This is a genomic window from Dehalococcoidia bacterium (assembly GCA_035574915.1).
GTDB lineage: Bacteria > Chloroflexota > Dehalococcoidia > DSTF01 > WHTK01 > DATLYJ01.
The window spans coordinates 1-55,647 of the sequence record DATLYJ010000020.1 but is presented as its reverse complement, the minus strand read 5'-3'; the positions used below and the strand labels follow the sequence as shown (position 1 = coordinate 55,647).

Here is a 55,647-nt window from a genome sequence, read left to right as displayed (position 1 = left end):
GAGGAAGCACGGCGGGACGGGAGGTATTCGGCTGGTAAAGTGCTGGGCCCTCGCGAGACCCGTCGCACCTCTAGCGTATACCGCGGGACGGGGCGTGCGGCAAGGGACTGATGTTACCCGCCGGGCACCGGCAGGGACGCGGTCCTGGCCGCGAACCGCCGCAGCACGTCACACACTCGGTCGACTTCGGCGTCCGTCAGCTCCGGGAACATCGGCAGGGTCAACACCTCATTGCACACCCGCTCGGTGACCGGCAGGCTGCCCTTCTCGTAGCCAAGGTGGGCGAAAGCCGGCTGCAGATGGGGCGGCTCCGGCCAGTGGACGTCAGAGTCGATGCCGGCCGCGTCGAGGTCGCGACGCAGGGCGTCGCGCTCAGGCGTTGCGATGACGTAGAGGTAGTAGCTTGGCGTGGCCCAGGGCGCGTGCGGCGCCGGGCGCACGCTGGAGCCGGCTACGGCGGCGTCATAGCGGGCCGCGATCTCGTTGCGGCGGCGGTTCCAGGCGTCAAGGTGGGGCAGTTTCGTGCGCAAGACGGCGCCGTGGATTTCGTCCATCCGGCTGTTCAGGCTCGACTCGGCGCTGTGGAAGCGGCGATCCCAGCCGTGTACTCGCAGCCGGCGCACGCGCTCGGCCAACCCGGCGTCGTTGGTCACGATCGCGCCGGCGTCGCCCATCGCGTTCAGGCCCTTCGTGGGGTAGAAGCTGAAGCAGCTCACATGCGCCAGCGAATTGACCTGTTTGCCCCGGTACAGCGTCCCGTGCGCCTCGCAGGAGTCAGCGACCACGGGCAGGCCGGCTGCCGAGGCCACCTCGAGGATGGCGTCCATGTCCGCCGGGTGGCCGTAGATGTGCACCGGCAGGACCGCCTTCGTGCGAGGCGACAGGGCGGACGGGACAAGCGCTGGGTCCATCGTGTAGGTCGACGGGTCGATGTCGACGAGGACCGGCCGGGCGCCGAGGGCGATGATCGCGTCCAGCGTCGCGCTGAGCGTGAAGGCAACGGTGACAACTTCGTCCCCGGGCCCGACGCCAAGGGCTCGCAGGGCCAGGTGCAGCGAGTCGGTGCCGTTGGCCAGCGCCACGCAGTGCTCCGTCCCGCAGTAACGGGCCCACTCCTGCTCGAAGGCCCTGACCTCTGGCCCCATCACGTAGTAGCCCGACTCGACCACCCGCCTTACCGCCTCGTCTATTTCGGCCTTGAGCGCGGCGTACTGGCGCTTGAGGTCGATTACCGGGATGCGGCTGGCGCTCACCAGTAGTGCTCCTGGAAGGCCTCGTAGTAGCGTATGCTGCGCTCGAGGCCGTCCCGGAGGGAGACCAGGGGCCGCCAATCCAGCACCTGGTTGATCTTTTGCGTATCGGCGACGTAGTCGCCGATCTCTATGCGCTTGGCGTCTTCCGGGAAGGGGACGTACTCGATGCTGCCCCGGCCCGTGATCGAGATCAGGGTCTCAGCGGTCTCCCGCAGGGACACCGGCTTGCCGCTGCCAACGTTGAAGACCTGGCCGGCCGTGCCGGGCACGATAGGCGCCAGCAGAAGGGCCCGCACGGTGTCGTCCACGTAGACGAAGTCGCGGACCTGGGTGCCGTCGCCATAAAGGCGGAAGGTAGCGCCTTCTATCGCCAGGCGGACGAACCAGTTGATGAAGCCCTGGCGGTAGTGCTGCACCAGCATCCGCGGGCCATAGGTGTTCGTCAGCCTCATGCTCACCGTGTGCAGGCCGTGGGCGATGTGATAAGCGACGTGATACAGGGTGGCGACAGCCTTGTTGGCGCTGTTGGACTCGGTTGGCAGGAGGGGGTGGGCTTCGCTGACCGGCGTCGACTGGATGAGCCCGTACTCGCTGCGTGTACCCGCGTAGACCACGCGCGCGCCTGGCGCGTGCTTTCGGATGACCTCCAGCACCTGCAGGTTGCCGCGGGCGTTGACCTCGAAGTCCGGGAAGGGGTCATCGAGGCTATCGAGGTGGCTCACGGCCGCCGCCATGTTGAAGACGAAGTCGCAGCCCTTCACCGCGTCCGTCATGGCGGCGTCGTCCCGGATGTCCGCGATCCGCACGTCTACCCGGTCCTCGATGCCGCTGAGGTTGAAGCGGTTACCGCCCTGTCCCGGCGCCAGGGAGTCGACGACGACGACGCTGCAGCCAAGGGTCGTAAGCGCGTGCACGACGTTGCTCGGAATGAAGCCAAGGCCGCCCGTCACGAGGGCCCGCGTCCCCCGGTAGGCTTCGAGCCGGCGGTCAGCGAACAGCGGCTCCGGGTCTGGCGTCCGCAGGAGGTCGGTGGTCATGGCTTGGTCGCGACGGCGATTACGGACAGGCCAAAGGGCAGGCGCGTCCGCGAGAGGATGGCGGACTCGAGGGTGAGGACGGCAGTGAAGGCCGCGTTCACCGGGCCCGGCACCGGCCGCACGTCCGAGTCCGTCGGCCGCATGCGCAGGGCCTTCGAGGCCAGGCGGCGCGCGAGGGCCACCGGGAAGAGGAAGGTGTTGGCATAGGTGGTCTTGACGTCCCGGAAGCCTGCGCCAGCGAGCTTGGCCGCCATCTCTCCCGCAGAGTAACGATGCCTCGTGTGGAGGACAACATCGTGGGGGCCGTGGAGGAACTGAAAGGCGGGGACGCGCACCATCAAGCCGCCTCCCGGTCGCAGCACGCGCCACAGCTCGCGGAATGCCGCCTGCTCCGACGTCTCCTCGAGCTGGCAGACGACGTCGAAGGAGGTAACGAGGTCGAAGGAATTGTCCCGGAAGGGGATGGAGTCGATGCTGGCGACGCAGATCCGTCCCTTTTCGCGGCGGGCGTACATTTCCGCCGCCTGAGGGGCGAAGTCGAAGGCAGTGACCTCACCGTAGTCCTTGAGGAGTTGAAGAGAGCCTCCGGTGCCGGCTCCGGCGTCGAGGATCCTCAGGCCGCGGCGGCCGTCCCGGAGTTGTCTCTGGAGGAGGGTCCGGGCGATGCGGCGCATGCCCACGTACCACCAGTACGCGTCCTCCAGATGGAACATGTAGTCGTATTCGGCGGGCTCCAAGTTATGTCCTGTTGAGATGGCGGGCCAGGGCGGCCTGGTGATCTTACCCCAACGCCTCGGCGTCCTCCGCTATGCGCGCCCGGCGGGCGCTGTCGCGCACGCGGCGCTTCTGCTCCCGCAGGAGCACGAGGCGGATGTACCAGCGAGCCATGCCGGCGAGCGCGCGGGCGATGCGCTTCGGCTTGAAGAACTCGGAGGTGCCGTAGGCGCGGGCGTAGTGGTGCACGGGCACCTCCACCATCCTGCAGCCTGAGTCCTTCAACTTGCGCACCAGTTCGATACAGATCGAGCCGTTGCTGGACTCGAGGCTTACTCGTTCGAACACGGAGCGCCTCAAGAGGCGGAAGTCGCAGTCGACGTCACGGATGGGGAGCGCGAAAAGGACGCGCGTCGTGTGCTGGTAGAGGCTGCCGATCAGCTGGCGATACCAGGGGTCCTGGCGCGAGAGCTTGTAGCCGTTCACGACGTCAACGCCGGGGCGCATCTCGCGCGCCAGGGCTGCGATCTCTGAAGGGTCGTACTGGCCGTCGCCGTCGGTGTAGAAGACGTAGTCCTTTTCTGCGTGCTCGAAGCCGCTCTTGAGCGCGCCGCCGTAGCCGCGGTTCTTCTCGTGCTCGATGAGCCGCAGGCCAGGCACTTCCGCCATCAACGCCCGCACCACCTCGCGGCTGCCGTCGCTGCTGCCGTCGTCGACCACGATGATCTCGTAGTCATCCGTCAGGCGCTTCAGGGCCGCCTCGACCGTGCGCACGAGGCCGGGGATTGTGTTGGCGTCGTTGTAGCAGGGGAAGAAAGCGCTGACGCTGGAGAGCCGCGGTTCCTCCTGGGACACGATGACCTCCCTCCGGGTTAGCCGCATTCTGACAGCGAGAGTCTGGGGGGTCAATGAATTGTTAAGGGAGCATATATCGATAACATTCTCGCCAGCCGCGCGGCTGCTGGCCGGGGCTTGTCGCTGGCACGTAAGGCGGAGCCTATACTTGGCCCGTGGCTGACGAAGAGACCAAGCAGGCCTACCGTGAGGCCTTCGAGGGCTGGCAGCGCCAGCTCGCCGCCCTGCATGAGGTCTTCCTCGACGGTAAGAGGCTCGACCCCATCCGGCTAAAGGGCCTGCTCAACCGCGAGAGCCGGGCAAAGAGGCGATACGACCGCGCGCGGCTGCGACTGCTGGGCATCGAGGAAGAGAGCATCGTCGACGACGAGGACGGCGAGGAGGAACAGTAAGCCGTCCGGCACGTTGCCCCAGTGATAGCCGTTGCTAGAATGAATTGCCGTGGAGAACGAATACGGCGTCGACGTGCAGGAAGTGCTGGACCTCATTCGCACAGCTGAGGTCTTCGTGATCATGTTCCAGCACTTCGAGCGCCGGCTTCTCGTCGATGCCCGCACGGCGGGAAGCGAAGGGCCGCTGATCCGGGTGGTCGACCGTGTGCGCAACGCCGACGAGCGCTTCCGCGACCTGCGGCGGCTCCGGCCTCGGTTCCCGGCGCCGGAGCGGATCGTGGCGCTGCAGTGGCCGCGCTCGGTGAAAACGCTGGTCGCTTCCGGCGTCTGGCAGGCTATCGAGGATCGGCTGAAGTCACTGGGTGGCTCGGAGTGGACCTGCCATGCCGTGCTGGCCGAACTCGAGCGCGAAGAGCTGGACGAGGAGTACAAGGCGATCCGCGGTGAAGAGCCCTGGCGGACCCTCTGGGCGAGCTCGGCCTGACCCACGAAACCTGGACCGGACATACCCGCCAGAACGCGGGGGAGCCATGAAGGTAATTGACCTCCGCAGCGACACCGTCACGCACCCAACGCCCGCCATGCGCGAAGCGATGTTCCGCGCCGAGGTCGGGGACGACGTGCTGGGTGACGACCCGACCGTCAAACGGCTCGAGAAGATGGCGGCGGAGCGCATGGGCAAGGAGGCCGCCGTCTACGTGGCAAGCGGCACCATGGCGAACCTGGTGTCGCTGCTCGCGCACTGTCAGCGCGGCGACGAAGCCATCGTGGGCAGCGAGTCGCACATCCTCCACCACGAGGTCGCGAGTGCCGCTGGCGTCGGCGGCATTCAGCTGCGGGAGGTCCGGAACGACGAGGCCGGCCGGGTTGACGCCGACGAGGTGAGGCGGCTGATCCGCTCGCCGGACATCCACAGCCCGCGCACAGGCCTGGTGTGCCTGGAGAACACTCACAACCGTTGTGGCGGCGCGGCCGTGCCCCAGAGCGTCACCGCCGCCGTCGCCCGCGTCGCGCGCGAAGCGGGCATACCCCTGCACATCGACGGGGCGCGGGTCTTCAACGCCGCCATTGCCCTCGAGACGACCCCGGCCGACTTGGCGCGGGAGGCGGACTCGATCAGCTTCTGCCTCTCGAAGGGACTCTCGGCTCCCATCGGCTCCCTGGTCTGCGGCAGCGGAGAGTTCATCACACGCGCTCGCAAGGCCCGGAAGATGCTCGGCGGCGGGATGAGACAGGTCGGGGTAATCGCGGCCGCGGGAATCGTGGCGCTCGAAGAGATGGTGGACCGCCTGGCCGAAGACCACGCGAACGCCCGCGTCCTGGCGGAAGGGCTCGCCTCGATCCCCGGCATCAAGCTTGACCCGGCGTCCGTGCAGACAAACATCGTGATCTTCGACCTCGAAGGCATCGAACGCTCGGCGCTTCAGCAGGCGCTGAGGGAGCGGGGTGTGCTGTGCACGGGGGTGCCGCCCAAGGTCCGCATGGTCACGCACTACGGCATCGAGCGCGCCGACATCGAGGAGGCGCTCGAACGTACGAGAGAGGCCGTCGCATCGCTTTCTTGAAGTCCTCGCTACTCAGGGCCCTGGGCCTACCACTAATCCTGACGCTCGCCGCCGCCTGTGGCGGCGGCGAGGATGCGCCCACGATGGACATCGTCGGCTCAATACCCTGGGGGCAGACGGAGAGCCTGGATTATGTCCTCAAAGAGCGCGGTCGAGAGGTGGCCACGGGCACCCTCAGCCTGACCGTGGAGGGCAGCCAGACGCGGCTGCTCCAACGGTACACGAGCGGAGCCAACAGTGATGAGATCACGGTCGTCGTCGACAGCAAGACCCTGAAGCCGCTCTCCTCCACGCGGGTCATCCAGGGCCCGGAAGACAGGGAGACCCTGACCGTCTCGTACACGGAGCAGGGCGCGCTGATCAGGCAGGGCGAGCGCCAGAGCGGCCTGAGCGTGCCCGAGCACGCCTACGACAACGACAGCTCACTGTTTCTCTGGCGCACGATCGACTTCCGGGAAGGCTACGAGGCGCGCTATGTGACGATCATCACCAACCGGCGCAGCCGCCAGACGGTGGAACTGCGCGTCAGGGGCAAGGAGCAGGTAACCGTCCCGGCCGGGACGTTCACTGCCTGGCGCCTGGAGATCAAAGGCGCGAACGCCGAGCAAGTGGCCTGGTACGCGGACACGCCCACCCGGCCCCTGGTCAAGTACGACAACGACCGCGGGACGGTCTTCGAGCTTCAGACGCGGCCTTAGTCAGCCCGATGCCGGCCGTGGCACTGCCGCGGAGTGCCCGGGAGTGACAGTCGCCGCGGCCGCGGCTTCAGTCCGCCTTCCAGAGGCAGCCTCGGCCCGCGGCCCTGGCTTCCTGCTCGAGACCCACGATCTGGTCCCGGTAGCGGCCGTCCTCGCGCCAGGCCAGGCCCATGCCCTCGGCAACCAGCGTCGCGTCTACCGATGTGCCGTCTTCCTTGAACACGTAGCGCAGGAGGCGGCCGAAGCGGTCGCGCTCGCGCGCGTCCGGCAGCAGGTAGACCGTCCGGCCAGTGAGGCGCCTGTTGCGCTCGACGGCGTCGCGGTAGCAGTCGGCGCCGACTTCAGGCGTATCGACGCCGAAGTAGCGCACCCGCTCGAGGCGGCGATCGATGAGGACATCGATGGTGTCGCCGTCGATCACGTCATAGACCGTGGCCTTCTCGAGCTGGCCGATGCTGACCCCTGGAGGCAGGGGAAGGCTGGTGCGGACCTGCTCCCAGTCCGGGGCGCGCGCGTCCTTGCTGGCGATAGCGTAGGGGATGCCCGTGACCAGGGTCACGGACCCGATAAGGAGGAGGACGAAGGCCCAGGCTGGCAGCCGGCGCGCGCGCAACCTCATCGCAGCCGGCGCCAGGTACCGGAGATGGACTCGGTACCGAACCCCTCCAGGCCAGGAAAAGGCAGCGGGATGGGTGAGGAGGAGAACATGATGCCAAGTCCACGGTAACGCTGCCTCTCACCAATCGCCAGTCCGCGCAGCGCCTGGGCCGCCGCCGAGGACCACGCGGCGAGCGCATCGCGCACCTGCCAGTCGTAAGTGTGGGGCGTGGCGATCAGGCAGGCGCAAGCGGCGTAGGCCCCGTCGCCCGCAAAGCTGGAGTCCAGCTGGACGTCCGCCCCGGCGAAGGAGCGCATTGCCCGCGCAAGGCCTCCTTGAAGAAACCGGATGTAGCGCTCGTCCGTGCCGAAGGCCTCGAGATCGGCCTGCGAGTCCAGGATGAAGAAGAACGCCAGGTCGAAGTCGGAGGGAGCGGCGGCCTCGATGGCCCCGATCGCCGCGACGCCGGGCAGTGACGCCAGCGCCGAGGCCTCCAGCATCAGGGCGTCGCGAGCCCGGTCCGAGGCGTCCTCGCGCAGGAGCACCAGGTCCGCGTGCAGGACCTGGCGCCGGACGGCGGGGTCGGATGACGTCACAGGGGTTCGCGCGGCGGTGGTGGGGGTTGATAGATGGGCCGCTTGCTCCGCTCCGGAGGCGCCCAGCGCGCGTGGTCGTCCTCCGGCTGTGGCTCCGGCGGCCGCTCGAAGACAGGCCTGGTCACCGGCGGCGCCGAAGGAGGAGTGAAGGCGACGCTGACAGCTTGCTTGCGCGCGGGCGCGAACGCTCTCGGCTCCGGGAGAAGCATGCCGTCGGACAACTCGATTACGCGCCCCGCCCGCTCCATGACCATGCGGTCGTGGGTGGTCGTCACGATGGTCACGTTCTCGCTTGCGGCGATCTCGACCAGGAGCCTGAAGATGGACGCCGCCGTGTTCGAGTCGAGCTCGCCCGTGGGTTCGTCGGCAAGGATGATGGCGGGGCGGTTCGCCAGGGCGCGGGCGATGGCAACACGCTGCTGTTCGCCGCCGGAGAGCTCGTAGGGGCGGTGGTTGGCGCGCTTCGCCAGGCCTACCATGTCGAGCACCTCATGCGCCCGCTTCGCGCGCTCGCGCAGGCCGGCGCCGGCAATGCGCAAGGCGATCTCGACGTTCTCGTAAGCCGACAACAGCGGCAGGAGGCCGAAGGATTGGAAGACGAAGCCCAGCTTGTGCCGCCGGAGCTTCGTCAGCTCAGCCTCGCTCATCGCCGAGACGTCCTGGCCCTCGATGATCACACGGCCGCTCGTGGGCCTGTCGAGCCCGGCGATCAGGTTCAGGAGCGTTGTCTTCCCTGAGCCCGAGCGGCCGATGATCGCGAGGAACTCACCGCGCGCCACCGAGAAGGAGACGTCGCGGACGGCGCGGATGACCTCTGTCCCGACCTGGAACTCGCGGCTGACGTTTTCGACCTGGATGATGGGCGCCTCAAGCACCGCTGTCCTCGTCGAAACTGACGCTCTCGGGGTAAATGGCTATGTGGTCACCTTCGAGCCGAAGGCGGGCGCGCTCGTTGATGCCGAGCGCCTCCAGGTATTCGCGGGAGACCTGCAGGCGGCCGGTACGGTCGACGACGGCGAACTCGTCGTGCAGGACGAAGGCTTCCCGCCCCTGAAACTTCACGCGGCGGAAGCTCTCCGCGCTGATGCGTCCGTCCCGGATGGAGACCACGCGGTCGACGGCGTTGGCGATGGCGGGGTCATGGGTCACGATCATGATCGTCACGCCGAACTGCTCGTTCAGTGAGCGGAATACGCCGAAGATCTCAGACGCCGTCTGCGAATCGAGCTCGCCGGTCGGCTCGTCGGCCAGCAGCAAGGGAGGGTCGTTTGCCAGCGCCACCGCGATCGCCACGCGCTGCTGCTCGCCGCCTGAGAGACGGTCTGGCTTGGCGTCCATACGATGCGAGAGTCCGACCGCGTCTAGCAGAAGCCGGGCCCTGGAGCGCGCCGGGCCGGGCTCGACGCCTTCGAGGATCATGGGCAGCTCAACGTTCTGCACCGCCGAGAGGTAGGGCACGATGTTGCGCGAGGTCTGCTGCCAGACGAAACCGACCTCCTTCCGCCTGTAGACCACGAGGTCGGCCGGCGTCATCGTGAGCAGGTTGCGCCCGCCAACGAAGGCGCGGCCAGCGCTCGGGACATCGAGGCCGGCGAGGATGTTCAGGAGGGTGCTCTTTCCCGACCCGGACGCGCCGACGATGGCCATTAGCTCGCCGCGCCGCACCTTGAGGTCGAGCCCGCGGAGGGCTACGACTTCGAGCTCCTCTTGCTTGTAGATCTTGAAGAGGTCCTCGCAGAGGATATAGGTCTGCGCGTCTTCGGCGCCGGCGAGCGCCGAGCGCTGGTCCAGGTCTATCGCCATCAGCGGCCTTTAAGTCTCGCCGATGCGCAGCACGCGGTGCAGCGCAAGGCGCGAGTAGAGTAGTACGACGATCCCGATGGTCACTATGAACACAGCCGCCAGTACGGACAAGGCGGTGCCGGCTGTGAACCAGCTGACGTGCAGCAGCATGGGCGGCACCACTTCGTCGCCCGTCTCGGTCAGCCCCATGTAACGGATCATCAGGCTGCCGAGGCGAAGGCCCATAAGCGAGCCCGCCAGCATCCCAAGACCGATGATGAACACCTGCTCGAAGCCGACGACGGTCGCGATCTGCAGGCGAGAGAAACCCATCGTCCGCAGGACCGCGAACTCCAGCGTGCGCTTCTGCGCGGTGAGGTAGGAGTAGATCAGGAAGCCGATGGCGCTGAGCATGAGGATGGCTGCAAAGCTGATGAAGAGGATGCCCTCCCAGCCAGCGGCGATGAGCGGGTCCTTCTGCTGCGCCAGCCGGATCTGTTCGAAGTCGAACACGGTCGCCAGCAACTCCCCGGCATCGATGTCCCGCGCGACCCTGGACGCCGTCTCCGGACCGGGGCTGAGCCAGACCTCATCCGGGTAAGCGATCACGCTGCGCGGGTTGCGGTTTAACGCCGTCTCCAGGCGGCGGATGTTGGCGACGAGGGCGGGATTGTCGCGCGGGTCGTCGAGGGTGGGGAAGAGCCGGAAGGTGCCGGCGATGCTCACGTCTATGTAGGAGCCGTTGATGTACACCTGGAACGTCTGCCCTTCGGCCAGGCCGCTCTGTCTCATGAAGGCCTCGCTGGCATAGACCTGCACCGGGCGCGCCTCCCCGCGTACGCGAATTCCGTGCGTCGCAGGCTGGCCCGCGACCGGCCGCCAGGTGATCTCCGCCGCGAAGCCACCGCCGGGCGCCGGGGCCTGGCGGACTTCATCCGGAAGGGGATCGGCGACGAGCCCGTTCAACACTTCCCACCGCTGCAGGTCCTGGAAGTCCGCAAGCACCGTCGCGCCCGGGAGGCCGGCAAAGCGGCGCTGAGGGTCGTTGAGCAGCCGGTCGGATGGCACGCCGGCCGGCAGCCCGGCCGACGCGCTGACCTGCAGGTCATCGATCTGCACGGCGCCGCCAGGGCGGGACACGGTGGTAAAGAAGCGGATGGAGAGCGACTGCAACCGGAGGGGAGGCCGCGCGGTTGGGTCCGTGAAAGGCACGCCGGCAATCGCCTGGGGCCGGCCGAGGTCGGCGACGACGAAGCTCCAGCCCGGGGGCAGTTCGGCACCGCCGTCGGGGCCGAAGAGATAGGTGAAGTAGCGCCCCTCGGCGTCCCGGACCTTCGCCTCGAAGCCGACACGGCCGTTGAGGGAGGTGGGGTTAACCCAGAGCGCCAGCCAGCGCGCGTCCGGCGGCAGGTCGATCCCGGGCGGCTCCTCCGTGTCTGCGGCAAGGGTCGCCAGGATGGTGTCTATCGGAGGCCCGAAGTCGTCCCGGAAAAAGCCCAGGTCGCGGAAACCCGCCGGGTCTATGCCAAGGATGCGGAAGTTCGTGCGCGCGAACGCTGTGCCCTGTGTACCGTCGAGACGGACGACGGGTGACGCCTTTTCGGCCCCGTATCTCTCGGCGAGCGCGCGCGCCAGAGACTCCGGTCCCGGAGCCGGGGCCTTGCGCAGGCCGGCAAGGCGGAAGGGGGCGCCGGACACATAGGCTGCCCGGTCCTCGTAGCTGGTAGTAAGGGTGGCCCCAAAGCTCGCGGCGAACATGCCTACAGCCGTCGCCAGCATGAGGAGCAAGACCAGGCGGGAGTAGTGCACCGGGTTGCGGACCAGCTGCCAGGTGCCGAAGAGCACCGCCGTAGCCTGAGTCTTCGAGACCAGCCAGGCGCCGAGACGGAGCGCGATAGGGAACAGCCGCAGAAAGAAGATGCCCACGGTGAGGATGAAGAACGTGGGTGTCAGCAGTGAGACCGGGTCCGTCGACTGCTCGCCAAAGAGCTTTTCCGTCACCAGGTTGCCGCGCCGCTGCAGCTGGTAGAAGAGCAAGGCTCCCAGGCCGACCAGCAACAGGTCCAAGTAGTAGCGGGTAAAGGCGGCTTCCTTCGGGGGCCGGGATGCCGCCACTTTGAACTGCACCACCGTGCGGCGCGTGGCCTGGTAGGCCGGCCAGAGCAGGGTGATGTACGCGAGCAGGGCGCCGCTGAAGGCCCAGAGATACGCGCCGGTCGACAGGCGCGTCGTCAGGTAGGCGCCGCCGCTGAGGTCGTCGAACACGGGGGTTTTCCCGAGCAGGGCGATCACGCCCGCGGCAAGGGGTGGGCCGAGCCCGAGCGCAACGAGGAGGATGATCAAGCCCTCGATCACGTAGATCTGCATCACCTGCCCGGTAGTAGCGCCGCGGCTCTTGAACAGCGCGATCTCCGCGCTCTGACGCTCGACGAGCATGGTCGAGACCATGAAGAGGTAGTAGAGGACGATGCCAGCGATCTGGAGCACGAGCACGAGGAGCGGGATGCGCGTGAAGAAGAGCTTCTCGTCGAAGGTGCGCAGGACGTTAGGCAGCTCGGTAATCGTGGCCGTGCGCTCGACGTTGCCCGCTATGACCCGCTCCAGACTCTCGAGAGAGACGCGCACGTCCTCAGCGTTGCGGGCGTTGATGCGGCCGGTGTCGAGGTAGGCCATCCCCCAGAAGTCGGCGTTCATGGTCGGCAGATACTCGGCGATTGCGCCGAAAAAGGTCTCCGCCGGCACGAAGAAGGGGAAGGTCTGCCAGCGGGGGCTCGTGAACTCGAAGAAGTCCGATAGCCCGAGCCAGTAGGGCTCCGAGAGGTCGAGCGGCTCCACGAGTCCTACGACCTGGGCGTGGACAGGCTCCGCTTCCGGCCGCCAGAAGGGGTGGGCGTCAAGCCGGTCGCCGACGCGGATGCCGTTGCGTCGCGCGACCTCCGCGGGCATGGCGACCTCGACGGTAGGCGCGCCGGCCGGCGCCTGCGCCGCAGCGTCGGGGAAGCGGCCTTCGACGACGCGGATGTGCGGCTCTATTCCCGTCAGGAACTGGAAGTGCGACCTCGGCCGGCCGTCGTCCGCTGGCACCGTCCCGCCTGGCGGCGTCGGGAAGAAGGTGGAGCTGCGCCCGGCCCAGGTCTGGCCGGCAAGCAGGCGACCGAGGGCCTTCTTCAGGGAGGAGTCGATGAACTCGCGGTTGCGCTCGTAGAGGTCCTGGCGCGCGATCTGCGACGTGCTGCGGACGAGGATGTTGTTCTTGTTCGGCCCGCTCTGGCGGATGGCATAGGAGAGCCCGAGGTCGCGGATGGCGTCCGTGTAAATGGAGGTGGTCGACATCAACGCCGCGGCCAGGACGGCCCCGACGACCACGGCGGTCAGCAACCTTATGTTGGCGCTAATCCTCCGTACGACCAGCGGGAGGACGCTGAAGATGGTATTCACGTCTGCCCGCCAATTCTGTCATGCGCCCCGAGAGGCGGCAAACGGCGGGTTAGGGTCCGTAAGGGGCGGCGGGCAGAGGCGACTAGCTCGCCTGGCGGCCGGCCGAGGCCTGGTCCAGGACGCGGGAGACGGCGAACACTCCGCGCACGCCCTCCATCTTCGCCAGGAGACGGGAGAGTTGCTCGACGCCCGTCGTCTCCAGGGTGATGGAGAGCGTGGTGGTGTGGTCCGGGTGCTCGTGCGTACGGACACCGGTCATGTTCACCTTCTCTTCGGCGGCGATGGTGCTGAGGTCCCTCAGCAGCCCGACCCGGTCCCAGGCCTCAATGCGGACCGACACGGGGAAGAGTTGCGTCGTGCGGCCCCACTCGACGCCAATCAGGCGCTCTGGTTCGCTGGCATTGACGACGTTGTGACAGTCGTCTCTGTGGATGGTGACGCCCCGGGCGCGGGTGACGTAGCCGATGATGCTGTCTCCCGGGACAGGGTGGCAGCAGCGCGCGATCTGCGTGAGGAGGTCGCCGGTGCCGAGCACCTTGATGTCGGACCCGTACGAGGGCGGCCGGGGCGTGACGACCGGTGTCACGACCTCTTCGGGCTCGTCCTTCTTGAGGTGGAGGGCGGTCCGGCCGGTGATCTGGCTGAGCGACACGCCCCCGTAACCGACAGAGGCGAAGAAGTCGTCGGCGCTCTCGAATTTGAACCACTTCAGCATTTCCGGGAGCAGGTCGCTCGTCGTAACGCCGAGGCGGCGCAGCTCGCGGTCCACCATCTCGCGGCCGCGGAGGATGTTCTCCTCCCGTTCCTGGCGCTTGAGCCACTGGCGGATCTTCGAGCGCGCGTTGCCGGTCTTGACGTACCCCAGGTTCGGGTTGAGCCAGTCGCGGGACGGCCCGCGAGATGTGCGGCTGGTGATTATCTCGACGACGTCGCCGTTCTGGAGCTTGTAGGTCAGCGGCACCAGGCGGCCGTTGACCTTCGCCCCGACGCAATGGAAGCCGATGTCGGTGTGTATGCGGAACGCGAAGTCGATGGGGGTGGAGCCTGCAGGCAGGTCCTTGATCTCGCCCTTGGGGGAGAAGACGAAGACCTCCTCTTTGAAGAGCTCCGTCTTCACGAACTCGACGAACTCCTCGGCCTCGGCGGTCTCACGCTGCCACTCGAGGAGCTGCCGCAGCCAGGCGATACGCTCCTCCATGTGCCGGTCCTGGCGGCCGCCCTCCTTGTAGCGCCAATGAGCGGCAACGCCGTACTCGGCGGTGCGGTGCATCTCGTAGGTACGGATCTGGACCTCCAGCGGCCTAGCGCCCGGGCCCATGACAGTGGTGTGCAGTGACTGGTAGACGCCCTCGCGCGGGTTCGCGATGTAGTCGTCGAACAGGCCGGGAAGCGGACGCCAGAGGCCATGCACGACACCCAGGGCGTGATAGCAGTCCGCGACGCTGTTCACCAGGACGCGGATGGCGATGAGGTCGTAGATGTCGTTGAACGACTTCCCCATCTCCGCGTACTTCTGCATCTTCTGGTAGATGCTGAAGATGTTCTTTGCGCGGCCGGATAGTTCCGCCTGCACCCCCTGCCGCTGGAGCTCATAGCGCAGGATCTTCTCCACCTGCGACACGTAGCGTTCGCGGCTCTCCTGACTCGCGGCGAGCAGCCTGGCGATTTCCTCGTAGCGCAGGGGCTCCAGGTAGCGGAAAGCGAGGTCATCGAGCTCGGACGCGATAGCCCCGAGGCCCAGGCGATGGGCCAGCGGCGCGTAGATGTCGCTGGTTTCGCGCGCGATGCGCAGCTGCTTTTCCCGAGGGAGCGCGTGCAGGGTGCGCATGTTGTGCAGCCTGTCCGCCAACTTGACGACCACCACGCGCAGGTCTTCCGCCATCGCCAGGAACATCTTGCGGAGGTTGTCGGCCTGAGAGTGGTCGTCCCACGAGGACTCATCGGGCCGGACAAGGGACAGGCGGCTGAGCTTGGTGACGCCCTCGACGAGCTGGGCCACGTCCGCGCCAAACTTCTTCGAGATCTCCTCCGACGGCACGCCGCAGTCCTCGACGACGTCGTGCAGGAGCGCCGCCATGATCGTGGCCGCATCCAGGTTCAGGGAGGCCACCGTCATGGCTGCGTCGATCGGGTGGACGATGTAGGGGTCGCCCGAGTCCCGCAGCTGGCCGTCATGGCAACGCCAGGCGAACTCGTAAGCCTCGCGCACGAGGCGGGCTCTGTCCGCGGGGATGCCCTCGCCCGCCCGCATCAGGATTTCGTCCGCGGTTGGAATCGGGGTCGCAACCATGGCCTTGTATCGAGACTCTAACACAATCCGGTGAGCTTCGATTTGATTCACTTATCGTCCTGAGCTCCCGATTGCGCTCAGGGCAAGGCGCAAGCAACTTGCTCAGGAAGCCGCCAACGGCAGGAGGATGGTGAAGGTGGAGCCGCGTTCAGGCTGCGAGGCCGCCTCGACGCGGCCGCCATGGGCCTCGACGAAGCCCCGCACGATGGCAAGGCCGAGCCCCGCGCCGTCTCCGATATCGTCTTCGCGCGTCCTGGAGGCCTCCGCGCGGTAAAACCGCTCCCAGACTCGCGGCAACTGCCCCTCCGCGATGCCACTCCCGCTGTCCGAGACGGAGATGGCGATCCAGCCGGCGTCCTGGCGCAGGGCGACCTCGACGCGACCGCCGCGGGGCGTGTGCTGCAGGGCATTGCGCACCAGGTTCGCAATGGCTCGCTCGATGCGGCGGCCGTCGACGACCGCGCGTGGAAGGCCGGGCTCGGTCCTGAGCGCCAGGTCTATGGACAGCCTGCGGGCCTGGGCCTCCATGCCGGAGACGACGTCCGCTGCGATCTCCTCCAGCGGCAAGGGCCTGACGTCCAGCTCCAGCGCGCCGGCGTCGATCTTCGCGAGCTCGAAGAGGTCATCGATCAGCGCGCCCAGGCGTTCTATCTCGCGGCGCATGGCGGCGTAGTAACGGCGCGACTCGGCGTCTCCGTGGACGAGACCGTCGGCGAGGGCTTCGACCATCGCCCGGAGGCTCGCCAGCGGTGTGCGCAGGTCGTGCGACACGGCTACGGTCAACTCGCGGCGCTCGCGCTCGAGAGAGGCGCGCTCCTCGTCTGCCCGCCGCAACTGCTCCGAGAGGAGGCGCACGTCGCGAGCGAGAGCCCCTATCTCGTCTCCGGCGCCGTCGGGCAGCGAGGCAGCGTAGTCACCCGATGCCAGGCGGCGGATGGCCCCCGAGATGAGGCCGACACGAGAGGAAAGAGAGGCGGCCACGAAGGCGCCGCAGGCAGTGCCAACGAAGGCGACGAACGCCAGGACCGCGGCCAACACGGCGAGGTCGTGCGAGGTCGAGACGAACATGAGCTGCGCGACCATGAAAATGCTCGCGACGCCCGTGAGCGCCCCGGCGGCGGTGATGAGGAAGACGCGCCCCTGAAGGGAGAGGCGCGAGGACTCGGCGAGGCGCAGGACGGCGCGGCAGGCGGCGATCGAGGCCACGCCGCTGGCCAGGAGATAGGCGGAGAGGAGGCCGACCTCTCGCAGCGGTGGCGCCATCGTCACTTCCGCGATCAGGACCGCGAGACCAAGGCCGGCAGCCAGGGTCGCGACGGACAGGAGGAGCGACCGGCGGAAGGTGACCATTGCTGCCTACGGCTCGAATTTGTAGCCGACGCCCCAGACCGTCTTGATGTGCCGCGGCCGCGAGGGGTCGACCTCGACCTTGCTGCGCAGGCGGCGGATGTGGACGGTCACCGTGCTGGCGTCGCCGGCGAAGTCGAAGTCCCAGACGAAGTCCATGAGCTGGTCGCGCGTGAAGACCTGTCCTGCGTGCCGGGCGAGGAACACCAGCAGGTCGAATTCGCGCGCCGTCAGCCTGATCTCGCCGCGGGCGTCCTCGACCACACGCGTGCGTTCGTTGATGCGCAGGTCGCCGAAGCGCAGGCGCTCGCCGTCCGGGACGGTGACGGCCCGCGCCCGCCGGAGTACCACCTTGACGCGCGCTACGAGCTCGCGCGGGCTGAAGGGCTTGGTCACATAGTCGTCAGCGCCCAGCCCCAGGCCGAGCAGCTTATCGTCTTCACGGGCACGGGCGGTAAGGATGATCACGGGCGTCTCGCCGGCCGACCTCACGCGGCGGCACACCTCGAAGCCGTCCAGGCCGGGAAGCATGAGGTCCAGGACCACGAGGTCAGGCATGAAGCGTTCGAGCTCGGTCAGGGCGGAGGGGCCGTCGTGCACGACCATCGTGTCGAAGCCCTCATGCCGCAGGTAGCGGTCCACGACCTCGGCCACCATGGGCTCGTCCTCCACGACGAGGACCCGGTCTCGGTGCGCCATCGCAGCGATCACTCTAACAGGCTAGAACCGGTGTATTACGAAAGGCTTACGGCCGCAGCGCCACGGGCCCCCGTCAGGAGGCGTGTGCGCCGCTCGTCTGGATCGCTCCTATGGCGCCTCCAGGAGACCTCGAGAAGCGCGCCCGAGCCTGAAGCCAGCGATCCCGGCGGCCACTGCGGCGGCCGACCCGAGTCCGCCGCCGAGAACCAGCATTGCCCAGTCCGGGCTGGATCCGCCCGACCGCGCAGCGGGAGCTCGTGCGGAGCCCGCGGCCGCCTGAGCGCCAGCTTCCAGCACTGGCGCGGCACCGACGAATCCGCCACTGCCGCCGGGTGCCGGGCTGCCATCGCCGACGACCACAGCGCCGACCATGCCGAGGTGTAACGGGCAGTAGTAGGCGAACACGCCGCTCCTGTCGAACCTCACGGACGCGGCCTGTCCCTGGCCGATGGTTGCACCTGGCGCGCTCCAGCCCATGCCAGTGACCATGTGTGGGACACTGTCCTGGTTCATCCAGGTGACGGTCTCGCCTGTGGGTACTCTGACCACTGTAGACACGAAGCAGTTTTCGCGCATGTGTACGGTGCCCGACGCCGAATCGGTCGATTCCCCATTGCAGCCACCGCCGCCAGCCGAGGCGCTGGCGACCCCGGCGAGCGTACCCGCAAGGGCCACGACTCCAGAAACGAGAAGCGCAATCGTGTTCATGGCATCCTCCTGCACCATATACACCGGCCGGAATGCCAGCGTTCCCTCAGGGCAAGGTGCGGGCAATGGCAATGGCGGCCTCTAACTCGAGGCTTGTCTCGAGCCTGTAGAAGGCCGTGTCGGTCGCCCAAATCAGGGTGTTGCGCGTGACAGTCCGTGCGAAGCCTGTGGCCTCACGACCGGAGGCCGCGCGGAAGGTGAGGACGTGGAAGCCATCAGATACCCACCGCGCCCCATGGCCGTTGAGCGTGAACTCATGCAGGGTGGTACCCGCCGGCAGACCTTTTGCGAAGATGACTTCCTGGCCGGGGCGTGCAATCCAGAGGTCGAAAGAAGGGTACTCCAGCACAATGACAGGGAGGCCGAGTACGTCGAGGCGATACACCGCTATCGGCTCTCCACTGCCCGCCGGCAATGGCGGGGCGAAATTCAGCGCCGCGCGAGCAGCATCAAGAGTCGTGCGCCCGCCGAGATACTCGATGCCAACAGGGGTTGGCTCCGCTGTTGGCGCGACGCCCTCGGGCGGAGGCGGGAGACGCTCGATGCTGGAGCCCTTGACGCCAAAGAAGCGGGCGACAGCGTCGCCTGCCCCATCCGCCGCGACGAACGCAACGATTGCTAGCAGTGCGGCGATCCCAATCGCGGCCGGTGCGAGGACGAAGGCGCGCCGTCGCTCCGGCGCGGAAGACAGCGCTTCCCGCACCCGCTCCTCAAATGCGGGAGTAAGCGGATAGACGGTCTCCGCCGCAGCTTGAGCCAACAGCCGCTCGACTCGCGGGTCAATCATTCCGGTCCTCCAGCAGGTCAGGAAACCGTGCTTCGATGACGTCTCGCAGACGCCTGGAAGCGCGATGGAGGCGCGACTTCACCGTCCCCGGCCGCTTGCCAATGGCAGCGGCAATCTCACGCTCTGGGAGCTCGAGGAAGTAGCGCAGATGAAGAAGGCGTTGGTCGCCAAGCGGCAGTTGGGCGATGGCCGCTTGCACCCTGCCGAGTTGAGCTTTCGCCTCGATTCCTTGAGCAGGCCCCTCAACCAGGGCGGTGTTCGCCGTTTCGGCGAAACGCCTGGCCGCCGACGAGCGTCGGGTCCGACTCCTGACCTCGTTCAGGGCCAGATTGGTGACTATGCGCAGGAGCCATGGACGAAAGGGCGCCCCGTCGCGAAAGCGGCCGAAGTCGCGATACGCGCGGATGAAGGCCTCCTGGACGATGTCCTGGGCCGCTGCACTGTCGCGCAGCAGGAGCCAGGCGGCGCGAAACGCTACCTGCTGGTGTGCGCCGACGAGAGCGCCAAACGCGTCAGGGTTACCGCGCTTCGCGCCGGCGACGGCTTGTTCTTCGGTCAGCGCGATGCCCACTCGTCACGTATACACCGCGAGACCGCAGTTGGTTCCCCCGTGCCGCGGCCTTGATGCTCACCGGTCCGCCTTAGGCCGCGGCCCTGGCGCCGTTCATGCCCATGACAGCGGGCGCGAAGAGGGTGCGAAACTCCTCCACCGACATGCCGGCGGAGGCGGCCAGGCGGGCTAGCAGCTCCGGGTCCGCGAAGTCCTCCGGTTCCAGACGCACCATGTATTCGCGCGCCACCTGGTAGTGCTCACTGGCCAGGTCGACAACGCGGATGCGCGTCTTGCCCGTGACCGGATCGCGGAGGTCATCGAAGGGGAGGACCTGCAGCCGCCCGTCCTGGAGGCTCATGAAGCCGCCTTCACGCAGGCGAGGGTCATCGTGCTCGTTCAGGAGAAAGCGGACCGCGCCGTAGCCGAGGGTGCGCGTGTAATCGATGTCGAAGGGGATGGGCCGGGCGCAGCGCAGCTCGTAACCCAGCGTGACGTCCACCATGGTCATGCTCTCGCCGCGCTCCGCGAACCAGCGCTGCACCCGTCTCTTGAGGAGCGCCGCCAGGGGGATGTCGTTCAGAGCAATGTGGCCGTGGGGGTCGTAGGCGATCTCAATGCCCGAGGTCCGGGCAAGCTCCTGGACATCGAGCTTTTCCGCCAGCCCCTCGGCCAGCACCACGAGTCCGTCCTTGCGGCCGAAGGCACGTCTCTTGATGACCGCGCCGGCGATCACGCGCGCGATGTCGTCCAACTCGATCCGCTCGCCCGGGAACTCTTCGGGGATGAGGGTGAGGGTGGCCCCGGCGGCCTTACCGATTCCGAGGGCGAGGTGCCCTGCCTTGCGGCCCATGACCACGACGATGAACCAGCGGTTGGTCGTGCGCGAGTCCTCCATGAGGGTTAGCACGAGCTCGGTGCCGACGTGGCGCGCGGTCTCATAGCCAAACGTCGGCATGCCGCCCGGCAGAGGCAGGTCGTTGTCTATGGTCTTGGGGACGTGCGCGACGCGGAGGGCGCCTCCAGAGGCTCTCGCAACCTCGGACGCCGAGAAGGCAGTGTCCTCCCCACCGATCGAGACGAGGTAATCGAGCCTGAGGGCGCGCAGCGCTTCGACCGTGCGCTGCATGTGCGCCGGGGTCGTCGTCGGGTTGGCGCGCGAGGTCCGCAGGATGGAGCCGCCCTGTGTGTGAATGCGCGACACGTCTGATATATCGAGATGCCGGACGGCGTCGGTGCGACCGTGGATCAGGTGCTCGAAGCCGTCTTCTATGCCAATGACTTCGCAGCCCTCGTGGCGGGCCTCGATTGTCACGGCGCTGATCGCGCTGTTGATGCCTGGCGCCGGGCCGCCGCCGACGAGTATGCCGAGCCGTTTCTCAGGCATGGTCTGAACCTCCCGTAGAAGCGAGGGCGTCCGGCGGCCCGGCCGGCAGTTACAGGCGGTTCGGGTGTCGGGGGTGTCCCGGCGTCTCGCCGGCGGAGCGCAAACGGACGCGCCGTCGCTAGACATTGTGGCATATCGGGGCCGCGGCCTGACTAAGCGAGAGAGGCGGCGTCGAAGCCGGCGGTAAAGGGGTTCAGGAACGAGACGCCTTCGATGGCGCCGCCGCTCTGGATGTCCTCGGTGAGGATCGTGGCGATGCCGTTAAGCTTCGCCGTAGCCCAGATGAGCGCGTCCCAGTAGGACATCTGGTAGTTCAACACTCCCGTGAACGCGCGCCGCACGGTTTGACCGGTGATCGGATATACAGTCAGCACCCTGCTGAGCGCAAGGAGTTCATCAGCAGCGCGCCTGGGGTCGACTGGCTCGTCGATCTTCCGGGTTATCGTATTGAAGGTCTCGCCTAAGACTTGAGCGCTAATCGCACCAACGTTAAGCCGCGCTACGGTGTCCAGGAGCGTGATGGCCATCCTTTGCTTGGCTTTGTCGGTGGGGTCGATTGCGTAGACGAGGACGTTACTATCGATGAAATAGATGCTTGGGACGGTCATAGAGCTCTTCCCGGGTCCAGGTCCGGGGCTTCTGGGGCGCTTCGATCAGCGCGCGCTCATCGAGGAACTCCTTTACCCTCTCCCACGCCACCAGCCTGGCTTCTTCATCCTCGGGCCGGAGGATCCAGTCGAGTCCCTCTCTTATGAGGTCGGCCTCAGCCTTAGAGCGTTCACGCGCACGTCGCTTGAGCAGGCGCTCTTGCTCTTCCGTGATGTAGACCTGCTTACGCACCATGCGAGCCATGGACTCAGTATACATCGCGTCATACATCACGAGTCAGGGGAATTGAAAGGGCGGGCCATTCGGCCCGCCCTCCTGGATTCGGCCGTCCGCCTACAGGAACTCGTAACCGCCTTCGACGCCCGGAGGCATCTGGTCCATGATCACGTTCACGCAGGCCGGTTTTCCGGAGGCGAAGGCGCGCTCGATTGCCGGGCGGATGTCTTTCGGCTCCGTCACGAACTCGCCGTGCCCGCCGAGCGCCTCGACGACGCGGTCGTAGCGGGAATTGTCCTGCAAGAGGGTCGGAGCGGCGCGCTCGCGGCCGTAGGCGCGGACCAGGCCGACCGTGATCTGTCCCCATTGGCGGTCGTTGCCGACTACCGAGACCACGGGCATGCCGAAGCGGACGAACGTGTCGAACTCGAAGCCGTTGAGGCCGAAGGTGCCATCGCCGTTCACCATGAGGATCTTCTTGTCCGGGTACGTGCAGTGGATGCCCATGCAGAAGCCGGTACCGACGCCGAGCGTGCCGAGCAGGCCGGGGTCATACCACTGGCCCGGGTTGTTGATCGGCAGGATCTGGGCGGCATTGGAGACGATATCGCCGCCATCACCGACGACGATGGTGTTGTCATCGACGAAGCTCGCCATCTCCTTGCACAGGCGCAGGGGATGTATGGGCGTGGCGTCCGAGTTCATCCACTGCTGACGGAGCTCGAGGATCTTGTTCTCGACCTCGCGCAGACTACCGATCCAGCTCCCGGGTTCCCGGCGGACACCTTCGAGCTCGGCCAGGAGCTGGTTGAGCACTGTCTTCGCGTCGCCTTCGATGCCGATGTCGACGCCACGGTTGCGGCCGATCTCCGAGGGGTCGGAGTCGATCATGATGACCTTGGACTCGGGACGGATGCGTCGGCCGTACTGCAGCCGGAAGTCCATCGGCGTACCGATGATGACGACGACGTCCGCTTCGGCGAGGGCGTTGCGGCGGGTGCGGGAGAAGAAGAGCGGGTGGTCCTGGCGGATCGAGCCGCGGCCCATGGCGTTCAGGTACACGGGCGACTGGATCTTCTCGACGAACTGGCGCAGCTCCTCGTGGGCGGTCGACCAGTAGATCTGGCTGCCGGCCATGACGAGCGGCTTCTCCGCGTCGCGGATGGCCTTCGCCGCTTCGCCGACGAGGGCCGGGTCGCCGGCGACGCGTCCGGTAGTGCGATAGCCCTTGGGCATCGGCGGAAGCTGGTCCTCCTCGATGCGGCCGTGGAGGACGTCCGAGGGTATCTCGATGTACACCGGGCCCATGCGGCCGGTGGTGGCCACGCGCCAGGCCTCGGCCATGATCTCGGGGATGCGCTGGGTGTGGTGCACGCGGACAGCCCACTTGGAGATGGGCTTCATCATGTCCAGCGTGTTCATTTCCTGCAGGGCGCCGCGGCCGATCTGGTTCAAGGGCGCGGCCCCGCCAATCATGATCATCGGGCTGCGGTTCTGATAGGCGTTGGCCATGCCGGTGACGGCGTCCGTGACGCCGGGACCGGCGGTCACGGCGCAGACGCCGGGCCGCTTGTTGGCGCGCGTCCACCCCTCGGCGGCATGGGCGCTGGCCTGCTCGTGGCGGGTGTCGATGATGCGGATGCCTTCGTCCTGGCAGCCGGCGTAAATGTTCTGTATGTGGCCACCGCAGAGGGTGAATATGACGTCGACCTGCTCCTGCTTGAGGAAGCGTGCGACGAGGGCGCCGCCGTCAACCTGGGCCATGGCTGTGGGTTCTCCTGCTTCTAGGAATGCATGCTTTTGCGGCGGGGACTCGAGGGGCATTGTAGTACAGGGTCAGCCGAGGGGCATCAGGCCAGACGGCTCGTTCGGGCCTGACCGCGTCTATCTGGCAGGCGAGCGCGCCTCTTTGCAGCACCACGAAGCTGCCGCGAGGCACCGGGCAGACTACCCAAGAGGGTGTATAGCGCCAGCTGGCCGGCCGACAGGTCCACCCGGAAGAGACCGCCTCACCGCCCGCCTCGCCGGGCGGCCATGTGATGGGAGAGCATCGACGGGCCCTGGCGGCCGAGGGCAGCGCCGACCCGGCCAGCGCGAGATACCAGGGTTCGCTAAAAGACATAAGCTCGTTAGCCTTTAATTGACTGCGTTCGCGGGGCGGTGTAACATCCGGCCAAACCGAGCCCGGCGCCCCTGCCCGCCTGGGCCGGGGGCGCCCCGCGTGCTCGCCTCGATGGTGGTGCGCCTATGACGATGACCCTCGACGCCCTGGACTTGCGGCGCGCGAAGCTGGCCGAGCTGAACGAAAAGATGCGCCGCTGCACCGCCTGTCCTTTGGCCCGCGGGCGCACGAAGGTCGTGCCCGGCGAGGGTCGCATCGACGCGGACATCATGTTCATCGGCGAGGCGCCGGGATACTACGAAGACCAGCAGGGCCGGCCCTTCGTGGGCGCGGCGGGCCAGTTTCTGGAGCAACTCCTCCAGGACATCGGCCTGAAGCGGTCCGATGTGTTCATTGCCAATGTGATCAAGTGCCGGCCGCCCAGCAACCGTGACCCCCTGCCGAACGAGATCGAGGCCTGCTCGGCCTGGCTGACGGAGCAGATCGAGCTGATCGACCCGAAGGTGGTAGTCACCCTGGGCCGGTACTCGCTCGGCCGCTACTTTCCCGGCCAGCCCATCAGCCGCATTCATGGCCAGGCGCGGAAGTTCGGCCGGCTCTGGGTTGTGCCGATGTATCATCCCGCGGCGGCCTTGCATCAAGGCAGCCTAAGGCGTGTAATCGAAGAAGACTTCAGGAAGCTCCCCGCCTACGTCGAGCGGGCGCTGAAGGAGTACGACGAGGCTCGCCAGCCCCCGCTCGCGGGGACGGTTGGCCCCGGGAACGCCCCGGCGACCGCGACGGCGACGGCGCTCCAGCCGAGCGCCGAACAAGGCAGGCTCTTTTAGTGCCGAATGGCCATGCACTGCGCGTAATCCCCCTCGGCGGTCTCGGCGAGATCGGCCGCAACATGCTGCTCCTCGAATACGGCGAGGACATGATCGCCATCGACTGCGGCCTCATGTTTCCCGAAGAGGAGATGCTCGGGGTCGACCTCGTGATCCCGGACATACGTTATGTCCAGCAAAACGCGCGCAAGCTGCGCGGCTTCTTCATCACCCACGGCCACGAGGACCACACGGGCGGCCTGCCCTACGTACTCCGCCACGTGAAGGCGCCCGTGTACTGCACCCCCCTCACGGGCGGGCTGCTCGGCGTGAAGCTGCGAGAGCATCGCCTTGCGAACGAGGTCGACGTGCGCACCATCCTGCCGGGCGAGAGCGTGGGCGCCGGCGTCTTCCGCGTGGAGGCCTTCAGCGTCGCCCACAGCATCCCGGACGCGGCCGGCTTCGCGATCCGCACGCCGATGGGGACGGTGGTGCACACGGGCGACTTCAAGCTCGACCACACGCCGGTGATGGGCCAGACGACGAACCTGGCCCGCCTCGCCGAGTTGGGCAAAGAAGGCGTGCTGTTGCTGCTCGCGGACTCGACCTACGCCGAGGTGCCGGGCTACACGCCATCAGAGCGGGTAGTGGGCGATGCCCTCGCGGGCATAATGACCACTTCAGAAGGGCGGGTGATCATCGCCACCTTCGCCTCGCTGATTGCGCGCATCCAGCAGGTGATCGATGCGGCGGCGCTCACCGGACGGCGCGTTTTCGTGACCGGGCGGAGCATGATGGACAACGTCCAGATGGCGCGCGAACGCGGCTACCTGGACTTCCCGCGCGAGCTGAGCATGGGCGTCAACGAACTGCGCAGCGCCCGTCCTGAGGAAGTTGTGATCCTCACCACGGGGAGCCAGGGCGAACCGACTTCCGCGCTGACGCGTATGGCCAACGGTGACCACCAGCACGTCCAGATCATGCGCGGCGACACTGTCGTGCTCTCGGCGACGCCGATCCCTGGCAACGAAGCGCTCGTCTATCGGACCGTGGACAACCTTTTCAGGCTGGGCGCCCGGGTGCTCTACAACCGTGTTGCGGACGTGCACGTGCGCGGGCACGCGGCGCAGGAGGAACTGAAGATCGTGCAGTCCCTCGTGAGGCCGAAGTACTTCGTGCCCATTCACGGCGAATACCGCCACATGGTGCTGCACGCCCAGCTGGCGAAGTCCATGGGCGTGGCGGAGGAAAACGCCTTCGTCATGGTCGACGGCGACGTGCTGGAGATCAGCGAGACCGGAGCGCGGCTAGCCGAAAAGGTGCCCGCGGACTACGTGTACGTCGATGGCCTGGGCGTGGGAGACGTCGACCACGTCGTGCTGCGCGACCGCCTGCACCTGGCGACAGACGGCATGGTGGTCGTGGTGCTGACCATCGACAAGAAGACGGGGCGCCTCATCGGGCGGCCAGACGTGATCTCGCGAGGGGTGACGAGCATCGAGGAGTCGGAAGAGCTCCTGGAGCGGACGCGGGACATGGTCGTCTCGGCCCTCGAGGGCGCCGACCACATCGTCGAGTGGTCGGCGGTAAACACGAACGTCAAGGACGCCATCGCGAAGTTCCTTTATGACGAGACCCATCGGCGGCCGATGGTGCTGCCGGTGGCCGTCGAGGTGTGAGCTTACACGCCACCGCCGGCCCAGCGGTCAGCGCCACGGCGGCCTGATCGCGCAGCCGGCTATCGAGCACGCTGCTGTTCGCGCGCCTGCGCCCGGACCTCGGCCTGGCGGCGGAAGAGGCTATTGGCGTCGATCAGCCGGCTCATCCTCTCCATGAAGCCGGGGGCAAGCTCCCTCATGGCCAGGAGCGCGCGGACAGGGCGCGGATTCACGATGACCTCAGGCAGGTCGTTCCGCACCGCCTTCAGGACCGCCGCCGCGACCGCCTCCGGACGCGATTCGCCGAGGACGCGCGGCGCTTCCTGGCCGTGCTCGCGCTTGGCGTCGGCGTACATGCCGACCACGCCGACGAAACCGGGGCAGATTACGGAGGCGCTGACGCCATCGCGCCGGTAGCTGGCGCGCAGGGACTGCGTGAAACCGATGAGCGCGGCCTTCGTCGCGGCGTAGGACTCGGCGTAGGCGGGGCCGGCCTTGCCCGCGAGAGAGGACATATTGACTATGTGCCCTTCGCGCCTCTCCAGCATGCCCGGAAGGACCAGCCGCGTCAGGTGCATCGTCGCCCGAAGGTTCACGTCGATGACCTCGTCCACTTCTTCCCGGGGCAGCTGGTGGAAGAAGTACACGGCCTCGATGCCGGCGTTGTTGACCAGCAGGTCGACCCGCCCGAACTCGGCCGCCGCGCTGGCGGCGAGGCGCTCGATGTCCTCCGCGCGGCGCAGGTCGACGGGGAGAGCGATGGCCCGGCGGCCGCGGGCGCGCAGCTCCCGGGCGAGGTCTTCGAGGGCCGCCTGGTTGCGCGCGGCCAGGACGAGGTCGACGCCCTGTCCCGCCAGCGCCCGCGCGATGTACACGCCTAGCCCGCGGGACGCCCCGGTAACGATCGCCGTCCTTCCACTGAGGTCCTTCATGACGCTCCCTCCTACGCTGGGCGCCATGTTACACGCGCGCTGGGGGAACGATGCGCAGGCAGCCTTTGCTACACTTACCTCCGTGGCGTCCCCGAAGTACTACATCTGGACTGTCGGCTGCCAGATGAACGTGGCCGACTCCGCGAAGCTGGCCGCCGGCCTGGAGCGGCTGGGCTGGAGCGAGACGGACGGGCCGGAGTCAGCACAACTCGTCGTCCTGAACACCTGCTCCATCCGCGAGCGCTCGGAGCAGAAGGCGATTTCGGAGCTCGGACGGCTGAAGAAGCTGCTCGACAAGCGCATGCGCCTGGCCGGGTCCGGCCCCGAGTTCAAGATCGTGGTCATGGGCTGCATGGTCGGCCCCAGGCAGGACGAACTGAAGCGCCGCTTCCCCTTCGTCGACCACTTCGCGCGGCCGCAGGCCTACGACGGCATCTTCGAAGCGGTAGGGATCGCCGAGGACACGGGCGGCGAATTCTGGCCGACCACCTTCGCCGCCGCGACCGGCCCGACCGCCTACGTGCCGGTCATCCATGGCTGCGACAAGTTCTGCACTTACTGCATCGTGCCCTACCGCCGCGGCCGCGAGCGCAGCCGGACGGTGGAGGACGTCAGGCTGGAAGTCGAGCACCTGGTGGCGCGCGGGGCGAAGGAGGTCACGCTGCTGGGCCAGACGGTGGAGGCTTACGGCCATGACCTCGAGGAGCGGCGGGACCTGGGCGACCTCATGTACGCCATCCACGATATCGAGGGCCTGGAGCGAATCCGTTTCCTGACCTCTTACCCGAAGGACATGACGGCCAAGATCATCGAGGCGGTACGCGACCTGCCCAAGGTGTGCGAGTACTTCAACATCCCGGTGCAATCCGGTTCCGACACCGTGCTTGAGCGAATGCGTCGCGGCTACACGGTCGGCGAGTACCGCGAGAAGGTCGACCTCATCCGGCGATACATGCCGGAGGCGGCGATCACGACGGACGTGATCGTCGGCTTTTGCGGTGAGACTGACGCGGAGTTCCGCGCGACGTATGACCTGCTGGCCGACCTGCGGTTCGACAAGGTACACGTTGCGGCCTATTCGCCCAGACCGCGGACCATCGCCTACCGCAAGCTCGAGGACGACGTGCCGGACGAGGTGAAGCGCCAGCGCTTGCACGCGGTCGAGGAGTTGGAGCGCGAGATTTCGGCGAGCATCAATCGCCGCTACGAAGGGCGAGAGGAAGACGTGCTGGTCGAGGGGCGCAGAGACTCCCTCTGGTACGGGCGCACGCGCTCGAACAAGCTGCTGCACTTCGCCGGTGAGGCAGCGGTGGGAGACATCGTGCGGGTGAGGGTAGAGCGCTCGTCGGCCTGGTCGCTGCAGGGGACGGCCGTCTCCGAGGCGCTGCCGCTGCTGGTGTAGGCAGAGCGCCGGGCGAGCGCCGGCTGCTGGCCGCGGGAGGCGGGGTGCCCTCCACCCGGCCCTTCCTACCTCCCGCCAAGGAGGTCGAGAGGCCAGTATGGACGACAAGGTGAGGGAGGCGCTGTCGAAGGGCGGCGTCATCGACATTACGACGACAGGCCGGCGGACCGGGAAGCCGCACCGCATCGAAATCGCCTTTCATGCCTTCGACGGGAAGCTGTACATCTCGGGAATGCCCAGGGAGCGCAAGCGGGACTGGCTGGCGAACATGGAGGCCAACCCGCGGTTCACCTTTCACCTCAAGCGCGAGGTCAAGGCGGACCTCCCTGCCCTTGCCCGGCCGATAACTGACGCGGCAGAGCGGCGCGCGGTGCTCGAGAAGGTGCGGCAGGCGTGGGGGCGCGGGGATATCGAAGAGATGGTGCGCTGGTCGCCGCTGGTCGAGGTGACGATCCAGGAATAGGTGGGCCGGAGGCTGAAATAGGCGGCTTGCGCCGGGCGCTGACGCGGCAGGTGTGCTGAAAGCACTCGGCTTATGCGGGCGCGGCCGTCATACTAGAGAGGTGCCTGCACCAGGGAGCGACGCTCAGCCGGTCCACCGGCGTCCCCAATCGACCTGCCCTCACTGCGGCGCCGCTCTCGCTGAAGCGCCGCGCTGCCCGGCATGCGGCCGCTGGTTGCGCCTGCCGACTAACCCGTTCCTGGAGGCGCTGAGCGAAGAGCCGTTGCTCGCCGTCGAGCACTTGCGGGAGCCGTTCCCCTGGCGGGAGATCTCGCCGTCGATTGCGCTGGTCGTCGCGATCGTCATAGTCCTGGCCGGGGTGCGCATGTCCAGCTTCGTGGTGCCCCTCGCGGGCGGGATCATGGCCGCCGGCTCGTTCTTCTGGGCCGCGGTGCTCGAGTTTCAAGTGAACAGGCGGGCCACGCGCAGTGAGGGCGACCCGGCGGCCATGGGCATGCTCTCGTACTCGTCGGACTGGCCGGCAGTGCGTGGCGGACGCCGCCGGATGTAGTGACGGGCAGCGGCCGTGGTCGCCGTCCGCTGGTTCGACCTCGTCTGCGCGCTGATCTGGCTGACGTGCGGAAGCCTGCTCGTGCTGGTCTGGAGCCGCGGCGGCCCTCATGTCGCCTTCTATGCCGGCGCCGCCCTCGTTCTCGTGGCCTCAGCGAGCGGGCTGGTGACGCGTGGCTGGCGCGATTACCGGGCGGCTGCCCGCGGCTGGCGAAAGGCCTTCGTGAGCCTGCCGAGGTGGTCGATGCTCATGGTCCTGGTCATCGTGACCTCTGTGACCACCTGTTCCCTGCCCTCGTAAGGCGGCTGCTCAGGCGGAAGCACCGAGCGCGGCTTCGATCTGGGCGAGGTGCATCTCCTCGTGGACTACCTGGTGGCGGGCGTAGTGCTCCAGCATCACAGGCCCCATGACCTCGTGGCGGCCGGTGCGCATCCAGTCCTCCTCGGGGAGACGGGCGAGTACCCGCAGGAGGCCGGCCCGCGAAGACGCTATCTCATCCAAAATGGCGTCGACATCCGCCGGGGAGTCCTTCGACCGCGCGACCCATCGGCCTTCGTCGTAGTCCGGCAGGAAGGGGTCGTTGTTGAAGACGATGAAGCGGAAGCGGATGGCATAGACCAGCGTCGCGTCGCGAAGGTGGAGCAGAGTCTGGAAGGCGGACCACTCCTCCCCTCCCGGCCCGCGCAGCAGCGACTCCGCCGGAAGCCCGGCGACCTTGTCCCTTAGACGCGCGGGAAAGGCGGCAAGCTCCTCCAAGACCTGGGCGCGGGTCAATGGGCGATCGAGGACGTAGAGGCTCGGGTTGGGTTCGTTCATGCCGAGAGCTCCTTCCGCGAGTAGCCGCGCAGTCTAGCAGCGCAAATCCAGCCGATCAAGTACAGGTTGCCGGCCCCAGGTGACAAGGCCGCGGCCTAGTGCTAGTAATGCCACCGAGACGACCATGTCGGCGTCACCCATCAGGGCAGCCACTTGCCCGAAGTGCCGAGTCCTCTTCGAGGCGACGGCGAAGCAACGCCAGCGGTGTCCGTCCTGCGGCCATCGCTTCGCCCTCCCCGCGGGCCGCCAGTCGGCGGGGTTCGGGTCGGGAGGTCTGCAAGCGCCGGCTTATGCGCCGCAGGGCATGCGGCGTCAGCCATTCGAGCAGGCACACAGCAACGGGGAGCGCATGCTTGGCGCCCTGTTGCTCGCGGCGGCCGGCGCGGCAATCGTCTGGTCAGGGCTACGCTTCGACTCCCGTTATGTCACGTTCCTCGGCGCCGCGATGCTCGCGATGGTGGCGCTGGGCGCTCTCATTTCGTCCTTCTGGCACCGGTGGGACGACCTCTCGCCGGGGCAGCGGCAGCTCGTGGACCTGCCGAGACGCATCGTTTGGGCGGCGGCGCGGGTGCTGGGCGGCATCCTTGAGCTGCTCATCCGCCTGATCGGTTCGTTCGGCTAGGGCGAGCCGGCTTCGCAGGCGGCGCTCAACGTGGCCTCATACACGGTCACCGCCTGGCCGGCGAGAAAGACGCGGCCGGCGTCCGGCCGCACCCGGATGACGCCGGCGCGCCGTGACGCCTGGAAGCCGGTAAGTTCCGCCCTGCCGAGCCTGGCAGACCAGTAAGGCCCGAGGGCGCAGTGCGCCGAACCCGTGACGGGGTCTTCGTCGATGCCGGCGGCGGGAGCGAAGAAACGCGACACGAAGTCGTAAGAGCGGTCATCCGAGGGGGCAGTCACGATGACTCCACGTGCGCCGAGTGAGCGAAGCACCCGCAGGTCGGGGGCAAGGCGCCGGACTGTCTCCGCGTCCTCGAGCTCGACGAAGTAGTCGAAAGGCGTGCGGCCGACATAGCGCGCCTCTGCCCCCAGGCCCTCGACCAGGGCGCGCGGCGCATCTGTTTCCTGCGGAGGCGTGGCGGGGAAGTCCATCTCGATCCAGTCGCCTCGCAGGTCTGCCGTCAGCAGCCCGCTACGGGTGAGGAAGCGCGCCTGGGCCTCGCGCGCCAGGACTCCTTGCTCCCAGAGGACGTGGGCGCTCGCGAGGGTCGCATGGCCGCAGAGGTCCACCTCGACTGCCGGCGTGAACCAGCGGAGGTCGAAGCCCTCGGCGCGCGGACAGAGGAAGGCGGTCTCGGAGAGGTTCATTTCATTCGAGACCGCTTGCATCCAGGCGTCGTCACGCGGCGCGGACAGGATGCAGACGGCGGCGGGATTGCCGGCGAAGGGCCTGTGGCTGAATGCGTCAACCTGATAGATCTTCTGGGTCACGGGGCGTCTCCTCCGCCTGGCGGTCGAGTCGGCGAGCAGTCGAGCGCCGGGCGCGCAAGGCTGGCCGCGGCCAGGCTACGTGCCGTGCGGCTGGAAAAGCTGGATAAGGACGCCACCGGTGTCGCGCGGGTGAATGAAGAGTTCGCGCGCCCACTCGGCGTCCTCGCGATAGCCAAAGGGCTCGATGCCGTATTCACGCAGGACGCGCGCCGCCTCGCGGATATCGGTGACCTCGAAGGTCACGTGGTGGAGCATCGACCCCTTCTGGGCGAGGAACTTCGCGACGAAGCTGTCGTCGCCCGCCGGCTCCAGGAGCTCGAAGGTGGAGGTCGAACCCGGGATGGACATCTCCACGCCGGTGTAGCCGTCGCGCGGCTGGTCATAGCGGGCGATGACCCGCATGCCGAAGAGGTCCTCGAAGAACTTCGCGCGCTCGGCGGCATTCGGCGTGGCCATGGAGACGTGGTCGATGCGCTTGATCGGCAGCAAGGGGCTCCTCCGGCGTGGTGGTTCTGGCCTGAGTCTACCGCAGACTTCGCGAGGGCTCTCGGATGGCGCCGGGAGGCCGGCCGCATGCGCCAGGCGGGCTTGACGCCCGGCGAGAGAGGCGCAAGCATTCACGGATGCATTCCCCGTCGCGCACCCTGAGGCCAGACCGTCGATCAAGAACCCTCCCTGGTCTGGTCGTGCTCGTCCTGGCCCTGGGCTGGAGCGGCTGCGGCGGTGGCGACAGCGGCCAGGCGCCGGACCTCGCGGGGACGTACGCCCTGGTCGGCGACGTCGGCGGCACGCAGGTGCGGGCGGATTCGAGGGTGCTCCTCACGCTGAACCCGGACGGGACCCTTTCGATGCTCGCCACGCGTCCGGGCGAGGAGGTGAGCGACAGCGGCACCTGGAGCGTCCGCGGCGGCCGCATGAGCATCGAGCTGAGGGACCTCGGGATTTCCGCGAAGGACCAGCCCTTCAAGATTAGTGGGGACGAGCTTCAGATCCCCATCCAGATATTCGGGGAGGGCCCCGGGGCATCGCTCTGGCGCAAGACTGATGCCACTCTGGCCCAGAGCACGACCGCGCCGGCGGGCACCGCGGCACCATCCGGAGCCGCCGGGGTAACGCTCGGCGTGCAGGGTGACTGGCAGATCTACGACATCGACAAATACGCCACCGCGGCCGCGATGAAGACCTTCCTGGACGCGGTAAACGGCGGCCAGAACTGGGAGGATGCCGTCAAGGCCGCCGTGGCGAAGGCGCGCACTTTCTCGAACGTCAGCGACGTGGTGCTCTCCCCGAACGGACTCAACGCCACCATCCGCTATCGAGACGGGCGGGATGAGTACCTGATCACGGAGCGCTTCACCCTGACCCTGCCGGGCGGCCGTGGCTCAGCCGCGCCGCACCCCGAGCTCTACGCCTCGGCGAAGCCGCCGCGACGCGAGCCATCCACCCTCCTGGCGACGTACGCTGCTACGGAATGCTCCGCACTACCGTCGAATCCGACCGGCATCGCGCGGGTCGGTGGGACCAACCTTGCGGAACCGGGACGCGAGGGCCTGCAGCCGCGGCCGGGCGTGTTCCTGGTGCCGAGTTACAACCCTAACGACCAGCCGCGGCCAATCAAGAGCGACGATTCGCCGCCGGCCTCGGCGCGAAGGGCGCTCCTTTTCGCGCCGCTCTACCAGGTGCCCCATCCCGGGCCCGTGTACACGAGCGCGGACAAGAAGGTGGCCGGCATGTGGTCCGGCTTCAAGGAGACGACCGGGTCGAACATCGAGTGCCTGAGCGAGGACCTCAGGAAAGGCGGCTATACCCTCGACACGGTGCTGGGCCGGGTGCAGGGCGGGCGCCGGGTTGAGACGGGCCTGGAGGCGCTGCTGACACTGACGCGAAAGCTCACGACGACCGAATACGGCGTACTCTACTTCCTCACGCACGGGGCCGAGCTGAACGACAGGCTCCTCAAGATCGAGATGGGCGCCCTTGACGAGGCTGACCGCCGGCGGATAGCTGGCAGCGGCCGACTGGACCACGAGTCCATTCAGAGGCTCCAGGACGCCATCCGGGACCAGGTGGCTCGCGAAGCCGGTCTCGCCGGGGACCAGGACTTCCGGCGCACGATCTATGCCAACACGGACATCAACGGGTTCATCGAGCTCTGGGTGTCCGCCGACTTCTTCCGCTTGCTGCGCGAGAAGAAGGGCCTGGACTTCTCTGATGCCCTGGTCTTCGTGAATGCCTGCTCGTCGGCGGCAAACCAGTCCCTGCAAGCGGCGTTCGACGCCCGCGTCTACTTCGGCTGGGACCAGCCGCCGGACCTCGTGTTCGCGAGCGAGGCCGCCATGCGCATCTTCGACTTGCTGCCGGACAAGGCCCGTTCGGCGCGGAACGCATGGCAGATGTGGGCGCGCTATGAGGGCTGGCTGGAGGCAGCGGGCGGCCGGGAACGCCCGGCGCGGACGAAGATCGAGCGCCTCCGGGCCTACGGGCGCAACGGGATCGCCTACCCCCGGATGGCGGACCAGACCGTCGTGCTCATTTACCGCATGCGCTTCGGGCCTCCTGCCGGGCCTGACCGGCTCCAGGGAGCCCTCAACGTGGTGACTGCCTGCTGGAACGAGTACTGGTCCTCCGGCCGCGCGGTCACGGGGCTGCAGAGCACAGCCTGCTCGATGATCCAGTTGAGCAGCAATCGCGCCCCTACCCAGGACGAGTATGAGGATGCCGTCCATGAGGTAGGAGGCCCCATCGAGCGGCCCTATGGCCGCTGGACCCTGGCCGATTAGGGCGCCGGCCTCTGGCGGACGAGCGTCCGCCCGGCTTTCGGACGACGACAACACGGATGATGCGCAGCGCTGGCCCGCTAGCGCCGCGCGACGCCACAATACGCTCGTGAAGGAGTACAGGGCGGCGGCTCAGGCATACGGCCGCGTGCTGGTCGGATTGCTGGCGCTCGGGGTCATCCTCGTGTTCGCCACCGGCGGCTACATGATCATCGAGGGCTGGTCATTCCTTGATGCCCTCTACATGACCGTGATCACGCTCACTACCGTGGGCTATCGCGAAGTGCAGCCGTTGAGCCGGACCGGCATGGCGTTCACCATGGTCGTCCTGTTCGTGGGCGTCGGGACGTCGTTCTATATCCTGACGGCGCTGGTCTCCACGATAATCGAGGGCGACCTGCGGCAGCTTTTCGGCGAGCGGAGGATGAAGATCCAGGTGGAACACCTGAAGGACCACCACATCATCTGCGGCTTCGGACGGGTGGGCGAGGAGATCGCCCTGGAGTTCAAGCAGCGGCAGGCGCCATTCGTGGTCGTGGACCTCAGCGCCGAGGCCCTGGAACGCGCCCGCGCCGAGGGCTACCTGGTGCTTCAGGGAGACGCGACGCAGGAAGAAACGCTGAAGAGAGCCGGGATCGAACGCTGCGCGTCGCTCATCGCCGCTCTGGACTCGGACGCTGGCAATACATACATCACGCTGACGGCGAAGATGCTGCGGCCGGACGTCCGCGTGGTTGCCAGGGTCGCCTCGGCGTCGAACGAGAAGAAGCTGCTGCAGGCAGGCGCCGACCACATCGTCTCTCCCTACCAGATGGGTGGGCGGCGACTGGCGCTCTCAGCGCTGCAGCCGATCCTGCTGGACTTCATGGACATCGTCTCCCTGGGCTCGCAGGGGCCAGGAGTGCTCGGCGAGTTTGGCGTCGACAAAGACTCGGGGCTGCAGGGCCGGACGATAGGCGAAGTGTGTGCGAGCGCGCCGGACCTGGTCGTCCTCGCGGTGCGGAGCGAGCGCGGCACTTTCATAGTCGGCCCGGCGCCCAGCACCCGCCTGGCGCTGGGCGACCGGCTGATGGTGTTCGGGCCGGAGGAGCAGCTGCGGCGCGTAGGGCCGCCTACCGGCGTCACGACCGCGGGAGGCTGAACCGCCCGCACTGCACGCGCTGGCCTGGCGGGCGGGCCCGCGGCCCCTGCGCTAATCGATCATGGACGCCGTGGCTCCTGCCGGCATCGGGTCAGGTGCCGGTGTAGCGGGGCTCGCGGCGTTCGGCGCGGGCGACGCGGGCCTCACGGGCGTCGTTGACGGCGGCGCGGCCATAGGTCAGGTGGAGTATCTCGTTGCGCAGGGCGTCGTCCAGGTCCTTGTTCAGGTTCTGCTGAGTCACCCTCTTGGCGGCGCGGACGGCGATCGGCGGCCAGCGCAGGATCTCCTTCGCCATCTTGAAGGACTCTTCGATGAGCTTTTCGTGCGGGACGAGGCGGTTCAGCAGGCCGATGCGGTAGGCCTCCTCCGCGTTCACGTCGCGGCTCGTGAGGATGAGGTCGAGGGCGTGACTGTAGCCGATGATGCGCGGCATGAACCAGCTCATGCCGGAGTCAGGCGAGAGGTTGCGCTCCAGGAAGACGCTGTGGAAGCGCGCGTTCTCGGAGCCGACGCGGAAGTCGCAGGCGAGCGCGAGGCTCATGCCGGCCCCGGCGCAGACGCCGTTCATCGCGGCGATAGTTGGCTTGTCGAGGTAGTACCAGGCGCGGGCCTGGTTCCCAACCCAGCCGTACTGGTCAAGGATGTCATTCTGGCTGCGCCGCGGCGGCTCGGCCGGCTGGCCATCGCCGGCCGCCGCGCGGTCGGCGGCGGCCTGGATGTCGGCGCCGGAGCAGAAGCCGCGGCCGGCCCCGGTGATGATGACGGCCCAGACGTCGTCGTCGTTGCGGGCCTCCTCCGCCGCTCGTAGTGTCTCGAGGTGAAGAGCACGGCTCAGGGCATTGAGCCGCTCGGGGCGGTTCAGCGTGATCAGGGCGATGTGGTCGTGCTTCTCGTAGATCAGGAACTCGTAGCTCATCTCTGTCTCCGGCCTCTAGTCGATGATCGAGGAGTAGATGGTGGCGCGAAGCTCGCGGCGGAAGGGGTACGAACCCGAGGGTAGGAGTTGAGTGAGGAAGATCATGATCAGGTCTTCCTTCGGGTTGATGAAGAACGCCGTCGAGGCGGCGCCGCCCCAGTAGTATTCGCCGGGCGTGCCGATGATCTGGGCCTTCGCCGGGTCGAGGAGCACGGCGAATCCGAGGCCGAAGCCAATGCCCTCCATGCTCGTCTCGGTGAAGCGCGTCTGGCCCATCGCCGCGAGGTCGCAGCCGCCGGGCAGGTGGTTCATGGCCATGAACTCGATGGTGCGCTTGCCGGCGATGCGGACGCCGTCGAGCTCGCCGCCGTTCGCGAGCATCTTGCAGAAGCGCATGTAGTCGGCTGCCGTTGAGACGAGGCCGCCGGCGCCGGAGAAATAGGTGCGCGGCTTCGCGTAGGGGCTCGTCGTCGGCGAGTCCTGGAGCACGTATGGCGGGTCGTTTTCGCCGCCGCGTCGGTAGCAGGCGGCGAAGCGGTCGAGCGAGGCCTCGGGGACGGAGAAGCCGGTGTCACTCATGCCCAGCGGGTCGAAGATCCTCTCCTTGAGGTAGACGTCGAATGGCCGGCCGCTGAGCACCTCGCTGAGGTAGCCGACCACGTCGGTGGAGATGCCGTAGTTCCATTTCGTGCCGGGGTCAAACTGGAGGGGGACGTTCGCGATGCGCTCGACCATGTCGCGCAGGGTGTGGTTGCCTTCCTGGCCGAAGCCCCGCACGCCGGCGCGCCGGAAGAGCTCTGAGGTCGGCGACGACTCGGGAGCGCCGAGGCCGCCGGCCAGGCCCGAGGTGTGCATCAGGAGGTCGCGGACGCTGATCGGGCGCTCGGGCGCGCGCAGGTCCGGGTTGTCCGCGGTGCCGCCGATGAAGACCTTCTGGTTCTTCCACTCCGGGATGTACTTGTACGCAGGGTCGTCCAGCTGGAAGCGGCCCTCCTCGTAGAGCAGCATCAGGCCCAGGCTGGCGATGGGCTTGGTCATGGAGTAAATGCGGAAAATGGTGTCGGCCGTCATGGGCTTGCCGGCCTCTTCGTCCATCTTCCCGTAGGTCTCGAAGTGCACGACCTTGCCGCGACGGGCGATCATCGAGATGGCGCCGGGTATCTTCCCGTCGTTGATGTAGCCATGGACCAGCCGCGTGACGTTGTTCAGCTTTGTGGACGAAAGGCCGACTTCCTCAGGCTCTGCCTCCAGCATTTGGGCGCGTTCCAGCGTTCCGACCATGGCTCCTCCTGCCCCGTCGTGTGCTGGTTGGGAGTCTACTACAAGTGGGCTTCCGGCTGGCCGCCTCGCGGGCCGGCGGGCTGGAAGGTTCCCCGGTTGCCTACCGGCCGGGGTCTGGCCGGAGCCGTGGCTGGCGGTCCGGGCCACATGGCCCGCCAGAGGCGCCTGGGCTGCTCCAAGGGCTGGTACAATCCGGGCCAGCAGTAGCTGGGAGCGCGACACAAGGAGTCACCATGGCAATCGACACTTCGACCGAGATCATCGAGAAGAACGGGGTGCTCGTGGGTCCCTTGCGGCGGCCCAGGAACTCGGGGCGCGCGGGCGAAGGCAGCATCCATCACGACGAGACGGCGCAGAAGGTGGGGTTCCGCGGCGGGACGATCGCGGGGAGCGTGCACATGGGCCAGTTCCCGCCGCTGCTTTTGCGCGCCTTCGGCCAGCGCTGGTTCGAGACCGGCACGCTGTCCTGTTACTTCAAGAACGCGACGATCTCGGATGAGGCGGTGCGGTGTTTCGTGCAGGTACCTCCGGCCGGCGCGGCGGACGCGCAGGTGCGGGTGTGGATGGAGCGCGACGACGGCATGCAGGTCCTCGAGGGGACGGCGTCGGTCGGGTCGCCAAAGGAGCGGACGCTGCTGCGGGAGCGGCTCGAAGAGCACCTGCCGGAGCGCGGCGAGACGCGGATCTACGCCCACCTGGAGCCGGGGATGGAGCTACCGGCGCAGAAGACGCGCGTGGAGCCGCTGAGCGAGGAGCGCCTGTCGCTCCTGACGGAGCCGCTGAGCTGGTACACGGGCGCGTCTCCCTGGGGCGGCCCGATTGCGGGCCCGCAGCAGGTGGTCGGCGCCATGCGCCGCGTCGAGCAGGGCATCGGGCACCGAAACCGCGGCGTCGGCCTCTTCGGCGCCATCGAAGTGCGTTACATCAACGGCCCCGTGTTCATCGGCCGCGACTACGACGTAGCAGCGAAGGTGCTTGCCGTCGGCGAGACGCCGAGGTCGGAATACTGGTGGTACGAGAGCATCATGAGCGAGCCGGACAGCGGCAAGGAGGTCGCGGCGATGATCATGATGCTGCGGATGATGAAGGCGTCCTCGGAGCTGTGGCAGTAGGCGCGGCCGCTGGCCGCACACGGTGACCGGCCGGTTAGCGGGCGGCGCCGGCCGGAATCGGGCGGCCGGCCGGAGGCTAGAGCCCTGCCTTGAGGGCTGCCGGGCATGGCGGTCGCCTCCCGCCTTGAGGCAGCTTTCCAGGGCACGGGAGCAGTATCTTGCGAAGCGCTAGGCCTCCAGGAGACGCCTCGGCGCGCCTCCGCCGTTTGGGGCCATGGCGCCGCTAACGCCTTCGCGCTCGATCATTCGCGCCATCTCCAGGAGGAGATTGGTGCGCGCCTGCAAGGTGGTGCCGAGGCCGTTGAGCAGGCCCATCACGCGGCCCACGAACAACAGGTCCGGCGGGATTTTCACGATGGGATTGTCCCGCAGGACGCGAGTGATCTCGCGGTAGGAGTCGCGCATCATGTCGCGGTCGGCGACGGCGGCGCCAAGCTGGTTCATGCGGCGCACGACGTTGCCAACGTAGGCCTGGCCCAGGTTGGTGTAGCCCTCCTCGTTGTCGTCGCGGGTGCGGAAGCCGAGGCCGCGAAAGGCCTGCCCGACCATCGAGTCGTCCGAGGCCATCAGGGCGCGCGTCATCTGGGCGAACATGAAGCGGAACTCGGGCCCGACCTCCTTGACCTGTCCGAAGTCGACCAGCACCAGCTTCGGCTTGACGCGGCCATCCTCGGCGCGCTCTCCCGGGGCAACCATGAGGTTGCCGGGGTGGGGGTCCGCGTGGAAGAAGCCGTGCCTCAGCAGCATTTCGCTGAAGGCGGCCACGAGCACCTTGGCGACGTCCGGAGGGTCGACACCGAGGGCGCGGATAGCGTCGACATCCGTGATCTTGACGCCATCGACGTACTCCATCACGAGCACGCGGCGCGTCGTGTGCTCCCAGTAGATCGCGGGCACGACGATGTCCTCGACGCCGGCAAAGTTCGCGGCGATGGCCTCCGCGTTGCGGCCCTCGTTGATGAAGTCGAGCTCCTTCGGGATCATCCGTCCCATTTCGTCGGCGACGAAGCGGTAGTCGAGGCTCTTGTCGATCCGGTTGAGGATGTTCACGTAGCGCCGGATGTTCTTGAGGTCGATGTCGACGATGTGCTCGATGCCGGGATAGAGCACCTTCACGGCCACGTCACGTCCGTCCCTCAGCTCCGCTCGATGTACCTGGGCAAGCGAGGCCGAAGCAATTGGGGCGGCGTCGAAGCGCGAGAACACGGCGTCCAGGGGCCTGCCGAGCTCACGCTCGACCTCGCGCCGGATCACCTCGAAGGGCTCGGGCGGCACTTCGTCCTGAAGGCGGGAGAGGACCTCGACATACTCGTCCGGCGCGATGTCCGAGCGGCTGCTGATGAACTGCGAGGTCTTGATCAGCAGGCCCTGGTTTCGCACGGCAGTCTCGTAGAACTTCGTGGCGCTCCAGCGATGGTGACGCTTGCGGCGGGCCTCGCCCCACTCCGGCCCGCGGCGCTTCTCGAGGAGCGAGATCAGCCGGTAGCCGGCGTAGACGCGGGCGAGCATGTTACCGGCGTTCCAGAACCGGACGAGGCGGTTGCGTGGCGGCCGGCCACGAGAGCGGGCGCCGTAGTGCTCGCTGCGCTGTTGCATCGAGCTATCTTGTCATGCCGTCGCGCGACGGCAAAGGGTGAAGCGCGGATCAGCCTTCGTGGCGGTGCGCGCGCGAGGGGTCGGCGCCGAAACCGCCTCCGCGCGGGCGTTTGCGCCGCCCGGCCAGCGCCAGCGCGCCGAGCAGAAGCCCGCCCAGGGACAAGCCGGCGCCCGCAATCGTCAGCGCGACCTCGGCGGCGCCGCGCGCCGTGTGCGCGATGTGCAGGACGGCCAGCGTGTCGGGCACGGCGGCCTCAGGCAGCGGCCCCGGCCGGCTGCCGCGCGTCGCCGCTGTCCCCGGGCGCGACAAACCAGAAGGCGGTGACGGTCGCGGCATAGGCAATGGCGTTGTACAGGAAGTGCAGCACGGTGTCCGAGACGCCCAGAGCGGCGTCGCCAATGCCCGGACAGGGGCAGCCTCCGTGGGCGATGACGTTCGAGATAATCACGCCGTGCTCGACGACGTGCCAGGTCTCCAGGCCCACGCCGCCAAAGGCGAAGGCGCCGAAGGCCCAGCGCGGCATCGTCGCCGGCACGAGCCGCCGCATCGGGACAAGGAGGGCGCAGAGGGCGAGGAGATAGCTGACGTTGAAGGCGAGGTGCAGCCACTCCTCGGTGCCCTGGAACTGGAAGACGTAGCCCAGGATGCCGAGGGCGTCGTCGTCTGGCACGCCGAAAACGTACACCTGCGCGAGCTGGATGATGTGCTCGGCAACATGGACTCCCTGAATGATGACGACGGCTGTGAAGAAGGGAATGAACCAGCTGTCAAAAATGCTTTTCATCACCGGTCTCCCTGAGTGATCCGGCCCGAGAGTCCGGGAGGCGGCGCTGTTCGGCGTCGCCTCCCGGACCGCCGAGTTACGGCAGGAGCGCCTCGTCGCACGCCTCGTGCGTTCCCAGGTGGGCGTGAGCGAACGAGCCGGTGAGACCGAACTGATGGAAGATCTTCGAGACGCCTCGCATCCCGTCCTCCGCGCCAGGTTCGGCCGACGAGCCGGGCGGGGATATCGCCGACGCCTCGAGCCCCATGCAGCTCGCGGCCGAAGGCTCGGGCGGGTCAGCGAAGGCGGGGTTCGCGTGGCTGAGCAGGCCGGCTACCAGCGCCCCAGCGCTGATTGCGGCCGTGAGAGTAAGCGTTCTCAAGATTGCTTTCACTGAAGTCTCCTTCCTATCGACTGGTGGTTGCTGGCGGCGCTCGTCCCGACCAGGGAAAGGGCGCCTCTGTTCAGAGCTGTTCCTGTCATTGCACCTCCCGAGCTGTTTACCCCTCCGCCGGCTGAGGCCAGAGCAGGCCCATCCTGGCTCGGCACCCCTTGCTTCGACCTTCCTGGCGCCTTCCCGAACCCTTCGCCGGATTGCGATGGCTTAGCCGGCAGTGAAAACGCAAGGGCAGGTGTTGCAGCTGATCGGGCTGCGACGCCGGATCAAGGGCACCTCCTTGACAGGTGAGCCGAGATGCGTCGCAAGAGGGGCGCCGCGCCGAGCCCGATGCAGAGGGCGGCGCCCAGCAGAATGCCCGCGGGTATCCTTCCCGGGGACCCGGCGAGGCCGGCGTCGCCGGTGCTGGGCGGCCGGATGGTCTGGGCCGGCGCGGGCCCGGTGGTCACGGGGCGAGAAGCGGGCGCGCCCGTTGGCCCGACCGAAGCGAACATGGCCGTCGAGACGCCCGGCCCCGCGTACGAGGCCTCATGCAGGTCGTTGGGACCGTGGGCGAAGCTGGCCCCCTGCGGCACTCCGTTCACCAGATTCGTGGGCACGGGACCTGTGAGGCCGGTTGCGATGCTCCAGCCGTCGTGTGTGTGAAGGGCCGCCGACCAGCCTGGCTGCAACTCGAGGATGCCGTGGCTCAGGGTGAAGGCCGCGGGTATCGTCCCAACCGTGGTGCGCGCGGCGGCAACGAAGCGCGGCTCGAGCCTCGGCGGCGGCGCACTCGGGTTGATAATCAGAGGTTCCGCGCCCGGCTGCACCAGGAGCGTCGCGAGCAAGCGCGCCGGAGCGGAGCCGCGGTTCATGTCGACGTCGAACTTGTCGCCGCTCAGTTCAGAGAAGGTCTGGCCTCCGCGAAAGACGGACGTACCACCATCGTCCTCGACGCGCGTAATTTCGCCCGAGAGGACGGTGAAGAGGCCTCTGCCGTTCACGCGGTGGGATGGCGTGGCCGCGCCCGGCGCGAACTCGAGCAGGGCTTGCACGATGTCGTATTGCCGCGGCGCGTCCGTGAAGTTGATGCTGGCGGAAACGGTCACGCGCAGAGGCGGCGGGGGCGGGTCCTCCGCCCGCGCGGTGCCAGCGGACCAGGCGAGCGTGGCGGCGAACACGCCCGCGGACGCCAGTACAGCAAGCCCCTTCCAGCGCAGGCCTCGCCCGGAAAGCCGGGGCGGCCGGTGGCGCGCCCTCCTCTTGCGCTCCCATTCCCGATTTGTGCTCTCGCTGCTCATCTTCAATTGCTCCTGTCTTTGCTATCTGCAGGCGGGCCGGAGCGCGCCGACCACCCCCGGCCGGAGCGTGGTCGGCATCGCATCCGGGCGGTGGCCTCTCGGCCCGCCGCATTTAGGAGGCTAGAAGAGGAGACCCGGCGTGTCGTGCGCCGAAATGCGCAAAAGAGATGCCCAAGCCGGGCTGCCCTCGGCCTGGCAGCCTGGGTACTTCTGCCCAAACGAGGCGTCGCTAGGGCGCGGTGAAAGACCCGCCCAGGGCGATCGCGGTCGCCTCGGCGCGGTTACGGGCGCCGATACGGGCATAGATGTCGGCGACGTGCCGCTGGACGGTGCGCTCGCTCAGGACCAAGTCCTCGGCGATTTCGCGGTTCGTCTTGCCTTCGGCCACGAGACGAAGGACCTCCCGCTGACGTGGCGAGAGGCCATGGTCGGCCAGACCCGCGTCGGGGCCCGCGCCCGTGGCTTCGTCACTCGCGGGCGTGGCGGTTGCCGCCGTCAGGACGCCGACGTCGTGTAGGAAGGCCTCGATCCTGCGTACGAGGGGCGGGACTCCCGTCTCGTCTGGCAGCAGGACTGCGCCGTCGGTCTCGGCGATGTCCAATCGCGCGTTGGGGACCATAGCTGCTACTCTCTGGCTCGCGGCGAACACGGCGTTTGGCGTAACACCATCGCGGAGAAAGCGATTGGTCCCCACGAAGGTCGGCACCGTTATCTGCGGCAGCAAGTCGTCGATTCTGGAGGCGCGGCCGGCGGCATCCATTAGGAGAAAGTCCTCGCGACTCGTGGCGACGCGCCAGTAGGAGGTCTCGATTGGCGCGCCAGCAACCGAAAACGAGGCGGCGACCGTGTAGATGAAGGCATCCCAGTCCCGCCGCGCCATTTCAGCAATCAGCGGAGCCACAGGCGCGCCGGAGGTCGCCAGGATGTTGGCGATGACCAGAGCCAGAAGGCGCTCGGGGCGGCGGACGGCGTACTTGACGGCGACGTGGCCGAAGACCGGGCAACCGAACAGAATGAAGCGGTCGAGCCGCAGCCGGTCGACGACCGCCTCGAGGTCGGTGAGGTAGTCATCGAGCGAGTGGTCTTCGGGGAGGCCGCGAGTGGACATGCCCTGGCCGCGGCTGTCGTACTGGACCAGGCGGAAGCGCTGCGCCAGCGCCTCGGAAATCGGCCCCCCGAAAACTGACTGCCACCACAGGTCGCGGTGGCTGAAGGGCCAGGGCATGAATACGAAGGGCAGGCCCTGGCCAGAGACCGTGTAGGCGATGTCGAAGCCATCCGGCGTGCGGACGTACTGGACGGGCGGCGGCTCCATCGTGGACGTGATTATAGCCGCTACCCGACCGCGCGCCGATGCACGAAAGCGGTGGCTTCCGCGCGGTTGCGGGCGCCGATACGGGCGTAGATGTCGGCGACGTGCCGCTGCACGGTGCGCTCGCTCAGGACCAGTTCCTCGGCGATTTCGCGGTTGGTCTTACCCTCGGCGAGGAGCTCCAGGACTTCTCGCTGGCGCGAGGAGAGGCCGGGGGCGACCGGCCAGGGCGAGCGGTCAGCTTCCGGCAGGCCGCGCAGGAAGTCCTCGATGAGCTGGACAGCTTGCGGCGGCTCCGTCCCGGTGGAGTACCAGCAACGGGCAAAGCCATCGACGAGTATGAGGCGCGCATCGGGGATCGCCGTGGCTATGGCTTGTCCTTGCTTCGCCAGGGCGGTTACCGGGCTGTCCTCCCTGAGGCGGCGGGTGTTGATGATGAGGGTGGGAACCGCTAGGGCGGGAAGAAGCGCAGAAATGTCGGAAGCTGCCGCTGCCCTGCCCATCCGCATGCAGTCTTCCTGAGTCGTGGACTCGCGCCAATAGCTCAGTTCAACCGGTGCTCCATAGAGGGAGAAGCTCGAGGCAATCGTATGGAGGAAGAGCTCCCAGTCACGCCGCATGAGCTGGTCGAATTCGGGGATCTCGCCACCCCAGGCGCCTCGTACCGTGACGTCGCCAAGCACAAGGGCCCGCACGCGGTGCGGGTTCGTGCTCGCGTAGCGGACCGCGACGTGGGAGGAGACAGGTCCGCCATAAAGGACGAAACGATCCAGGCCCAGGTGGTCGACAACCGCCTCGAGGTCCAGGAGGTAGTCATCGAGCGAGTGGTCTTCGGGGAGGCCGCGGCTCGACATACCCTGCCCACGCGCGTCGTACTGGACGAGGCGAAAGCGCCGAGCGAGGGCTACGGAAATCGGCCCCCCGAAAACTGATTGCCACCACAACCCGCGGTGGCTGAACGGCCAGGGCATGAAGACAAATGGCGGGCCGTTTCCGGCGACCGTGTAGGCGATGGCGAACCCGTCAGAAGTTCGCGCGTACCTGACCGCAGGAGCCTGCATCGTAGCCGCGATTATAGCGCCGCCGCCGGCGGGCGAGCGTGATATGCGTAGGAATACGTAATCCCCCGAGCCCGCGCTACGGACGCGGGCGCCGCCTGCTACCGCGCCTCACGCCCGGAACGGGCGGTCGGCGAGCCACTCGGCGGCGGACGGCACGCCGGCGAGGCCCTTCGCGGCGCGCACCGCCTTCACGATCGCCCGCTCGACGGCGAGCGCCCCCAGGGCCTCGATGGCGCGCTGGCCGCGAGGCGGCAGGTCGACATCGCCGGTGGCAAGGGAAAAGATGGTGTCTCCGTCTGACATCGTGTGTACTGGCCGGATCGCGCGCGCGAGGCCGTCGTGGGCGACGGCGGCGAGCCGGTTCGCCTGCTCCTTCGTCAGCCGCGCGTTCGTGGCAACGACACCGATAGTCGTGTTTTCGCCGGGCGGAGGCGGCTCGGCGCCGCGACGGATGATGTCGTATGCGGGAGCGAAGCCGCCGCCGGCCGAGCGTGAGCCGGCTACGATGCTGCCATCGGTGCTGTCCACGACCTCGCCGGCCGCGTTCACGGCGACGAGGGCGGCGACCACGATGCCGCTCCCGGCGTCCTCGCTGGCCGTCCCGATGCCTCCCTTGAGGCTCGTGCCCGGGCCTCCCAGCTTCGCGACGGTCGCGCCCGTCCCGGCGCCCACGCTGCCTTCCGGGATGCGGCCGGAGCGCGCCGCCCGGCAGGCGGCGTAACCGGCGGCTGCGTCCGGACGGACAGCACCGCGGCCGATGCCGAGGTCGAAGAGGACCGCGGCGCCCACGATGGGGACGCAGGCGCCGCCGAAGCGGTAACCGATGCCGCGCTCCTCGCACCAGCGCATTACCCCCGTGGCAGCGTCGAGGCCGAAGGCGCTGCCGCCGGTGAGCAGCACGGCGTGGACCTGGTCCACCAGGGCGCCGGGGCGCATGAGGTCGGTCTCGCGGCTGCCGGGGGCAGCGCCGCGCACGTCGACGCCGGGCACCGCGCCGCGCTCGCAGAGGACGACGGTGCAGCCGGTGGCGGCGCGCCGGTCAGTCCAGTGGCCGACCTTCAGGCCGCTGACGTCCGTGATGCTGTCGAGACGGCGGACGGACGCAGGCATGGGCGAAGTATGCTGCGACGCTCACCCTTCGTTCCAGAGTCCAGCGTCATTGTTGAATCTAGGCGCGCGTTCCCCGGACCGGGCGAAGAGGCCGCGGCGGTGAAGCGAGGGCTTCCGCCGCGCGGGGCAAGGCGCGGGAGGCCTAGCGGCGGGAGGTCGCGACCGTGAACCGCATCTGGACCACCACCGCGACAGGGCCCTCGTTGATCGCGCGCAGAAGGGCGCAGCCCACCGTCGCCTCGCCAGCGGGACCGGGACCGCCGACTTCGAAGGTGCCGCCCATGCGCTCGCCGACGAAGTGGATGCGGGCGTCCGTCACCGGCTGGGGGAAGCGCACCTGCCACGTGAAGGCGAGCACGAAGTCGGCGCAGGCCGGCGGTGTGAGGCCGAGGTTGAGGGCCATGTTCACGGGGTCCAGGTCCCGCGTCTCCCCCGCGGCGAGCGGCAGGTCCAGCGTCCCGGAAGCAAGGCCGCGCAACCCGGCATCCAGGTCCGGCGTCGGCGCGCGGGGCGTCCCGTCTGCCCGCATCGAATTGTCGACGCAGCCGGAAAAGGCCAGCACCAGCAGTGCGGCGGCGAGCCAGGTCAGCCGCCTCACAGATCGTTGGTCTGCAGATAGGAATAGATGAGGTTGGAGGAAGCGCGGGTCACGCTGTCGATGGCGTCGACGACGCGGCCCATCACGTCTTCGTCGGCCGAGACAGCCTGGACGTGGATGCTGCGGCGGCGCCCATCAAGCACGAGCAGCGCCACCTGGTCCGGAGGCAGCCGCCGCGCGCCCTCCAGCCAGGAAGTGTCCGGGGAGATTACGGCGCCGCCCAGCTGCCCGGCGACCTGGGCCAGCGCCAGGGCGGCCGCACCGCCCTTCTCCGTGGTCCGGCGGAGGTCCTGCACAAGGTGGTGTATGGAGACGGAGAGCTGGTACGCGTCCTCTTTGTCGAGGTGAGGGCAAGCAGACGGCACCTCGGCAGGGAGAGGCAGGCCGAGCGCCCGGCACAGGTCGAAGTCGCTGACTGCCTGGACCGCCTCGAAAAACTCCATGGCGTTCGAGTGGTCGAGGCGGAACTCCATGAAGGTCTTCATGATCGGGGCTTTGTCGCGGTTCATCAGGGCGGTGAACAAGGCCACGAGGTCGCTCATCGCCAGGACGTACTGCTCGAAGATCTGCATCGCCAGGACCTTGCGATGCTCGGGCGAAGCGAGGACGAGGCCGCGCATGCAGGTCTCGGCGACGACGAGGCGGCCGCGGGCGCCGAACTTGCGGTAGCTATCGAGGAAACCGACGTCGAGGGAATAGAGCTCACGCTCGAAGCAGGCGGGGCACCGGGTAGAGTCGTCGTCTTCGAGCGCGGCCAGGCCGCAGTCCTCGCACAGGTCGCCGCGGACCGGAAAGCTATCCATGCGGCCCGGCCCCTAGGCGCCGTCCTCCCACCACTCCGCGTCCTCGCACACGATCTCCAGTCTCGCGGCCCCGGCTTCGATCCTAACACGCGAGGCTTGAGAGGCGGTGCGGAGGAAGACCGGCAGGAAGCGCGACCAGAACGGCGTCGCACTGCCCACACCCTTGACCGCCAGAGGACTCCCGGGCTCCGGCTCCGCGGAGGCGGACGACTCCTTTACGCCACGGAAGCGCAGGTGTACGAGCCTGCCGTCGCCTCGCCTGGCGTGCAGGACCAGCATGGCCGGGTCCGAGCGCTCGGAACGCTCGAAGGCGCAGCCGGAAAGAGCCCTGGTGATTATGTCCCGCAGGCGTGCCGTTGGATCGATCAGGTGCGGCTTCATCGCTGGCACACGGGACAGAAGTGAGTGCTGCGGCCGCCAACCCTGGTGCGCTCGATGCCGGCGCCGCAGACGTAGCAGGGCTTGCCGGTGCGCCGGAACACCTTCACGTACATCTGCATGCTTCCCGACTCCCCGGATGCGTCCAGGTAGTCCCGAAAGCTGGCGCCTCGGCTCTCGACGCCGCGCAGGAGGACGGTGCGGATGGCTGCGTGGAGGCGCGCCACCTCCTCACCGCTGAGGCCGCCCCCCTGGCGCGCCGGCAGGATGCCGGCTTCGAAGAGCGCCTCGTCGGCGTAGATGTTGCCGATGCCGGCGATGCGACGCTGGTCGAGGAGCACCGATTTCACGGGAGCCTTGCGGTTGAGTAGCGCGGCCGCCAGGTGCTCGAGGGCAAACCCCTCGCTCAGGGGCTCCGGGCCGATCTTGTCGAGGAGCGGTGTGAGGGAGCCGACCAGCCAGAGGCGGCCGAACTTGCGCAGGTCGGTGAAACGCAGCGTAGAGCCATCGTCCAGGGTGAAGGTGGCGCGCAAGTGGCCGGCCAGGGGCGCGTTGTCGAGCAGGAGCTTGCCCGTCATGCGCAGGTGGACAACGAGCCTTGAACCGGTGTCGAGCTCGAAGATGAGGAACTTGCCGCGCCGGTCGAGGCCCTCGATGCGCGCACCGGCGACCCCCTCGCGGAACGAGGCCTCGTCGATGCCCTCGAGCACCGGCACGCGGTCGGGCGCGATCTCCACACGGGTGATGCGGCGCCCGACGAGACGCGGCTCGAGGTCGCGGCGTATGGTCTCGACTTCGGGCAGTTCGGGCATGAGGCGGCTTTCGTCGTGTGGTCGGTCGGCCAGATCATACAAGCCCGGCCCAGGAGGCGGGTATGATTGCTCCACCAGGGAGACGTATGGCGGACATCATCCCCTTTTCCGGCAACCCGCTGGACCGCGCCGCGGCGGAGCGGCGAGACCCACTCTGGTTGGAGGCGAAGCGGACAGACCGCGATAGCCGGTTCCTGCCGTTGTGGCGGCTTCAGATCCCGGTGGTGGGTGACGAGACCTCGCCCGTGTTGGCGTGGGCGACAGCCGGGCAGGTCCAGGCGCTGGAGTACGACGCGCCGTCCTACCTGCTCGGGCAGCTCGATGGGCGGGCGTACTTTGCCGTGGATGTCTCGCCCCTGCCGGAGCCGCTGGAAGCGCTGGGCCTCGAGGGCGCGCGCTACGCCGATGCGCGCAGCCTGGCGACGCGGCTGCCGCCCCAGGAGGCCGGCATCGTCGCGCAGGCGAAGTCGCAAGTCGATTGGCACGCCACGCACGGCTACTGCTCCAACTGCGGCGACCGGACGGAGGTGCACGACGCCGGCCTGATGCGGAAGTGTACGGGGTGCGGCACGGAGCACTTCCCGCGCACCAACCCGGTGGTGATCATGGTGGTCTGGCGCGGCAACCGCTGCCTGCTGGGCCGGGGCCGGAACTGGGCGCCGAACAGCTATTCGGCGCTCGCGGGCTTCATCGACCAGGGCGAGTCGCTCGAGGACGCTGTGCGGCGCGAGGTGAAGGAAGAGGTCGGCCTCGATGTGGACGAGGTGCGTTATGTCGCCTCACAGCCGTGGCCGTTCTCGATGTCGCTCATGCTGGGCTGCTTCGCCCGCGTCCAGTCCGAGGACTTCGTGATCGACCCCTTCGAGATCGACGGCGCCCGCTGGTTCGACCGCGACGAGGTCCACAAGGCAATCGTGTCGCCTGGCCCCGACCTCGGCTTCTCCGTGCCCGGCCGGGTCGCGATTGCGCACCACCTGATCAAGGCCTGGTGCGAGGAACGCATGCGGGAGTAACGCCGGAGCCGCGCGTCTTTGCTGGCGAGGCGGCCTGCCGGACTTCGCGGTCAGTTCGAGGGCCGGAGGCTGCTCCACTGGGTGCGTGTGGCGGGATTGGGGGCGAAGAGCTTCTCCTTCAGCCGTTCCCGCAGTTGGATTAGAGAGGCTATTACCTCGGGCGCCAGCGGTTCCGCGCCGTCGTCATCGAGCCCGTCAGCGTCATGATCGACAAGCCGGAAATAGTCCTGTCTGTCCTGCTCCCTCGGGGCGTGGCCTTCATCGTTTCGCACGGCGCTCTCCTTCGCGGTTACCGGCTCGTCCCTGAGCCTCACACCTAGAAACGACTGAAGGGCCCGGCTATGACAGTTACGGCAGAAGGAGGTCCATCTCGATCTCGTCCCTGATGGGGATGCCGTCGTTGCCGGCGAAAGGGATCTCCGGTTTCAGAGGGCGGCTCACGGCGTCGATAGCGCCGACGTGGGCGTGGGCAAGACGGAAGCCGCGGCGCTGATAGAAGCGGATGGCGTGCGTGTTGTCGTTGGTCGTGATGAGCCAGAGGCGGCGGCAGCCGGCGTTCGCGGCCTCGGCCCGGACTGCCGCGATCAGCGCAGAGCCCGCGCCAACGTTCTCGACCTCCGAGTGCAGCGTGACGAGCTGACACTCGGCACCCTCGACGAGGTAGGTCGCCAGAGCAATCGGGCGGCCGCCGATTCTGGCGACAAACCCGGGAAGCTCGGCGGGGAAGTACATGCGGCCGCGGCTGACGACCCGCGCGCTGTGGTTGCGGGCGAGGAGGTCCGTAAGCCAGGGCTTCAGCCGCTCCGCCACCAACGGCTCGACGGTGACGGCGAGCGGTCCGCCGCCGGCCTCGAGCGTGCGGCGCAACTGCTCCGCGTGCTGGGCGAGGTGGTCGGCGGCGCGCACCAGCCAGTCCTCCATGCTGAAGCGTCCCAACTCGCTATGGGTGCCCTCCTTCGACCAGTCCTGCTCCGTCATGGAGTCGATGAACTCGAGGCTGGACCGCACGCCGGCGTCGAAGAGCGCCAGTGAGGCCTCGATCGGCCGCGAGTAGTAGGCGCGCTCCGCGAGCCGCAACTCATCGAACGCCTGGACCAGCGGCTGGTCCTCGGAAAGGAGCCGCCTCAGGCGCGTGCAGCGAAAGACTTCGGTGTCGGCGAGATGGTGCACGACCTGGCGCGCCGACCACTCCCCTTCCGGGGCGAAGTCCAGAGGCAGGGTCCCTGGCAACGCCAGCAGCGACATTATGTCGCGATGACCGCGGCGATAACGCTCGACGAGCCGCGCTCGTTCTTCCCTTATCATTCGCCCCCTCCAGGTTCGATAGACGGCAATGTACCATCAGTCCATGGCAACGGCACTCGGCCTTCGCGCATTCACGGGCTGGGCGGTCGCCGTAGCCGTGAAGGTCGAAGAGGGCGGCCTGCTGCGAGTCGTCGAGCGAGAGCGGGTCGGCCTCCTTCCACCCACGCTGCCAGCCCAGGTCTACCACGTGGCGCAGCGGCTAGGTCCCCGGGAAGCGCGACAGCTCATCGAGGACGTGGCGGCGGAGGCTTGCAGCGCTGCCGAGGCGGCGATCAGGGACCTTGCCGGCAGGGCCGGAGACGGACTCGCGGCTGCAGGGCTGATCGTAAAGCGAGGGCCGCCACCGCACCCGCCGACACACGCCCGCATGTCCCACACCGGATGGCACGCTGCCGAAGGCGAACTGTACCGCTACGCGTTGCTCCGTGGCATCGAAGCCGCGGCCCTGAACGCCACGCTCGTGCCGGAGGTGGAGGCCCGTGACCTTGCCGCCGCGGCCCTCGATCTCCGGATGCACGAACTGAATGTACGGTTGTCCGCCATGGGCGCTGGCCTCGGGCCTCCCTGGACGGATCGCGAGAAAATGGCAGCGCTCGCGGGCTGGCTGGCTCTCGTGGGCGCGGCCGGAAGCCAGGGGCGCGCACTTGATACGCGGGGCGGACGATGACCCGCCGAACGTAACACGAGGAGAGGCGTCGCCCCGTGCCGCCTCTCCTCGTGTATGCAGTGCCGGCCTCTAGGCGCCCGCGGGCGCCGTGAGCTGAGCGACCATCTCGCTGAACATGGCCTGATCGGGCGCGGGCATGTGCTCGGCCCGCGGGACGGTGGCAAGGAGCTTCAAGAACTCCTCGGTCCGGTTGCTGGCCGGCGGCAGGTGCGACGACAGGATCATCTTCGGGCCGAGCGCCCTGACCTCCTCGAGGACGGCGCCAAACTTCCGCTCGTCCACGAGGCTGGTCCATGGTGAGTCCTCGGTCGCCCACGCGACCATGCCCTGGGCAAGCACGTCCTGCGGGACATCCTTCGCATCCTGGGCCGGCGCGTCTATTAGCGCCCCGAAGGAATCGACGCTGAACAGGATGCCTGACTTGGCGTCGTAGATGCCGGTGGACATCGGGTTGTCGAAGACGGGCGGGGCAAAACCCACCAGCGTTCGGTCGCCCACGTCCAGCTTCTGGCCCGGGCCGATGGCGTGAACGCGGTCCAACGGCACGTCCCACCAGGTGCTCATGCGCATCGCGGCCAGGGCGTGCGTGACGAGTTTCGCGTTCGGCGCAATGCGCATCACCTCCTGGATCGCCCCGGTGTGGTCGGCATCGTCGTGCGTCAGCCAGACCCAGCGCAGCTCGCGCGGGTCGATGACCGACTCCAGCGCCGCGATGAAGTTATTCCGCTCGACACCGAGGCCGGTATCGATAAGTACGGGCTCGCGCGATTTGAGGAGGAAAGCGTTGATCGGCAGAAAGCCGAGGCCGGGGATGGGCAGATTGACCGGGAACACATGCACTTCGTCGGTGGCTTTATAGGCGGTGTCCAACTCCCTTGTTCCTTTCGCGGTTGTTCGCTCTTACGGTTTTCGCCGGGCAATGATCTAGGGCGGACGCACCTCCTTCCGGGACCGGCCTGCCAGCCAAGACAGCGCGATCTCCGCCAGCAGGGCTACCGCCTCGCTGCCGGGCAGGCCGGCCTCATTGAGGCCACGCCAGGCTTCCCAGCCAGACAGGACCCGGAGCACGGCAGCGGCCGTCTGGTCCTCGACGCCGTCTTCGTCGCCGCCCAGGGCGGCGCGCACCATGGCCTGGTGCAGCTCGTCCCAGGCGGCGAACCACCGCGCAACCGGCGCCACTTTCTTGCCTTCCACGCGGACGGCGGCGTGGTCCATCCCGAGCTCGCTCAAACGCTGGTAGACGTCGCCGAAGGCTAGGAACAGGCGCCGTACCCGCTCTTCGAGTGAGTCCAGGTCCGCGAAGACAGCAATCGAAGGCGGCGCGGCAAGCTCCCACGTTGCCTGGCCGCAGGCGTCGACGAGGTCATCGAGCGTGGGAAAGTGGCGGTAGATGGTGCCGACGGCGACGTCAGCGCGGGCAGCGATGTCGGCGACGGTCGTGTCGAGCACGCCCTTCTCGGCGTGCAGCGCCATCGTAGCCTCGACGATGCGGCGCCGGGTTTGCTCTACGTTGGCCGCGCGTCTGGACATCTGGTATCGTCGGGGCGCCATATTGAGCGAATAGTACACTCACTTAAATCAAGAGTCAACGCCCGGCTGTGGCCCTCCACGGCCGCCCATTCGCGTTTTGCGGCGGGCGCCGCTTAGAATTCCCATTAATGCTCATAGACCTGCACACGCACACCAGGCCTCTGTCCTGGGACTCCTATCTGACCGCGGACGAGCTCATAGAAAGATCGAAGAAGGCGGGCCTGGACGGGATCTGCCTGTCGGAGCACGACTACTTCTGGGAGCCGGAAAAGGTACGGGAGCTGGCGAAGAGGCACAACTTCCTGGTCCTGCCAGCAATCGAGATCAATACCGAAGACGGCCACATGCTGTGCTACGGGCTGGAGAAGTACGTCTACGGGATGCACCGCTCCCTGGAGCTGGCGGAGTACATCCGCGAGTCGCGGGGCGCCATGGTCGCGGCCCACCCCTACCGGCGCCAGATGCCGTGGGTGGTGCGGGAGGAGAGGGACTACGAGGAGGCCCTGGAGCGCGCTTCCCGCAACACCGCCTACCAGCACTGCGTGGCCCTGGAGCGCATCAACGGCCGCGGCAGCGTGAAGGAGAACACATTCTCGGCACGGCTTTGCGACTACATGCGCATGCCCGGCACCGCCGGAAGCGACGCCCATGCGATCGCGGACATCGGCAAGTGCGCCACCGAGTTCATCAACACCATCGAGTCCATCGAGGACCTCATCGAGGAGCTGCGAGCAGGGCGATTCCGGCCTGTGAGCCTGGTGGGCGAAGGGGTGCTCACCGCCGGCTAGCCGAGCCGGGCTCGTATACGAGGCTGGGGGAATGGGCTAGACTCGCCGCGAGTCCCTCTTATGCGCGACGAAGCCCCGCCGGTTGCCGCCGTCGTCCTGACCTGGAACAACTTCTCGGACACGGATGAGTGCCTGCGGTCAGTGGCGAACCTGCACTACCAGCGCCTGTCGGTCGTCGTGGTCGACAACGGCTCGACGGACAGTTCCGCCGAGAGGTTGGAAGGGGTCTGGGGCGGCAGGGCGAAGTTCGTGCGCAACCATGCCAACCTCGGCGTTGCGGCCGGCTACAACGCCGGCATCCGCGAAGCGCTGGCGCAGGGCGCCGAGTACGTCCTGCTCCTGAACAATGACGTCGTCGTCGACCCAGGGTTGCTGGATGCCCTCCTGCCGGCTTTCGAGGCGGAGCCCCGCCTGGGCACGATCTCACCGCTAATCACTTACTACGAGAACCGGGAGCGCCTCTGGTTCGCGGGCGCGGTGTACAACCGCTTTCTCGGGCTGGCCCGGCACGTCTACCTCTCGAGACCCGTGACCGCGGCCTCCAAGCGGCTGGGCAGGCTCTTCGAGAGCGATTACGTCCCGAACTGCAGCGCCCTGACGCCGGCCGAAGCCTTTCGCCGGGCCGGCCTCCTGGACGAGGCCTTCTTTCTGGGACTGGAAGACATCGATTGGTGCCTGCGGCTGAGGTCGCTGGGCTATCGCATCCGGGTCTGCGGCCGGCCACTCACCGCGCACAAGGTCTCCGCGAGCGCGGGCTTCCGCGGCTCCAACGTGCTTTCGCCCGCGCAGGCCTATCACTACGCCAGGGGCAGCATTCTGCTCGGGAGGCGTTGGTCGCCCGGCATCCGCTTTGTGCCCTACTTCGCGGGCCAGCTCCTGGTTAGGTTCCCGTACTACTCGCTGCAGATGGCCATTCACGGGCGCCCGCGCGGCATCCCGTCTTACCTGCGCGGTCTCTGGGACGGCTTCCGCCTCTACGTGCTGGAGGGAAAGACCTCAGCCCCACCCCCTGCTCCGGCCTAGGCCGCGCGCTCATGCCCGGGCACGGAACCTCAGGCCAACCACAGCAGGAGCATGAGGGCAAGCGACAGGACGAGGACGGGGAAGTGTACCTGCATGAGGTTTCCGGTGCGAAAGGGGGCGCCTGGCGGCGCCCCCTTGCCTCCTCCTAGCTGTGCTGCTGGCCGTGCGTGCGCCTGGTGTGCTCCTCCAACTCCTGCTGGGAGCGGAAGCTCTGGCCGCACTGCCTGCACTGATAGGTCTGCTGCATAGCGCCACCTCCTTCATCGCCCGACGTTAACGCCT

Annotated in this window: 59 protein-coding genes; 18 read left to right on the top strand and 41 right to left on the bottom strand. The window is 67.7% G+C overall.

Translation table 11 applies throughout. The features are described 5' to 3' along the window. Positions 1 to 113: 113 nt before the first annotated feature. Genes VNN10_02005 through VNN10_01990 form a run of 4 tightly spaced genes read right to left on the bottom strand, consistent with a single transcriptional unit; the run spans position 114 to position 3,859 of the window. Complete coding sequence (locus VNN10_02005; GenBank protein HXH20774.1) at positions 114 to 1,253, bottom strand: DegT/DnrJ/EryC1/StrS family aminotransferase; 1,140 nt, start codon at positions 1,251 to 1,253, stop codon at positions 114 to 116. Beyond that, entirely contained in the window at positions 1,250 to 2,290 is a 1,041-nt protein-coding gene (locus tag VNN10_02000; GenBank protein HXH20773.1) for an NAD-dependent epimerase/dehydratase family protein, read from the bottom strand. The genes VNN10_02005 and VNN10_02000 overlap by 4 nt, the downstream gene beginning before the upstream one ends. Further along, on the bottom strand, positions 2,287 to 3,027 hold the full coding sequence (locus VNN10_01995) for a methyltransferase domain-containing protein (protein HXH20772.1): 741 nt from the start codon (positions 3,025 to 3,027) through the stop codon (positions 2,287 to 2,289). Before VNN10_01995 ends, VNN10_02000 begins: the two co-directional genes overlap by 4 nt. 43 nt (positions 3,028 to 3,070) lie before the next feature. Further along, positions 3,071 to 3,859, bottom strand: coding sequence for a glycosyltransferase family 2 protein (locus tag VNN10_01990; GenBank protein ID HXH20771.1), 789 nt, complete (start codon positions 3,857 to 3,859; stop codon positions 3,071 to 3,073). Between the two features lie 155 nt (positions 3,860 to 4,014). On the opposite strand from VNN10_01990, the gene VNN10_01985 reads away from it, so the two are divergent. Genes VNN10_01985 through VNN10_01970 form a run of 4 tightly spaced genes read left to right on the top strand, consistent with a single transcriptional unit; the run spans position 4,015 to position 6,514 of the window. After that, complete coding sequence (locus VNN10_01985) at positions 4,015 to 4,251, top strand: hypothetical protein (protein ID HXH20770.1); 237 nt, start codon at positions 4,015 to 4,017, stop codon at positions 4,249 to 4,251. A gap of 49 nt (positions 4,252 to 4,300) precedes the next feature. After that, entirely contained in the window at positions 4,301 to 4,735 is a 435-nt protein-coding gene (locus VNN10_01980; GenBank protein HXH20769.1) for a hypothetical protein, read from the top strand. A gap of 46 nt (positions 4,736 to 4,781) precedes the next feature. After that, complete coding sequence (gene ltaE, locus VNN10_01975) at positions 4,782 to 5,816, top strand: low-specificity L-threonine aldolase (protein ID HXH20768.1); 1,035 nt, start codon at positions 4,782 to 4,784, stop codon at positions 5,814 to 5,816. Continuing rightward, a complete protein-coding gene (locus tag VNN10_01970) occupies positions 5,813 to 6,514 on the top strand; it encodes a DUF3108 domain-containing protein (GenBank protein HXH20767.1) in 702 nt (233 codons plus the stop codon). Before ltaE ends, VNN10_01970 begins: the two co-directional genes overlap by 4 nt. Before the next feature lie 67 nt (positions 6,515 to 6,581). Here the strand turns inward: VNN10_01970 and VNN10_01965 are convergent, their stop codons facing one another. The 15 genes from VNN10_01965 to VNN10_01895 all read right to left on the bottom strand — a co-directional run bounded on the left by VNN10_01965 (position 6,582) and on the right by VNN10_01895 (position 23,285). Beyond that, complete coding sequence (locus VNN10_01965) at positions 6,582 to 7,133, bottom strand: thermonuclease family protein (protein HXH20766.1); 552 nt, start codon at positions 7,131 to 7,133, stop codon at positions 6,582 to 6,584. Continuing rightward, the gene (locus VNN10_01960) at positions 7,130 to 7,708 is read right to left on the bottom strand and encodes a hypothetical protein (GenBank protein HXH20765.1); all 579 of its coding nucleotides are present in this window, start codon (positions 7,706 to 7,708) and stop codon (positions 7,130 to 7,132) included. The genes VNN10_01965 and VNN10_01960 overlap by 4 nt, the downstream gene beginning before the upstream one ends. Beyond that, positions 7,705 to 8,583, bottom strand: coding sequence for an ABC transporter ATP-binding protein (locus VNN10_01955; protein ID HXH20764.1), 879 nt, complete (start codon positions 8,581 to 8,583; stop codon positions 7,705 to 7,707). The genes VNN10_01960 and VNN10_01955 overlap by 4 nt, the downstream gene beginning before the upstream one ends. Further along, positions 8,576 to 9,511: an ABC transporter ATP-binding protein gene (locus tag VNN10_01950; GenBank protein ID HXH20763.1), complete on the bottom strand. Its 936-nt coding sequence runs from the start codon at positions 9,509 to 9,511 to the stop codon at positions 8,576 to 8,578. The genes VNN10_01955 and VNN10_01950 overlap by 8 nt, the downstream gene beginning before the upstream one ends. A gap of 9 nt (positions 9,512 to 9,520) precedes the next feature. Beyond that, entirely contained in the window at positions 9,521 to 12,928 is a 3,408-nt protein-coding gene (locus VNN10_01945) for an FtsX-like permease family protein (protein HXH20762.1), read from the bottom strand. Positions 12,929 to 13,010: 82 nt separating this feature from the next. Beyond that, a complete protein-coding gene (locus tag VNN10_01940) occupies positions 13,011 to 15,218 on the bottom strand; it encodes a bifunctional (p)ppGpp synthetase/guanosine-3',5'-bis(diphosphate) 3'-pyrophosphohydrolase (GenBank protein HXH20761.1) in 2,208 nt (735 codons plus the stop codon). 102 nt (positions 15,219 to 15,320) lie between these two features. Continuing rightward, entirely contained in the window at positions 15,321 to 16,568 is a 1,248-nt protein-coding gene (locus VNN10_01935; protein ID HXH20760.1) for a HAMP domain-containing sensor histidine kinase, read from the bottom strand. A 6-nt stretch (positions 16,569 to 16,574) separates the two neighbouring features. Continuing rightward, positions 16,575 to 17,264 carry a response regulator transcription factor gene (locus VNN10_01930; GenBank protein HXH20759.1) on the bottom strand — a complete coding sequence of 230 codons (690 nt, stop codon included), beginning with the start codon at positions 17,262 to 17,264 and terminating at the stop codon, positions 16,575 to 16,577. 108 nt (positions 17,265 to 17,372) lie between these two features. Further along, the gene (locus tag VNN10_01925; GenBank protein HXH20758.1) at positions 17,373 to 17,972 is read right to left on the bottom strand and encodes a plastocyanin/azurin family copper-binding protein; all 600 of its coding nucleotides are present in this window, start codon (positions 17,970 to 17,972) and stop codon (positions 17,373 to 17,375) included. Between the two features lie 46 nt (positions 17,973 to 18,018). Then, entirely contained in the window at positions 18,019 to 18,759 is a 741-nt protein-coding gene (locus VNN10_01920; GenBank protein HXH20757.1) for a hypothetical protein, read from the bottom strand. Next, positions 18,752 to 19,330, bottom strand: a complete 579-nt coding sequence (locus VNN10_01915) for an RNA polymerase sigma factor (GenBank protein HXH20756.1) — start codon at positions 19,328 to 19,330, stop codon at positions 18,752 to 18,754. The genes VNN10_01920 and VNN10_01915 overlap by 8 nt, the downstream gene beginning before the upstream one ends. 70 nt (positions 19,331 to 19,400) lie before the next feature. Beyond that, positions 19,401 to 20,696 carry a diphosphate--fructose-6-phosphate 1-phosphotransferase gene (gene pfp / locus VNN10_01910; GenBank protein ID HXH20755.1) on the bottom strand — a complete coding sequence of 432 codons (1,296 nt, stop codon included), beginning with the start codon at positions 20,694 to 20,696 and terminating at the stop codon, positions 19,401 to 19,403. Positions 20,697 to 20,848: 152 nt separating this feature from the next. Beyond that, positions 20,849 to 21,304 (bottom strand): PIN domain-containing protein, encoded by a 456-nt coding sequence (locus tag VNN10_01905; GenBank protein HXH20754.1) that lies wholly within the window; start codon positions 21,302 to 21,304, stop codon positions 20,849 to 20,851. Next, positions 21,273 to 21,548 (bottom strand): hypothetical protein, encoded by a 276-nt coding sequence (locus VNN10_01900; GenBank protein ID HXH20753.1) that lies wholly within the window; start codon positions 21,546 to 21,548, stop codon positions 21,273 to 21,275. Before VNN10_01900 ends, VNN10_01905 begins: the two co-directional genes overlap by 32 nt. Before the next feature lie 90 nt (positions 21,549 to 21,638). Then, a complete protein-coding gene (locus tag VNN10_01895) occupies positions 21,639 to 23,285 on the bottom strand; it encodes a thiamine pyrophosphate-binding protein (protein ID HXH20752.1) in 1,647 nt (548 codons plus the stop codon). Positions 23,286 to 23,768: 483 nt separating this feature from the next. Between VNN10_01895 and VNN10_01890 the strand changes: the two genes are divergently transcribed. Together VNN10_01890 and VNN10_01885 are read left to right on the top strand one after the other, a co-directional pair. Then, on the top strand, positions 23,769 to 24,470 hold the full coding sequence (locus VNN10_01890) for a uracil-DNA glycosylase (protein HXH20751.1): 702 nt from the start codon (positions 23,769 to 23,771) through the stop codon (positions 24,468 to 24,470). Beyond that, on the top strand, positions 24,470 to 26,128 hold the full coding sequence (locus VNN10_01885) for a ribonuclease J (protein ID HXH20750.1): 1,659 nt from the start codon (positions 24,470 to 24,472) through the stop codon (positions 26,126 to 26,128). The genes VNN10_01890 and VNN10_01885 overlap by 1 nt, the downstream gene beginning before the upstream one ends. A 59-nt stretch (positions 26,129 to 26,187) precedes the next feature. Here the strand turns inward: VNN10_01885 and VNN10_01880 are convergent, their stop codons facing one another. Then, positions 26,188 to 27,039, bottom strand: a complete 852-nt coding sequence (locus VNN10_01880) for an SDR family oxidoreductase (protein ID HXH20749.1) — start codon at positions 27,037 to 27,039, stop codon at positions 26,188 to 26,190. Positions 27,040 to 27,121: 82 nt separating this feature from the next. Here VNN10_01880 and miaB point away from each other — a divergent pair, with 82 nt between their 5' ends. From miaB to VNN10_01860, 4 genes are all read left to right on the top strand, one after another. Then, the gene (miaB, locus tag VNN10_01875) at positions 27,122 to 28,441 is read left to right on the top strand and encodes a tRNA (N6-isopentenyl adenosine(37)-C2)-methylthiotransferase MiaB (GenBank protein ID HXH20748.1); all 1,320 of its coding nucleotides are present in this window, start codon (positions 27,122 to 27,124) and stop codon (positions 28,439 to 28,441) included. A gap of 97 nt (positions 28,442 to 28,538) precedes the next feature. Further along, positions 28,539 to 28,904 (top strand): nitroreductase family deazaflavin-dependent oxidoreductase, encoded by a 366-nt coding sequence (locus VNN10_01870; GenBank protein ID HXH20747.1) that lies wholly within the window; start codon positions 28,539 to 28,541, stop codon positions 28,902 to 28,904. 214 nt (positions 28,905 to 29,118) lie between these two features. Then, positions 29,119 to 29,454, top strand: coding sequence for a hypothetical protein (locus VNN10_01865; protein HXH20746.1), 336 nt, complete (start codon positions 29,119 to 29,121; stop codon positions 29,452 to 29,454). Between the two features lie 15 nt (positions 29,455 to 29,469). Further along, complete coding sequence (locus tag VNN10_01860) at positions 29,470 to 29,754, top strand: hypothetical protein (protein ID HXH20745.1); 285 nt, start codon at positions 29,470 to 29,472, stop codon at positions 29,752 to 29,754. 9 nt (positions 29,755 to 29,763) lie between these two features. Here VNN10_01860 and VNN10_01855 read toward each other — a convergent pair whose 3' ends face one another. Beyond that, the gene (locus tag VNN10_01855) at positions 29,764 to 30,270 is read right to left on the bottom strand and encodes a DinB family protein (GenBank protein ID HXH20744.1); all 507 of its coding nucleotides are present in this window, start codon (positions 30,268 to 30,270) and stop codon (positions 29,764 to 29,766) included. 304 nt (positions 30,271 to 30,574) lie between these two features. Here VNN10_01855 and VNN10_01850 point away from each other — a divergent pair, with 304 nt between their 5' ends. Further along, positions 30,575 to 30,892 (top strand): hypothetical protein, encoded by a 318-nt coding sequence (locus VNN10_01850; GenBank protein HXH20743.1) that lies wholly within the window; start codon positions 30,575 to 30,577, stop codon positions 30,890 to 30,892. On the opposite strand, the gene VNN10_01845 is transcribed toward VNN10_01850, so the two are convergent. Both VNN10_01845 and VNN10_01840 read right to left on the bottom strand, forming a co-directional pair. Beyond that, positions 30,889 to 31,701: a PhzF family phenazine biosynthesis protein gene (locus VNN10_01845; GenBank protein ID HXH20742.1), complete on the bottom strand. Its 813-nt coding sequence runs from the start codon at positions 31,699 to 31,701 to the stop codon at positions 30,889 to 30,891. The two genes, VNN10_01850 and VNN10_01845, sit on opposite strands and share 4 nt — an antisense overlap. 75 nt (positions 31,702 to 31,776) lie before the next feature. Further along, positions 31,777 to 32,190, bottom strand: coding sequence for a VOC family protein (locus tag VNN10_01840; protein ID HXH20741.1), 414 nt, complete (start codon positions 32,188 to 32,190; stop codon positions 31,777 to 31,779). A 197-nt stretch (positions 32,191 to 32,387) separates the two neighbouring features. On the opposite strand from VNN10_01840, the gene VNN10_01835 reads away from it, so the two are divergent. Together VNN10_01835 and VNN10_01830 are read left to right on the top strand one after the other, a co-directional pair. Continuing rightward, complete coding sequence (locus tag VNN10_01835; GenBank protein HXH20740.1) at positions 32,388 to 34,481, top strand: hypothetical protein; 2,094 nt, start codon at positions 32,388 to 32,390, stop codon at positions 34,479 to 34,481. Positions 34,482 to 34,587: 106 nt separating this feature from the next. Continuing rightward, a complete protein-coding gene (locus VNN10_01830; GenBank protein HXH20739.1) occupies positions 34,588 to 35,619 on the top strand; it encodes a potassium channel protein in 1,032 nt (343 codons plus the stop codon). A gap of 91 nt (positions 35,620 to 35,710) precedes the next feature. Here the strand turns inward: VNN10_01830 and VNN10_01825 are convergent, their stop codons facing one another. Next, complete coding sequence (locus VNN10_01825) at positions 35,711 to 36,535, bottom strand: enoyl-CoA hydratase/isomerase family protein (protein ID HXH20738.1); 825 nt, start codon at positions 36,533 to 36,535, stop codon at positions 35,711 to 35,713. A gap of 15 nt (positions 36,536 to 36,550) precedes the next feature. Further along, positions 36,551 to 37,816: a serine hydrolase domain-containing protein gene (locus VNN10_01820; GenBank protein HXH20737.1), complete on the bottom strand. Its 1,266-nt coding sequence runs from the start codon at positions 37,814 to 37,816 to the stop codon at positions 36,551 to 36,553. A gap of 233 nt (positions 37,817 to 38,049) precedes the next feature. On the opposite strand from VNN10_01820, the gene VNN10_01815 reads away from it, so the two are divergent. Continuing rightward, positions 38,050 to 38,928, top strand: a complete 879-nt coding sequence (locus VNN10_01815) for a hypothetical protein (protein ID HXH20736.1) — start codon at positions 38,050 to 38,052, stop codon at positions 38,926 to 38,928. 168 nt (positions 38,929 to 39,096) lie between these two features. Here the strand turns inward: VNN10_01815 and VNN10_01810 are convergent, their stop codons facing one another. The 12 genes from VNN10_01810 to mutM form a co-directional block, all read right to left on the bottom strand. Next, positions 39,097 to 40,524, bottom strand: coding sequence for an AarF/UbiB family protein (locus VNN10_01810; GenBank protein HXH20735.1), 1,428 nt, complete (start codon positions 40,522 to 40,524; stop codon positions 39,097 to 39,099). 49 nt (positions 40,525 to 40,573) lie between these two features. Beyond that, positions 40,574 to 40,771: a hypothetical protein gene (locus VNN10_01805; GenBank protein ID HXH20734.1), complete on the bottom strand. Its 198-nt coding sequence runs from the start codon at positions 40,769 to 40,771 to the stop codon at positions 40,574 to 40,576. Positions 40,772 to 40,778: 7 nt separating this feature from the next. Beyond that, positions 40,779 to 41,309, bottom strand: coding sequence for a hypothetical protein (locus tag VNN10_01800; protein ID HXH20733.1), 531 nt, complete (start codon positions 41,307 to 41,309; stop codon positions 40,779 to 40,781). Positions 41,310 to 41,385: 76 nt separating this feature from the next. After that, a complete protein-coding gene (locus tag VNN10_01795; GenBank protein ID HXH20732.1) occupies positions 41,386 to 41,682 on the bottom strand; it encodes a hypothetical protein in 297 nt (98 codons plus the stop codon). A 269-nt stretch (positions 41,683 to 41,951) separates the two neighbouring features. Then, positions 41,952 to 42,965 (bottom strand): hypothetical protein, encoded by a 1,014-nt coding sequence (locus tag VNN10_01790; protein HXH20731.1) that lies wholly within the window; start codon positions 42,963 to 42,965, stop codon positions 41,952 to 41,954. 229 nt (positions 42,966 to 43,194) lie between these two features. Further along, positions 43,195 to 44,280 carry an alpha/beta fold hydrolase gene (locus VNN10_01785; GenBank protein ID HXH20730.1) on the bottom strand — a complete coding sequence of 362 codons (1,086 nt, stop codon included), beginning with the start codon at positions 44,278 to 44,280 and terminating at the stop codon, positions 43,195 to 43,197. A gap of 20 nt (positions 44,281 to 44,300) precedes the next feature. Next, positions 44,301 to 45,338: an alpha/beta fold hydrolase gene (locus VNN10_01780; protein ID HXH20729.1), complete on the bottom strand. Its 1,038-nt coding sequence runs from the start codon at positions 45,336 to 45,338 to the stop codon at positions 44,301 to 44,303. A gap of 108 nt (positions 45,339 to 45,446) precedes the next feature. Beyond that, positions 45,447 to 46,448: a P1 family peptidase gene (locus VNN10_01775; protein ID HXH20728.1), complete on the bottom strand. Its 1,002-nt coding sequence runs from the start codon at positions 46,446 to 46,448 to the stop codon at positions 45,447 to 45,449. 142 nt (positions 46,449 to 46,590) lie between these two features. After that, complete coding sequence (locus VNN10_01770; protein ID HXH20727.1) at positions 46,591 to 47,046, bottom strand: hypothetical protein; 456 nt, start codon at positions 47,044 to 47,046, stop codon at positions 46,591 to 46,593. Then, a complete protein-coding gene (locus tag VNN10_01765) occupies positions 47,043 to 47,849 on the bottom strand; it encodes a hypothetical protein (GenBank protein ID HXH20726.1) in 807 nt (268 codons plus the stop codon). Before VNN10_01765 ends, VNN10_01770 begins: the two co-directional genes overlap by 4 nt. A 12-nt stretch (positions 47,850 to 47,861) precedes the next feature. After that, positions 47,862 to 48,230 (bottom strand): hypothetical protein, encoded by a 369-nt coding sequence (locus VNN10_01760; protein HXH20725.1) that lies wholly within the window; start codon positions 48,228 to 48,230, stop codon positions 47,862 to 47,864. Continuing rightward, on the bottom strand, positions 48,227 to 49,039 hold the full coding sequence (gene mutM / locus VNN10_01755) for a bifunctional DNA-formamidopyrimidine glycosylase/DNA-(apurinic or apyrimidinic site) lyase (GenBank protein HXH20724.1): 813 nt from the start codon (positions 49,037 to 49,039) through the stop codon (positions 48,227 to 48,229). The genes VNN10_01760 and mutM overlap by 4 nt, the downstream gene beginning before the upstream one ends. An 86-nt stretch (positions 49,040 to 49,125) precedes the next feature. Here mutM and nudC point away from each other — a divergent pair, with 86 nt between their 5' ends. After that, positions 49,126 to 50,052, top strand: a complete 927-nt coding sequence (gene nudC / locus VNN10_01750; protein HXH20723.1) for an NAD(+) diphosphatase — start codon at positions 49,126 to 49,128, stop codon at positions 50,050 to 50,052. 50 nt (positions 50,053 to 50,102) lie between these two features. On the opposite strand, the gene VNN10_01745 is transcribed toward nudC, so the two are convergent. Then, the gene (locus tag VNN10_01745; GenBank protein ID HXH20722.1) at positions 50,103 to 50,366 is read right to left on the bottom strand and encodes a hypothetical protein; all 264 of its coding nucleotides are present in this window, start codon (positions 50,364 to 50,366) and stop codon (positions 50,103 to 50,105) included. 34 nt (positions 50,367 to 50,400) lie between these two features. After that, positions 50,401 to 51,357 carry a GNAT family N-acetyltransferase gene (locus VNN10_01740; protein HXH20721.1) on the bottom strand — a complete coding sequence of 319 codons (957 nt, stop codon included), beginning with the start codon at positions 51,355 to 51,357 and terminating at the stop codon, positions 50,401 to 50,403. A gap of 43 nt (positions 51,358 to 51,400) precedes the next feature. On the opposite strand from VNN10_01740, the gene VNN10_01735 reads away from it, so the two are divergent. Next, entirely contained in the window at positions 51,401 to 52,024 is a 624-nt protein-coding gene (locus tag VNN10_01735; GenBank protein HXH20720.1) for a hypothetical protein, read from the top strand. 69 nt (positions 52,025 to 52,093) lie between these two features. On the opposite strand, the gene VNN10_01730 is transcribed toward VNN10_01735, so the two are convergent. Beyond that, positions 52,094 to 52,894 carry an MBL fold metallo-hydrolase gene (locus tag VNN10_01730; protein HXH20719.1) on the bottom strand — a complete coding sequence of 267 codons (801 nt, stop codon included), beginning with the start codon at positions 52,892 to 52,894 and terminating at the stop codon, positions 52,094 to 52,096. A 54-nt stretch (positions 52,895 to 52,948) separates the two neighbouring features. Then, complete coding sequence (locus VNN10_01725) at positions 52,949 to 53,575, bottom strand: TetR/AcrR family transcriptional regulator (protein ID HXH20718.1); 627 nt, start codon at positions 53,573 to 53,575, stop codon at positions 52,949 to 52,951. 107 nt (positions 53,576 to 53,682) lie between these two features. On the opposite strand from VNN10_01725, the gene VNN10_01720 reads away from it, so the two are divergent. Further along, positions 53,683 to 54,342 (top strand): PHP domain-containing protein, encoded by a 660-nt coding sequence (locus VNN10_01720; GenBank protein ID HXH20717.1) that lies wholly within the window; start codon positions 53,683 to 53,685, stop codon positions 54,340 to 54,342. Between the two features lie 60 nt (positions 54,343 to 54,402). Next, a complete protein-coding gene (locus tag VNN10_01715; GenBank protein HXH20716.1) occupies positions 54,403 to 55,365 on the top strand; it encodes a glycosyltransferase family 2 protein in 963 nt (320 codons plus the stop codon). Positions 55,366 to 55,647 lie beyond the last annotated feature (282 nt).

Excerpts from the sequence above, each read along its gene's own strand:
- VNN10_02000 (HXH20773.1), bottom strand. The coding sequence starts at position 2,290 with ATGACCACCGACCTCCTGCGGACGCCAGACCCGGAGCCGCTGTTCGCT.
- ltaE (HXH20768.1), top strand. The coding sequence starts at position 4,782 with ATGAAGGTAATTGACCTCCGCAGCGACACCGTCACGCACCCAACGCCC.
- VNN10_01965 (HXH20766.1), bottom strand. The coding sequence starts at position 7,133 with ATGAGGTTGCGCGCGCGCCGGCTGCCAGCCTGGGCCTTCGTCCTCCTC.
- VNN10_01950 (HXH20763.1), bottom strand. The coding sequence starts at position 9,511 with ATGGCGATAGACCTGGACCAGCGCTCGGCGCTCGCCGGCGCCGAAGAC.
- VNN10_01940 (HXH20761.1), bottom strand. The coding sequence starts at position 15,218 with ATGGTTGCGACCCCGATTCCAACCGCGGACGAAATCCTGATGCGGGCG.
- VNN10_01935 (HXH20760.1), bottom strand. The coding sequence starts at position 16,568 with ATGGTCACCTTCCGCCGGTCGCTCCTCCTGTCCGTCGCGACCCTGGCT.
- VNN10_01930 (HXH20759.1), bottom strand. The coding sequence starts at position 17,264 with ATGGCGCACCGAGACCGGGTCCTCGTCGTGGAGGACGAGCCCATGGTG.
- VNN10_01925 (HXH20758.1), bottom strand. The coding sequence starts at position 17,972 with ATGAACACGATTGCGCTTCTCGTTTCTGGAGTCGTGGCCCTTGCGGGT.
- VNN10_01920 (HXH20757.1), bottom strand. The coding sequence starts at position 18,759 with ATGATTGACCCGCGAGTCGAGCGGCTGTTGGCTCAAGCTGCGGCGGAG.
- pfp (HXH20755.1), bottom strand. The coding sequence starts at position 20,696 with ATGCCTGAGAAACGGCTCGGCATACTCGTCGGCGGCGGCCCGGCGCCA.
- VNN10_01905 (HXH20754.1), bottom strand. The coding sequence starts at position 21,304 with ATGACCGTCCCAAGCATCTATTTCATCGATAGTAACGTCCTCGTCTAC.
- VNN10_01900 (HXH20753.1), bottom strand. The coding sequence starts at position 21,548 with ATGGCTCGCATGGTGCGTAAGCAGGTCTACATCACGGAAGAGCAAGAG.
- VNN10_01895 (HXH20752.1), bottom strand. The coding sequence starts at position 23,285 with ATGGCCCAGGTTGACGGCGGCGCCCTCGTCGCACGCTTCCTCAAGCAG.
- VNN10_01890 (HXH20751.1), top strand. The coding sequence starts at position 23,769 with ATGACGATGACCCTCGACGCCCTGGACTTGCGGCGCGCGAAGCTGGCC.
- VNN10_01880 (HXH20749.1), bottom strand. The coding sequence starts at position 27,039 with ATGAAGGACCTCAGTGGAAGGACGGCGATCGTTACCGGGGCGTCCCGC.
- VNN10_01870 (HXH20747.1), top strand. The coding sequence starts at position 28,539 with ATGGACGACAAGGTGAGGGAGGCGCTGTCGAAGGGCGGCGTCATCGAC.
- VNN10_01855 (HXH20744.1), bottom strand. The coding sequence starts at position 30,270 with ATGAACGAACCCAACCCGAGCCTCTACGTCCTCGATCGCCCATTGACC.
- VNN10_01850 (HXH20743.1), top strand. The coding sequence starts at position 30,575 with ATGCGGCGTCAGCCATTCGAGCAGGCACACAGCAACGGGGAGCGCATG.
- VNN10_01825 (HXH20738.1), bottom strand. The coding sequence starts at position 36,535 with ATGAGCTACGAGTTCCTGATCTACGAGAAGCACGACCACATCGCCCTG.
- VNN10_01820 (HXH20737.1), bottom strand. The coding sequence starts at position 37,816 with ATGGTCGGAACGCTGGAACGCGCCCAAATGCTGGAGGCAGAGCCTGAG.
- VNN10_01815 (HXH20736.1), top strand. The coding sequence starts at position 38,050 with ATGGCAATCGACACTTCGACCGAGATCATCGAGAAGAACGGGGTGCTC.
- VNN10_01810 (HXH20735.1), bottom strand. The coding sequence starts at position 40,524 with ATGCAACAGCGCAGCGAGCACTACGGCGCCCGCTCTCGTGGCCGGCCG.
- VNN10_01800 (HXH20733.1), bottom strand. The coding sequence starts at position 41,309 with ATGAAAAGCATTTTTGACAGCTGGTTCATTCCCTTCTTCACAGCCGTC.
- VNN10_01790 (HXH20731.1), bottom strand. The coding sequence starts at position 42,965 with ATGAGCAGCGAGAGCACAAATCGGGAATGGGAGCGCAAGAGGAGGGCG.
- VNN10_01785 (HXH20730.1), bottom strand. The coding sequence starts at position 44,280 with ATGGAGCCGCCGCCCGTCCAGTACGTCCGCACGCCGGATGGCTTCGAC.
- VNN10_01780 (HXH20729.1), bottom strand. The coding sequence starts at position 45,338 with ATGCAGGCTCCTGCGGTCAGGTACGCGCGAACTTCTGACGGGTTCGCC.
- VNN10_01775 (HXH20728.1), bottom strand. The coding sequence starts at position 46,448 with ATGCCTGCGTCCGTCCGCCGTCTCGACAGCATCACGGACGTCAGCGGC.
- VNN10_01765 (HXH20726.1), bottom strand. The coding sequence starts at position 47,849 with ATGGATAGCTTTCCGGTCCGCGGCGACCTGTGCGAGGACTGCGGCCTG.
- VNN10_01760 (HXH20725.1), bottom strand. The coding sequence starts at position 48,230 with ATGAAGCCGCACCTGATCGATCCAACGGCACGCCTGCGGGACATAATC.
- mutM (HXH20724.1), bottom strand. The coding sequence starts at position 49,039 with ATGCCCGAACTGCCCGAAGTCGAGACCATACGCCGCGACCTCGAGCCG.
- nudC (HXH20723.1), top strand. The coding sequence starts at position 49,126 with ATGGCGGACATCATCCCCTTTTCCGGCAACCCGCTGGACCGCGCCGCG.
- VNN10_01740 (HXH20721.1), bottom strand. The coding sequence starts at position 51,357 with ATGATAAGGGAAGAACGAGCGCGGCTCGTCGAGCGTTATCGCCGCGGT.
- VNN10_01735 (HXH20720.1), top strand. The coding sequence starts at position 51,401 with ATGGCAACGGCACTCGGCCTTCGCGCATTCACGGGCTGGGCGGTCGCC.
- VNN10_01725 (HXH20718.1), bottom strand. The coding sequence starts at position 53,575 with ATGGCGCCCCGACGATACCAGATGTCCAGACGCGCGGCCAACGTAGAG.
- VNN10_01720 (HXH20717.1), top strand. The coding sequence starts at position 53,683 with ATGCTCATAGACCTGCACACGCACACCAGGCCTCTGTCCTGGGACTCC.
- VNN10_01715 (HXH20716.1), top strand. The coding sequence starts at position 54,403 with ATGCGCGACGAAGCCCCGCCGGTTGCCGCCGTCGTCCTGACCTGGAAC.